55 protein-coding genes and 2 pseudogenes (1 of these 57 running past the window's edge) are annotated in these 57,671 nt (G+C 42.4%); 51 read left to right on the top strand and 6 right to left on the bottom strand.

The genetic code is table 11. The features are described 5' to 3' along the window. A protein-coding gene (locus BTO28_RS15680) for a Cif family virulence factor (protein WP_144289499.1) crosses the window boundary here: on the top strand, positions 1 to 510 show its 3' portion. It extends 96 nt beyond the left edge of the window; only the last 510 of its 606 coding nucleotides appear in the window; its start codon lies off the left edge, out of view; it ends in the stop codon at positions 508 to 510. Positions 511 to 544: 34 nt separating this feature from the next. Next, positions 545 to 1,012 (top strand): S-ribosylhomocysteine lyase, encoded by a 468-nt coding sequence (locus tag BTO28_RS15675; RefSeq protein WP_076768003.1) that lies wholly within the window; start codon positions 545 to 547, stop codon positions 1,010 to 1,012. Between the two features lie 89 nt (positions 1,013 to 1,101). Here BTO28_RS15675 and BTO28_RS15670 read toward each other — a convergent pair whose 3' ends face one another. After that, positions 1,102 to 2,004, bottom strand: coding sequence for an EamA family transporter (locus tag BTO28_RS15670; RefSeq protein ID WP_076768001.1), 903 nt, complete (start codon positions 2,002 to 2,004; stop codon positions 1,102 to 1,104). Positions 2,005 to 2,155: 151 nt separating this feature from the next. Between BTO28_RS15670 and BTO28_RS15665 the strand changes: the two genes are divergently transcribed. Then, positions 2,156 to 3,007, top strand: coding sequence for a DegV family protein (locus tag BTO28_RS15665; protein WP_076767999.1), 852 nt, complete (start codon positions 2,156 to 2,158; stop codon positions 3,005 to 3,007). A 57-nt stretch (positions 3,008 to 3,064) separates the two neighbouring features. Here BTO28_RS15665 and BTO28_RS15660 read toward each other — a convergent pair whose 3' ends face one another. After that, positions 3,065 to 5,353: an S-layer homology domain-containing protein gene (locus tag BTO28_RS15660; protein WP_076767997.1), complete on the bottom strand. Its 2,289-nt coding sequence runs from the start codon at positions 5,351 to 5,353 to the stop codon at positions 3,065 to 3,067. 146 nt (positions 5,354 to 5,499) lie between these two features. On the opposite strand from BTO28_RS15660, the gene BTO28_RS15655 reads away from it, so the two are divergent. From BTO28_RS15655 to pseI, 25 genes are all read left to right on the top strand, one after another. Then, positions 5,500 to 6,825, top strand: a complete 1,326-nt coding sequence (locus BTO28_RS15655; protein WP_076767995.1) for a DEAD/DEAH box helicase — start codon at positions 5,500 to 5,502, stop codon at positions 6,823 to 6,825. Then, complete coding sequence (locus tag BTO28_RS15650) at positions 6,822 to 7,484, top strand: ComF family protein (RefSeq protein ID WP_076767993.1); 663 nt, start codon at positions 6,822 to 6,824, stop codon at positions 7,482 to 7,484. The genes BTO28_RS15655 and BTO28_RS15650 overlap by 4 nt, the downstream gene beginning before the upstream one ends. A gap of 58 nt (positions 7,485 to 7,542) precedes the next feature. Then, entirely contained in the window at positions 7,543 to 7,956 is a 414-nt protein-coding gene (locus BTO28_RS15645; protein ID WP_076767991.1) for a TIGR03826 family flagellar region protein, read from the top strand. A 140-nt stretch (positions 7,957 to 8,096) separates the two neighbouring features. Next, positions 8,097 to 8,366, top strand: coding sequence for a flagellar biosynthesis anti-sigma factor FlgM (flgM, locus tag BTO28_RS15640; RefSeq protein ID WP_076767990.1), 270 nt, complete (start codon positions 8,097 to 8,099; stop codon positions 8,364 to 8,366). Positions 8,367 to 8,435: 69 nt separating this feature from the next. Next, the gene (locus BTO28_RS15635; protein ID WP_076767988.1) at positions 8,436 to 10,670 is read left to right on the top strand and encodes a hypothetical protein; all 2,235 of its coding nucleotides are present in this window, start codon (positions 8,436 to 8,438) and stop codon (positions 10,668 to 10,670) included. After that, the gene (locus BTO28_RS15630; RefSeq protein WP_076767987.1) at positions 10,667 to 10,951 is read left to right on the top strand and encodes an EscU/YscU/HrcU family type III secretion system export apparatus switch protein; all 285 of its coding nucleotides are present in this window, start codon (positions 10,667 to 10,669) and stop codon (positions 10,949 to 10,951) included. The genes BTO28_RS15635 and BTO28_RS15630 overlap by 4 nt, the downstream gene beginning before the upstream one ends. A gap of 45 nt (positions 10,952 to 10,996) precedes the next feature. Continuing rightward, positions 10,997 to 11,443 (top strand): flagellar export chaperone FliS, encoded by a 447-nt coding sequence (gene fliS / locus BTO28_RS15625; protein WP_076767985.1) that lies wholly within the window; start codon positions 10,997 to 10,999, stop codon positions 11,441 to 11,443. Between the two features lie 3 nt (positions 11,444 to 11,446). Continuing rightward, positions 11,447 to 12,268 carry a flagellin N-terminal helical domain-containing protein gene (locus BTO28_RS15620; RefSeq protein WP_076767983.1) on the top strand — a complete coding sequence of 274 codons (822 nt, stop codon included), beginning with the start codon at positions 11,447 to 11,449 and terminating at the stop codon, positions 12,266 to 12,268. An 18-nt stretch (positions 12,269 to 12,286) separates the two neighbouring features. Then, entirely contained in the window at positions 12,287 to 12,724 is a 438-nt protein-coding gene (locus BTO28_RS15615) for a YaaR family protein (protein ID WP_076767981.1), read from the top strand. A 12-nt stretch (positions 12,725 to 12,736) separates the two neighbouring features. Beyond that, the gene (locus BTO28_RS15610; RefSeq protein ID WP_076767979.1) at positions 12,737 to 13,174 is read left to right on the top strand and encodes a flagellar protein FlgN; all 438 of its coding nucleotides are present in this window, start codon (positions 12,737 to 12,739) and stop codon (positions 13,172 to 13,174) included. Between the two features lie 11 nt (positions 13,175 to 13,185). Further along, a complete protein-coding gene (gene flgK / locus BTO28_RS15605; protein ID WP_076767977.1) occupies positions 13,186 to 14,709 on the top strand; it encodes a flagellar hook-associated protein FlgK in 1,524 nt (507 codons plus the stop codon). A 17-nt stretch (positions 14,710 to 14,726) separates the two neighbouring features. Continuing rightward, complete coding sequence (gene flgL, locus BTO28_RS15600; protein WP_076767975.1) at positions 14,727 to 15,617, top strand: flagellar hook-associated protein FlgL; 891 nt, start codon at positions 14,727 to 14,729, stop codon at positions 15,615 to 15,617. A 15-nt stretch (positions 15,618 to 15,632) separates the two neighbouring features. Beyond that, positions 15,633 to 16,193 (top strand): DUF6470 family protein, encoded by a 561-nt coding sequence (locus tag BTO28_RS15595; protein ID WP_076767973.1) that lies wholly within the window; start codon positions 15,633 to 15,635, stop codon positions 16,191 to 16,193. A gap of 13 nt (positions 16,194 to 16,206) precedes the next feature. Continuing rightward, a complete protein-coding gene (fliW, locus tag BTO28_RS15590) occupies positions 16,207 to 16,650 on the top strand; it encodes a flagellar assembly protein FliW (RefSeq protein WP_083711696.1) in 444 nt (147 codons plus the stop codon). Between the two features lie 2 nt (positions 16,651 to 16,652). Continuing rightward, positions 16,653 to 16,877 carry a carbon storage regulator CsrA gene (gene csrA / locus BTO28_RS15585; RefSeq protein WP_076767969.1) on the top strand — a complete coding sequence of 75 codons (225 nt, stop codon included), beginning with the start codon at positions 16,653 to 16,655 and terminating at the stop codon, positions 16,875 to 16,877. A 78-nt stretch (positions 16,878 to 16,955) separates the two neighbouring features. Further along, entirely contained in the window at positions 16,956 to 18,221 is a 1,266-nt protein-coding gene (locus BTO28_RS15580; RefSeq protein WP_158068836.1) for a motility associated factor glycosyltransferase family protein, read from the top strand. A 158-nt stretch (positions 18,222 to 18,379) separates the two neighbouring features. Beyond that, positions 18,380 to 19,213: a flagellin Hag gene (gene hag, locus BTO28_RS15575; protein ID WP_076767965.1), complete on the top strand. Its 834-nt coding sequence runs from the start codon at positions 18,380 to 18,382 to the stop codon at positions 19,211 to 19,213. Between the two features lie 336 nt (positions 19,214 to 19,549). After that, entirely contained in the window at positions 19,550 to 20,152 is a 603-nt protein-coding gene (locus BTO28_RS15570) for a hypothetical protein (protein ID WP_076767963.1), read from the top strand. Further along, entirely contained in the window at positions 20,139 to 22,013 is a 1,875-nt protein-coding gene (locus BTO28_RS15565; protein WP_076767960.1) for a motility associated factor glycosyltransferase family protein, read from the top strand. Before BTO28_RS15570 ends, BTO28_RS15565 begins: the two co-directional genes overlap by 14 nt. Beyond that, complete coding sequence (gene pseB, locus BTO28_RS15560; RefSeq protein ID WP_076767959.1) at positions 22,010 to 22,975, top strand: UDP-N-acetylglucosamine 4,6-dehydratase (inverting); 966 nt, start codon at positions 22,010 to 22,012, stop codon at positions 22,973 to 22,975. Before BTO28_RS15565 ends, pseB begins: the two co-directional genes overlap by 4 nt. Before the next feature lie 35 nt (positions 22,976 to 23,010). Then, entirely contained in the window at positions 23,011 to 24,168 is a 1,158-nt protein-coding gene (gene pseC / locus BTO28_RS15555; protein ID WP_076767957.1) for a UDP-4-amino-4,6-dideoxy-N-acetyl-beta-L-altrosamine transaminase, read from the top strand. After that, positions 24,165 to 24,896 carry a cytidylyltransferase domain-containing protein gene (locus BTO28_RS15550; protein ID WP_076767955.1) on the top strand — a complete coding sequence of 244 codons (732 nt, stop codon included), beginning with the start codon at positions 24,165 to 24,167 and terminating at the stop codon, positions 24,894 to 24,896. Before pseC ends, BTO28_RS15550 begins: the two co-directional genes overlap by 4 nt. Positions 24,897 to 24,907: 11 nt before the next feature. After that, positions 24,908 to 25,993 (top strand): UDP-2,4-diacetamido-2,4,6-trideoxy-beta-L-altropyranose hydrolase, encoded by a 1,086-nt coding sequence (pseG, locus tag BTO28_RS15545; RefSeq protein WP_076767953.1) that lies wholly within the window; start codon positions 24,908 to 24,910, stop codon positions 25,991 to 25,993. After that, positions 25,990 to 26,547 (top strand): UDP-4-amino-4,6-dideoxy-N-acetyl-beta-L-altrosamine N-acetyltransferase, encoded by a 558-nt coding sequence (pseH, locus tag BTO28_RS15540; protein WP_076767951.1) that lies wholly within the window; start codon positions 25,990 to 25,992, stop codon positions 26,545 to 26,547. The genes pseG and pseH overlap by 4 nt, the downstream gene beginning before the upstream one ends. Further along, a complete protein-coding gene (gene pseI / locus BTO28_RS15535; RefSeq protein ID WP_076767949.1) occupies positions 26,544 to 27,599 on the top strand; it encodes a pseudaminic acid synthase in 1,056 nt (351 codons plus the stop codon). The genes pseH and pseI overlap by 4 nt, the downstream gene beginning before the upstream one ends. Before the next feature lie 53 nt (positions 27,600 to 27,652). Here pseI and BTO28_RS15530 read toward each other — a convergent pair whose 3' ends face one another. Then, positions 27,653 to 28,264, bottom strand: coding sequence for a pseudaminic acid biosynthesis-associated methylase (locus tag BTO28_RS15530; protein WP_076767947.1), 612 nt, complete (start codon positions 28,262 to 28,264; stop codon positions 27,653 to 27,655). A gap of 142 nt (positions 28,265 to 28,406) precedes the next feature. Here BTO28_RS15530 and BTO28_RS15525 point away from each other — a divergent pair, with 142 nt between their 5' ends. The 3 genes and pseudogenes from BTO28_RS15525 (at position 28,407) to BTO28_RS15520 (ending at position 31,341) form a co-directional block, all read left to right on the top strand. Beyond that, entirely contained in the window at positions 28,407 to 29,297 is an 891-nt protein-coding gene (locus BTO28_RS15525) for a methyltransferase domain-containing protein (protein ID WP_076768020.1), read from the top strand. 93 nt (positions 29,298 to 29,390) lie between these two features. Next, a pseudogene (locus BTO28_RS17970) lies at positions 29,391 to 29,698 on the top strand (ATP-binding protein); the annotation flags it as partial. A gap of 371 nt (positions 29,699 to 30,069) precedes the next feature. Continuing rightward, on the top strand, positions 30,070 to 31,341 hold the full coding sequence (locus BTO28_RS15520) for an L-lactate MFS transporter (protein WP_076767945.1): 1,272 nt from the start codon (positions 30,070 to 30,072) through the stop codon (positions 31,339 to 31,341). A gap of 90 nt (positions 31,342 to 31,431) precedes the next feature. Here the strand turns inward: BTO28_RS15520 and BTO28_RS15515 are convergent, their stop codons facing one another. Then, complete coding sequence (locus tag BTO28_RS15515) at positions 31,432 to 31,902, bottom strand: low molecular weight protein-tyrosine-phosphatase (RefSeq protein ID WP_076767943.1); 471 nt, start codon at positions 31,900 to 31,902, stop codon at positions 31,432 to 31,434. 100 nt (positions 31,903 to 32,002) lie between these two features. Further along, complete coding sequence (gene putP, locus BTO28_RS15510; protein ID WP_408606685.1) at positions 32,003 to 33,463, bottom strand: sodium/proline symporter PutP; 1,461 nt, start codon at positions 33,461 to 33,463, stop codon at positions 32,003 to 32,005. Between the two features lie 231 nt (positions 33,464 to 33,694). Here putP and fdhF point away from each other — a divergent pair, with 231 nt between their 5' ends. The 11 genes and pseudogenes from fdhF to BTO28_RS15455 all read left to right on the top strand — a co-directional run bounded on the left by fdhF (position 33,695) and on the right by BTO28_RS15455 (position 46,920). Continuing rightward, on the top strand, positions 33,695 to 36,640 hold the full coding sequence (gene fdhF, locus BTO28_RS15505; protein ID WP_408606684.1) for a formate dehydrogenase subunit alpha: 2,946 nt from the start codon (positions 33,695 to 33,697) through the stop codon (positions 36,638 to 36,640). Beyond that, positions 36,633 to 37,190, top strand: a pseudogene (locus BTO28_RS15500) (DUF1641 domain-containing protein); the annotation flags it as partial. The gene fdhF and the pseudogene BTO28_RS15500, both read left to right, overlap by 8 nt. Before the next feature lie 168 nt (positions 37,191 to 37,358). Continuing rightward, complete coding sequence (locus BTO28_RS15495) at positions 37,359 to 38,627, top strand: L-lactate MFS transporter (RefSeq protein ID WP_076767937.1); 1,269 nt, start codon at positions 37,359 to 37,361, stop codon at positions 38,625 to 38,627. A 171-nt stretch (positions 38,628 to 38,798) separates the two neighbouring features. Next, positions 38,799 to 40,943, top strand: coding sequence for a DNA helicase RecQ (gene recQ, locus BTO28_RS15490; protein ID WP_076767935.1), 2,145 nt, complete (start codon positions 38,799 to 38,801; stop codon positions 40,941 to 40,943). A gap of 12 nt (positions 40,944 to 40,955) precedes the next feature. Next, entirely contained in the window at positions 40,956 to 41,891 is a 936-nt protein-coding gene (locus tag BTO28_RS15485; RefSeq protein ID WP_076767934.1) for a RecB family exonuclease, read from the top strand. A gap of 101 nt (positions 41,892 to 41,992) precedes the next feature. Next, entirely contained in the window at positions 41,993 to 42,430 is a 438-nt protein-coding gene (locus BTO28_RS15480) for a MarR family winged helix-turn-helix transcriptional regulator (protein WP_076767932.1), read from the top strand. A gap of 12 nt (positions 42,431 to 42,442) precedes the next feature. Further along, positions 42,443 to 43,414: a ring-cleaving dioxygenase gene (locus BTO28_RS15475; RefSeq protein WP_076767930.1), complete on the top strand. Its 972-nt coding sequence runs from the start codon at positions 42,443 to 42,445 to the stop codon at positions 43,412 to 43,414. Between the two features lie 263 nt (positions 43,415 to 43,677). Further along, positions 43,678 to 44,034 (top strand): flagellar protein FlaG, encoded by a 357-nt coding sequence (gene flaG / locus BTO28_RS15470; RefSeq protein WP_076767928.1) that lies wholly within the window; start codon positions 43,678 to 43,680, stop codon positions 44,032 to 44,034. A 12-nt stretch (positions 44,035 to 44,046) separates the two neighbouring features. Next, the gene (gene fliD, locus BTO28_RS15465) at positions 44,047 to 46,143 is read left to right on the top strand and encodes a flagellar filament capping protein FliD (RefSeq protein WP_076767926.1); all 2,097 of its coding nucleotides are present in this window, start codon (positions 44,047 to 44,049) and stop codon (positions 46,141 to 46,143) included. 28 nt (positions 46,144 to 46,171) lie between these two features. Then, positions 46,172 to 46,576, top strand: a complete 405-nt coding sequence (fliS, locus tag BTO28_RS15460; protein WP_076767925.1) for a flagellar export chaperone FliS — start codon at positions 46,172 to 46,174, stop codon at positions 46,574 to 46,576. Beyond that, a complete protein-coding gene (locus tag BTO28_RS15455) occupies positions 46,576 to 46,920 on the top strand; it encodes a cell division FtsA domain-containing protein (RefSeq protein ID WP_076767923.1) in 345 nt (114 codons plus the stop codon). The genes fliS (BTO28_RS15460) and BTO28_RS15455 overlap by 1 nt, the downstream gene beginning before the upstream one ends. A 32-nt stretch (positions 46,921 to 46,952) precedes the next feature. Here the strand turns inward: BTO28_RS15455 and BTO28_RS15450 are convergent, their stop codons facing one another. Next, positions 46,953 to 47,750, bottom strand: a complete 798-nt coding sequence (locus tag BTO28_RS15450; RefSeq protein ID WP_076767921.1) for a flagellin — start codon at positions 47,748 to 47,750, stop codon at positions 46,953 to 46,955. Positions 47,751 to 47,851: 101 nt separating this feature from the next. Here BTO28_RS15450 and fliS (BTO28_RS15445) point away from each other — a divergent pair, with 101 nt between their 5' ends. From fliS (BTO28_RS15445) to BTO28_RS15405, 9 genes are all read left to right on the top strand, one after another. Beyond that, a complete protein-coding gene (gene fliS, locus BTO28_RS15445; RefSeq protein WP_158068835.1) occupies positions 47,852 to 48,211 on the top strand; it encodes a flagellar export chaperone FliS in 360 nt (119 codons plus the stop codon). Positions 48,212 to 48,316: 105 nt separating this feature from the next. Next, positions 48,317 to 48,871, top strand: coding sequence for a ribosome hibernation-promoting factor, HPF/YfiA family (hpf, locus tag BTO28_RS15440; protein ID WP_076767917.1), 555 nt, complete (start codon positions 48,317 to 48,319; stop codon positions 48,869 to 48,871). 99 nt (positions 48,872 to 48,970) lie between these two features. Further along, the gene (locus BTO28_RS15435; protein ID WP_076767915.1) at positions 48,971 to 50,017 is read left to right on the top strand and encodes an SEC-C metal-binding domain-containing protein; all 1,047 of its coding nucleotides are present in this window, start codon (positions 48,971 to 48,973) and stop codon (positions 50,015 to 50,017) included. Between the two features lie 100 nt (positions 50,018 to 50,117). Continuing rightward, positions 50,118 to 52,628, top strand: a complete 2,511-nt coding sequence (gene secA / locus BTO28_RS15430) for a preprotein translocase subunit SecA (RefSeq protein WP_076767913.1) — start codon at positions 50,118 to 50,120, stop codon at positions 52,626 to 52,628. A 298-nt stretch (positions 52,629 to 52,926) separates the two neighbouring features. Beyond that, positions 52,927 to 54,025, top strand: a protein-coding gene (gene prfB, locus BTO28_RS15425) for a peptide chain release factor 2 (protein ID WP_144289497.1) whose coding sequence is annotated in 2 segments (ribosomal slippage) — positions 52,927 to 52,998 and positions 53,000 to 54,025 — 1,098 coding nt in all. Because the reading frame shifts where the segments join, the coding sequence is not laid out codon by codon here. 182 nt (positions 54,026 to 54,207) lie between these two features. After that, positions 54,208 to 54,549, top strand: a complete 342-nt coding sequence (gene cccB, locus BTO28_RS15420; protein WP_076768015.1) for a cytochrome c551 — start codon at positions 54,208 to 54,210, stop codon at positions 54,547 to 54,549. 191 nt (positions 54,550 to 54,740) lie between these two features. After that, the gene (gene ftsE / locus BTO28_RS15415; RefSeq protein WP_076767908.1) at positions 54,741 to 55,427 is read left to right on the top strand and encodes a cell division ATP-binding protein FtsE; all 687 of its coding nucleotides are present in this window, start codon (positions 54,741 to 54,743) and stop codon (positions 55,425 to 55,427) included. Beyond that, positions 55,417 to 56,301 (top strand): permease-like cell division protein FtsX, encoded by an 885-nt coding sequence (gene ftsX / locus BTO28_RS15410; RefSeq protein ID WP_076767906.1) that lies wholly within the window; start codon positions 55,417 to 55,419, stop codon positions 56,299 to 56,301. The genes ftsE and ftsX overlap by 11 nt, the downstream gene beginning before the upstream one ends. After that, positions 56,294 to 57,610: a murein hydrolase activator EnvC family protein gene (locus tag BTO28_RS15405; RefSeq protein ID WP_233129898.1), complete on the top strand. Its 1,317-nt coding sequence runs from the start codon at positions 56,294 to 56,296 to the stop codon at positions 57,608 to 57,610. The genes ftsX and BTO28_RS15405 overlap by 8 nt, the downstream gene beginning before the upstream one ends. The last annotated feature ends 61 nt before the right edge of the window (positions 57,611 to 57,671 follow it).

The following is a 57,671-nucleotide window of genomic DNA, read 5'->3' as shown; positions in this document are numbered from 1 at the left end:
GACAGTGAACCAGCTGACACAATGAAACAAGATACACATACTGCTTCAGATGTTTCTAAAGAAACAGCTGATGCGGAAAAATCCAGCTTAATCGAAGGGGAAAATACGCAAACTGGCAAGGTCCCGATCGAAGAAGCTGAAAATGTACCCGCTGAAGAAAAAAAAGCGATTTTAACTGTTCTGGACAAGCAGGTAAAATCATTTAATAATAAAGATGCAGACGCGTACATGTCCACCATTTCAAAAACGCCGGAATCCTTTGACTATACAGAAGAAAAGCAGTATGTTCAAAAAGTGTTTGATACATTCGATGCATCCATGACACCGCTTAATCCGATGATTATTAAATACGACGATGAAACGAAAACGGCTAACGTCTTTATGAATATGGAATCGACATCAAAAGATTTAAGCACCGGCAAGGAAGTAAGCCAGACAACGCGTCAAATTATGGTCTTTAAAAAAGAAGACGCCGGCTGGAAGCAAATTTCTCTATTCGGCATGGAATGATCCTATAATTTAAGATGAAATGAGGCAGTTGATTATGACAAAAGAAATGAATGTAGAAAGCTTTAACTTGGACCACACAAAAGTAAAAGCACCGTACGTGCGACTTGCTGGTGTAAAAGAAGGACAAAATGGCGACAAAATTTTGAAGTATGATATCCGTTTTTGCCAGCCGAATAAAGAGCATATGGACATGCCGTCGCTTCATTCACTCGAGCATATGATGGCGGAATTCAGCCGCAATCATTCCGATAAAATCGTTGATATTAGCCCCATGGGCTGCCAGACTGGCTACTACATTGCAGTAATTAACCATGACGATTACAATGACATTTTGAACATAATCGAAAAAACACTTAAAGATGTGCTAGATGCAACAGAAGTGCCGGCTTGCAACGAAGTCCAATGCGGCTGGGCAGCAAGTCACAGCTTAGAGGGTGCAAAAGAGATTGCCAAAGGCATGCTCGCAAAACGAAATGAATGGACAGAAGTATTTGCCGGTTAAGCTATGTCGGTAATCCGTTTACTTTCGGCTGAATACACGAGAAACCCCGCTCATTTGAGCGGGGTTTTATTCGTTTTAAAGCTTGCTGTTTACTGCACTTTAGACATGGGCTTTTTTGATGCAAGCTGATTTTTTCTATCGATCGTAAACAACACAGCAGTGAGAATGCATACAATCCCCGCAATCTGCCATGCTGTTAATGCATCTTTAAAGACAATGACACCAATCATTATAGCGACAGCAGGTTCTGCTGTTGCGACAATGGCTGCCCGGCCGGATTCCATTTTGGCAAGCCCCGCTGTATAAAAAGCATATGCGAGAATCGTTGAGAAAAGGACAAGTCCGGCTCCATTCCGCCAAACAGCAGGCTCCAGGAAAACCCCCGCATGTTCAAAGATTCCGGAAAATGGCACGATGCATAACGACCCAAATAGCATTGAATAAGCTGTAATCGTAAGTGGATGATACCGTTTTGATACAAACTTTCCAAAAATCGAATAAAGTGCGTAAAAAAATCCAGATGACAGTCCGATTAAAATGGTCAAAACAGACAAGGCGGCATCACCGGAAGGAATGAGCCCGACGACAAACATACACCCGGTAATCGTCATAAAGAGGGCCGCTCCTTTTCCTCGTGTGAGCGGTTCTTTAAAAAATAGCCGCGACAGCAGGACGACAAAAATCGGTCCTGTATAAAGAAGAGCCACCGCAAGAGAGTTTGATGAGCGATCAATGACGGTGAAAAAACATAAATTAAAAAACGCAATACTGACAATTCCGCAGCCTGCAAAATACGGCAAATCCCGAACATTGACCATCAGCCATTTGCGCTGAAACACCGCAAACACTGGAAAAAGGATCAGTGCTGCACCAAGAACACGTAACGCTACAACATCGATTGGTGTAAAGCCATATGTATATAAACCTTGCACAAATAAACCAATTACTCCCCACAGAGAGGCTCCGATTAAAACAAGCGATATTCCTTTCAAAAGATCCCTCCTCGCAGCTGCGTGATATGTGTTAAAAGTTGCGCAGGATGACACGTTCTTACCCTTTATCTTAATCGAAAAGGGATGCAAAAAGACAGGGATTCAGATAAAATAAGGAAAGTATAAATAAAAATAAGGCAGGTATATGAAGATGAAGACGGCAATTTTGACTGACAGTACGGCTTATCTTCCGAAAGAGCTTCGCGATGAATTGAACATATTTATGATTCCGCTCAGTGTAATTTTTGGCGATGATGCTTACCGAGAAGAAATGGATATAACGACAGATGAATTTTATGAGAAGGTTCGTGGCAGCGAAAAATTACCGACAACGTCACAGCCGGTAATCGGCCATTTTGTCGAAATGTATGAGCGGATTGCCAAGGATTACGATGCGGTGATCGGCATTTATTTATCCAGTGGAATCAGCGGCACATACCAGTCGTCAATGACCGCAGCGGACATGGTCGATGGTCTTAACGTATATTCATTTGATACAGAGTTGAGCTGCGCGCCGCAAGGGTTTTATGTACTGCGTGCGGCAGAAATGGTTAAGCAGGGAAACACACCGGAAGAAATTATAGCTGAACTTGCCGAAATGAAACAGTGGACACGTGCCTATTTTATGGTGGATGATTTAAATCATTTGAAACGCGGAGGCAGGCTGAATGGAGCGCAGGCATTGATCGGTGGACTGCTTCAAGTGAAACCGATTCTTCATTTTGAAGATAAAGTCATTGTCCCATTTGAAAAAATTCGTACAAGCAAAAAAGCACTGAAACGAATCGGTGACCTATTTGAAGAGGTCTACAACGAAGGGGACAAAATGCAGGCTGTTATCATTCACGCTAATCGGGAGGATGATGCGCGCGACTGGATGATCGATTTGAAAAAACGATTCCCGAACGCTGAATTTGGCATCAGCCATTTTGGTCCTGTCATCGGCACTCATCTTGGCGAAGGAGCACTCGCGATGGGATGGACGAAAAAAGGGACGTATTGACCCCCGCAGGAAAAATCGAATAAAAAAAGCGTTCCGAACGTCGGAACGCTTTTTTGTTTATTGGGCAAGCAAATCTAGAGTATCTTTCGGAAGATCATCAGGATTAAATTGATTGGAAGTTGAACTTGCGGCTGATGTTCCCTTTATAAGGTTTCCAAATCCCTGTTCTTGTAGCAGCAAAGAAATTTGTGCGGAAATTTTGACTTTGTTTTTAACGGCATATTTTGTTTTCGAAACAATCATCTTATCAAAAATTTCACTTCTTGGAATGCCGTTTTCCGCAAATGCATTTTGGCTCATCAGTAAATCCGCCAGCGTGAGCGTATCATAGTCATCTCCAGCAAATACAAGGCTTCCGTTTACTTGATACCATAGATCACCGTTCGGGCGCACCCATTTTGGATATAGCTTTTCAATGCCGGCTTTCAATTCACGGGCGGTTTTCAAATACTTTGTCTCGCCAGTCTGCTTGTACGTTTCAAGCAGGAATCTCATTTCACCAAGTGCATGATTTAATGAAACATGCGTCTTTTTACTGCCCGGAGCGTAATAATCAGCGATTAAATAGCTTGTAGCAGTGATCGGAATAATATTGCCGGTCGTTTTTTGCTGGACAAGGAAATCCGCATAACGTAAATTTGCTGTCGCCAGTTCCGGAATAGAAAGTGATTCTGATGCATTTTTCAAAAAGAGGGCTGCATTTTCATTGAGACGCGTATCGATGTAAGGAGCCGTTGTGCCATATGATTTTTTCAGCCCTGCGCTCGTGTATTCCGTTTTGAAAACAGGCGTCTGCCCTTTAGCGATTGCTCCATTAGAAAAAACATTCAGATCCGCTAACGCATTCACAACAAGATCGCGGTAATACCTTTCTTTATTGCCGTTATAGGCACTTAAATAGACACCGCCCTGCAGCCTTGTAATGTTTCGTCCATACCCCATTTTGTAGCCAGGCTCAATGGACCATGGCAGCTTCGTGTATGCACCATCCGCTGTCAGCCAGTTATTAATGAATCCGTATTCCTTAATTGTCCGCTCAAACCATCTATTGCGATTATCCACGCTTTCAAATAGTTTCTTTTCAGAGACGAGGGCCCACGATTCAGAAATAGCCTTTCCGCGTACGGATACATTCATTTTCGCGGTAACTGTCTTTTTTGATGGATCTGTCGTGACATTGTAGCTTTCGAGTTCCTTTATAAACTCGCGCAAAACAGATTTCTGTCCGTTTGAATATGTCGTCTGACGGTTAACAGAAATATAGTTTTTCCCCATCATCATTTCATTCGTTACGGTCGATCCACGTTTCACAGACAAAATGCCTGTCGGGTGCGTGGTTTTGTCATACCCATATGTGCTGCTGAACGTCTGCTTAACGGTTCCGAACGCATTATATTTTGCCAATGAGTAGGAAGTAGACTGTTCAAATGGAAGACTGACAGACGCTGAATACGTATTATCACCGTTATGTACAAACTTTGTGAAGACAAATGTATCGCCGTTGTCCAGTTTTCGAAGTGTCACCCGCATGTAGCCAAATGGTTTTGACGCACGTCCCATATGGTAGTAGTAATGATGATCAGTAGATAAAGGGTTTTTACTTGATGTTTGTTTCATGTATGAGAGTGGGACGCCTCTAGTATTCATTCGGACTTTTACATATTGATAATCGTTGATTCGAAGTACGACTTCTTGATTGCTCGCCGGCTTTGGCAGTGTCACCGGATTTTTCGTAAAGCCAAGCAAATCAAGCTTTGTCATCAATCTATGCACGAAGACGGCTGATTCACCCCTCGTCGCAATTTTTGTTGGTTGAAATGTATTGTCTGCTGTTCCGTTGATTAATCCATAATGGGTCATCCGTTCCACAGCACGATAAGCATACTTGCCAATTGTTAATGAATCTGTATAAGTGAGCGATGAACGCTCCATATACTCGCCTTTTAGCTGCATGGCGCGGTCAAGCATAACCGCTACATCTGCGCGAGTTATCGGTTCGCTGATCAAAGACAATCCGTCTGAATTTCCAAGAATAAGCCCGGCTTTTTTTGCAGCAGCGATCTCGCTGTATAAGAGGCTGCCCCTCGGTACGTCTGGAAATGCTGAAGTGCCTGCTGGTAAATCAAGAGCGCGTACAAGATAAGCCAAGAACTGTCCTCTCGTTACCTGTGCATTCGGACGAAATGTGCCGTCATTAAATCCTTGAATCACACCTTCTTCTATTAACTCTTCAATTTCAGTTTTAGCCCAATGGTTTGAAATATCTCTGAAAGTCTGTGCCGATACTTGGAAGACAAACGTAAAGATAAGCAAGAAAGCAACGAGACTTCCTATTATTTTTCGCATAGTTTCCCCTTTCTTTCTTTATAAATATTACGAAATAATTATATCATATGTAAAAAAAGGCTCTATGTTAAATTACCATGACAAAATGACAGCAATTGTCATAAATATCAAATAAACAGTATACTAGACACGAAAGGAAGTGTTATATGACAAAGGTATCGTTTTTGACTGGCAGAGAACTTATTGATGAAGAAATGATCTACGTCCCGGACGAACACACCTCCACCCGGCCTGCTATCTATTTGGACAATGGAAGACTCCGTTGCAATCGATGCAACAACACCAAGAATTTTTCATCCCACCGCTGTGCCCGATGCGGAAAAGTATGCACATACTGCCGCAACTGTATTGAAATGGGCAAAATATCATCTTGCACCACACTTTACCGCTGGAACGGCCCGGCGCCAAAACATCCAGATCACGCTGGAACATTGCACTGGACAGGTACTCTTTCTGAAGGTCAAAGGGCTGCATCTGTTAACGTCAAACAAGCTATAATCCATTCAAGTGAGCACCTCGTTTGGGCAGTAACGGGAGCCGGCAAAACAGAAGTCTTGTTTCAAGGGATTGCAGCCGCTCTCTCTGATGGCAAACGGGTCTGTATAGCAGCGCCCAGATCCGATGTCGTGAGAGAGCTTGCGCCCCGCCTTGCAGCTGCTTTCCCTGACACACCGCCAATTGCTCTCTATGGCGGCAGCCCCGATCGCAGCTCGTACAGCCCGCTCGTCGTTACAACGACACACCAACTTTATCGTTTTTATCAAGCGTTCGATGTGATGATTGTCGATGAAGTTGACGCCTTCCCTTATACATTTGATCCATCACTTCAATTTGCCGTTCAAAAAGCACGGAAGGAATCGTCCTCGCTCATTTATTTGACAGCTACACCGAACACGGAATGGCAGTCGGAAGTAAAATCAGGAAAACGGGACGCTACACTTATTCCGGCGCGTTATCATCGGCACCCGCTTCCAGTGCCAGCGACACGATGGTGCGGCAACTGGAAAAAAACAATTTTACCGGTGTCTGTTCAATTATGGGTAAAAGAAAAGCTGAATGAGGGAAGCCGGCTGCTTCTCTTTTATCCACACATCGAAACGATGGACAAAGCATTGCCGCTATTTAAGGAAATAGACCCGCGTATCGAGAGTGTGCATGCGGCGGACCCTCTCCGGAAAGAAAAAGTTGAATTGATGCGCCGTGGGAAAATTCCTGCACTGCTGTCGACAACCATTCTGGAGCGGGGTGTAACCTTTCAGGGGATAGATGTCGCTGTAATCGGCGCGGAAGATGCGGTATTTGCCGAAAGTGCGCTTGTTCAAATAGCCGGACGTGCAGGAAGAAGTGCTGAATGTCCAACCGGTGAAGTTGTTTTTTTTCATTACGGCAAAACAGAAGCCATGAGGAAAGCGATCAGGCAGATCAATGAGATGAATAAACTTGGAGTTGAAAGGGGGCTAATTGACGAATGAAGCAGTGTCTGCTTTGCGAAAACAATACGGAAATGGAAACATGGCTCTTGTTTTTCGGAGCGAAATCTTCATCCTTGTGCCCGAATTGTCTCGGCAAATTAGAGAAAATAACGGGTCCGTTATGTCGGATTTGCTCCCGGCCAATGAAGGAAGAGGGGATTTGTTCGGACTGTCATTCATGGGGCGAGAGTATATATGCGGGCAACAGGTCACTGTACTTGTATAACAGCGCCATGCAATCGCTCCTCGCCCGTTTTAAATACAGGGGGGATTATGCGCTGGCCGCTGTTTTTGCAGATGATGTGCGGCGTGAGGCGAAAGAAGCGGAATGCGATGTCATTTGTGCTGTGCCGCTGTCGCCATCAAGGCTGCTGGAACGGCGGTTTAACCAGTCAGAAGCGTTAATTGAATCAGCTGGTCTTACACATACGCGCCTGATCGGCCGGTATGAATCGGATAAACAGGCAAAAAAGTCGCGAGCAGAACGATTGAGTGCAGAGCAGACTTTCTATCCATTAGGCCAGGCAGAGGGGAAATCGGTGCTTGTCATCGATGATATTTATACGACGGGTACAACGGTCAGGCGTGTGGCGGAAGCGCTGAAAGAAGCGGGGGCCTGTACCGTGAAATCTGTCACAATTGCTCGAAGCGGTTCTTGACATTTCAGCCGTTCCCTATGACAATAGGACTAACAGAAACTGACATGAGGTGAATGGCATGAATGAAGTTGTTGATTGCCCGCGTTGCGGAGAATTGTATATGAGAAATGCGTTTCGTGAAGTATGTCCGAAATGCTCACGTGTTGAAGAGGAATTGTACCAAAAAGCATATAATTTTTTAAGAAAACGCGAAAATCGTGCGGCCACGCTTGAACGTATCGTTGAATATAGCGGTGCGACGGAAGAAATGATTTATGGATGGGTGAAAAAAGGCCGTCTGCAAGCCGCTCAGTTTCCGAATCTTGGTTATCCGTGCGACAGATGCGGGAACATTATCCAAAAAGGAAAAGTGTGTAACAGCTGCCTCGATGACATTGAAAACGGCCTAGAACTGCATGAGCGTGAGCAGGAATTTGAACGTCTTCGAAGCGAACAGAACCAACAAACATTCCATGGAAAAAAACGTGACTAAAAACCCGCCGGATGGCGGGTTTTCTCATTTTTCCTAGAATGGATCCTTCTAAAACCACGAAATATTTCACACTAAACATTTTCAGTATTGTGCCGATATTAAAAGCACAACATAAAACTAGGGAAGCGAGGGGTACGGATATGAAAATTAATCACACACCTGGATTGACCGGGGTCAATCCGTATCAGAAGCAGCTGAAAAAAGCGGACGCGGCGAAAAACGCCAGCGCAGCGGCGAGTGACAAACTTGAGATTTCAAACGCCGCAAAAGGGATGCAGGATGCAACACGACTACTAGCTGAACGCCGTGAAAAAATCGCGCTTCTGAAAGAGCAAGTCGCAGCAGGCACGTACAAAACAGATGCCAGAGCAACTGCGAAAGCAATGCTTGATTTTTATGGACAGCAGTAACCGGATCGCCCACGACACCACTCCGGGCGATCTTTTTTTATGAACAGGATCAGGAAAGGAGACCAACCGATGAAAATTCAGTCAGACCGCGCCGCCATGCCAGCAGCGACTGTGCCAATTCAATCAGCGCCTTCTCCAGTGCAAACAGAAAGTGCCAGGATGACAACGCAAGAGGGCAATTCAACGACAGCAAACACAGCGAAACCGGCACCTGAAGTGGCCGCATTTACAGAACGGGGTATGTCGCTCACTAAAGAAGCAGCGCAAGCCGTTAAAACGTTCATGGAAACAGCGCCGGGCACCGAAGCTGAAAAATTGGACACCTTAAAAGCGCTCGCTCAAAAAGGCATCATGCCTGATGAATCAAAATTAAAAGCCATTCATGCGGCGCTCACCGGTGTTCCGTTTGGCAAAGAGGCAGCGGAATGGCTGAAACAATCCGGTATTCCTTTTCCGGAAAATACGCGTGCCGCGATTGAAAAAGCACTTCAGCTTGGACGGATGGAAGACGCAATAAATGCCATGAAATCAAGGGAACTCCCCGCTGACGTGATCAAACAAATAGAAGCGGTTTTAAAGCAGCATGGTACGGCAGAACAAACAGCAGCCGCGCTTAAACAAATAGCGGAAGCAAAAAACATCCCTGTCACAAAACTTCTTGAAAGAGCCGCAGCTGGCGAAGCAGAGCTTTTAAACAATGCAGCGAGGCAAAAACTATCGGAAGCCATTCAAATACTTTTAAAGCAGCATCCAGGAAGTTCACTTTTAACGGAGCTGGCAAAAAAGCTAGATCAAAACGCGCCTGTGCAGGACATTATTAAAGCATTGCGTACATTGTTTGACGGCGACAGAACAGGTGTGATGAGACAGCTTAGCGAGGCATTTCAGCTCAGCGGTATGGCGTCGACGAAATTAACAGCGGCACTGCCTGAATCAGGAATCGTCATCCCCGAGGCAGAACAGATTGAACCGGCTCCTGCTCAAAAAGCCGCACAAATGATTCAAAAAGAACCGGCATTTGAGCGTGTTCTGTCTTTTATAAAGGAAGCGATGCCTGAATTGGAGAAAGCGGCAGCCGATTTAAAAGAGGCAATGCCTCAATTGAAGCAATCGCTTGAAAAAGCGGAACTGCTTTTTGCGTCAGGGAAAGAAATGGCGGCACGGGGAGAGCTTATGAAAGCAGTCGAACCGCTCGTCCCCCCGCCCGCAGTACAAAGCGCACCGATCATCCCAGATGAACTATTCGCCAATGTGCCGATCACGGCAAAAGACGTACTCATGACGCGCATTACAGAAAAAATGTCTCAGTCGGCCATTGATTTCAAGATCTTCAAGCGGGATATGACTCGCAATTTGCAGACAACAGAACTTCTGATTGCACAAAAAGCGCCGCAACAGGCGAAACCATTGATTGAAAGAGCGATTAAAACACTGGACAACACGATATTAAAAGGTGACTTCATGTTGTACACCGACATGAAAACAGAAAAGGAGCTTATGCAGGCGTCTGGACAGCTCGCGGAAGCACGGAAACTGCTCGCAAAAGGCGACACGCAGATGGCGGGGCGCATTGTTGCGGAAGTAAAAGCGCTCATTGAAAAAATAACGTTCAAGCCGACGGATGCGCGCGTAATGCATATGATTACGCAGGAAACGGCTGAGACAGCACCACGGGTTCTAGCGGGCGCAATGGCGGGTTTATACGATACCCCGACCGCTCGAAATGCTTTTGAACTCGTCCGGGCTGCAGGCCTCAATTATGAGCACGAGCAGGCGGCGGCATTGCTGAAAGGGAAAGCAGAGATCCCAAACGCGGTAAAACAGGCACTGCTTGCCACAATGAGCCAGCAGTCAGGTGAGCAAATGTCCGCTAATATAACCGGGCAGCAGCTCCTGAGTAAACCAGAACCAGGCCTTCAGTCTATGATGATGTCACTGCCATTTTTACTAGGCGGCCAGGCAGATAATGTGAACGTCTTTATCCGCTCAAAAAACGGAGGTAATCAAGTCGATTGGGAAAACTGCTCCGTTCACTTTTTGTTTGAAACGAAAAAACTTGGCCCGGTTGGCATCACCATTTCATCCGCGGACAAACACTTATCCGTTAAAGTGCAAAATGATAGGGAAGACTTTCAAAAAAAAATGGAGCCGCTCACGGTCGTGTTAAAAGATCGATTATCCGATATCGGTTACCGCGTCGGCGCCGTGCAGTTCGGCACTTTCCCAAATCCTGAGCAGCAGAAAACCGAAGCGAAAAAGACGGAAAAAAATGGAGCCGCGAAAGGATTTGATTTCACGATATGAGCTACTACAATCAGATCAACCGCCGGAAAATGAATGGTCCTTCCGCCGCAGTCATCCGTTACGAAGAAGGAAGCGCACCAACCGTCGTTGCTCAGGGAAAAGGCGCGCTTGCGGCGAAAATATTAGAACTTGCTGGCCAGCACGGCATTCCGATGGAACAGGATTCGTCACTTTTATCTGAACTTCTTGACATCGATCTCGGTGATTCCATTCCGCCCCAGCTTTACTCGGTGATCGCCGAAATGTTAATTTTAATTGAAGAAATGGAATCCACGTATTAAAATTCGGCAAATTTTGCCGATACATATAAACGAGGTGGAAACACGATGGATTTTATTACAAAAGAAATGATTTACCAGAAAACGCCGCAGCAAATTACGGCTTTACTATATGAGGCAGGTCTCGAACAATTCTCTAAAGCAAGTGCCTGCCTGCAAGAAGGAAAACTCGTTGAAGCGAACCTTGCCATGCAAAGAATTAACGACATTGTGGAACGGCTTGGCGCCGGAATTAACTACGAAGCCGGTATTATCGCCGACCAGCTCGACCAGGTATATAACTTTATCGCTGACACCGTTATACAAGCCAATCTGAACAAGGACAACGTAAAACTTTCTGATGCTCAGCGCTTATTTGAAACGCTGGCTGAGGCTTGGAATGAAGCAATGAAAACGGCTCCTGCAAAAGTGCCGGTCAAACGAAAACAAAACGCCTATGAACAAAATATCTTCGTCGAAGATCTACCAACAAATTCACTAGAAACGGGGAAATAATCGATGAGAATTAACCATAACATTCAAGCATTAAACGCATACCGCAACTTAAACAACACAAACAATGCCACAGCAAAAAGCTTAGAGAAACTATCTTCCGGCCTCAGAATTAACCGCGCCGCAGATGACGCGGCAGGTTTAGCGATATCTGAAAAAATGCGTTCGCAAATCCGCGGACTCGATATGGCGGAACGCAACTCGCTTGATGCGATCTCATTGATTCAAACAGCGGAAGGTGCACTAGCATCAACGCATGATATTTTACAGCGTATGCGTGAATTGTCTGTACAGGGAGCAAATGGGACGCTTGTTACGGCAGACCGTCAATCCATCCAGGATGAAATAGATGCATTAACAAAAGAGATTGAACGGATTGCCGATACAACTCAGTTTAACAATAAAGATCTGCTTGATGGTAGTATTTCTTCAGGGATCATTTTTCAAATTGGTGCAAATGCTCAAGAAACACTCTCACTGACAATAAACAAGATGGATGCTTCCACTTCGGGTCTAGCAATAAGTGGGGTTGATGTTTTAACTGCTTCGGGGGCTGCTACTGCTATAACTACGATTGAAAAGGCGATTTCAAAAGTATCTGAACAACGGAGCAAGCTAGGTGCAGTGCAAAACCGTTTGGAACATACGATCTCTAATTTGCAGACAGCGAACGAAAATTTAACAGCATCTGAATCCCGCATCCGTGACCTAGATATGGCCGAAGAGATGACTAAATTTACACGAAATAACATTTTGAATCAAGCAGGACAGGCGATGCTGGCGCAGGCGAATCAGCTTCCGCAAGGCGTTCTTCAGCTTCTTCAATAATAAATGGGGTGACCATCAATGGAAATACAGCGCGTGAATAAAGCAGCACCATCCCGAACAGAGCGTAAAGAAGAAGTCGCGAAAGCATCGGTGTCATTCACGGATGTAATTGCGAATAAACGTCAAAATGCCGCATTAGAAAAATTAAACGGCATGATGAAAGACATTGAAACGCAAGGCGAAAAGCTATCCGAGCACCGGACCATTGACGACTTGCGTAAATATAAAAAAATGGTAAAAGAGTTTATGGAGGAAGCCGTCAATAGCGGTCTCCAGCTTGAAGAACAACGTGGTTTCAACCGAAGGGGCCGGACGAAAGTGTATAAAATCGTCAAGGAAGTGGACAACCGTCTTACTGAGCTAGCCAATGACGTGATCAATAAAGAAAAATCACAGCTTGATATATTGAGTAAAGTGGGCGAAATTAAGGGTCTGCTCGTCAATATTTACACTTAAGGAGGGGCGCCCTTGATTATCGAAACGCTCGAAAAACAGCTGGCGCTGCATAAAAGCCTGTTACAGCTCGCTCATTCCAAAACAGATGCGATCAAAAAGAATGATATAGAATTATTAAATCGAATTGTTCGTGACGAACAAAGACATGTCAATGCCATCACGGTTTTAGAGAAAAAACGCACGGGAGAATCGACTGAATCCATCAGCGATATTTTGCCCACGCTTCCATCTGATGAGCAAAAAAAGGTGATAGCGATACGTGATGAATTGATGGGTGTGCTGACGAAGCTGAAAAGTGTTAATGAACTGAATGTTCAAATGATTGACCAGTCACTTCAATTCGTTCATTTACAGCTCGACTTACTTGCGCCTCAGGATGCCGGTACGTATGCGCCTGATGGCGATAATGACAGCCCGAACTCTGGACCGGTATTCGACTCAAAAGCTTAGGAGAGATAACAATGAGATCAACATTTATGGGTTTAGAAACAGCGAAACGAGGCATGTTCACGCAGCAAAGTGCTCTTTATACGACAGGCCATAATATTTCCAACGCCAATACACCAGGATACTCACGTCAGCGTGTGAACTTCTCAACTACAGAACCCTATCCAGCTGTCGGTTTGAACCGTCCGAATATTCCAGGTCAAATGGGAACTGGCGTTGAGGCTGGATCTGTGCAGAGAATTCGTGATTCCTTTATCGACCAGCAATACCGTACTGAAAACAATAAACTCGGTTATTGGAGCGCGCGGGCAGATGCCTATACAAAGGTAGAAGATATAATTAATGAGCCATCAGAACAAGGGCTCTCAAAATCTATCAACGAACTATGGGATTCACTGCAGACCCTTTCTGGTTCTCCTGAGGATAATGGTGCACGTGGCGTCGTACTTGAACGGATACAGTCAGTAACAGACACGTTCAATTATATGTCTAACTCATTAAAAGCAATCAAGGATGATTTTGGAAAACAAATAAATGTAACAGAAGACGAAGTTAACTCGTTACTTAAACAATTAAACGCAGTTAATCAGCAAATTAAAGAAATAGAACCGAACGGCTATTTGCCGAATGATCTATATGATAAACGTGATTTTCTTGTCGATGAATTGTCACAGTTTCTAAATTTCTCTATTCAAAGAATTGATAATAAAGGTAACTCGCTGAAAAACGCAGAAGGCACATACAAGATTTCACTATTAAATGAAAATGGGGGCGTTGTGGGAGATCTGCTAAATGGCGACGGCTATACACAACTAGCGATACAAGATAACGGTGATCGAATCACAAGTATAGATTTCGCGAGTTATACTAAGGATGAAATCCCCGGGGCAGCAGCTTACGCTGGCAGCGAGCTTATTTCCGGTGCAAATGGAAACGTGAATTTTTCGCAAGGGGAAATTCGTGGGTTAATAGAAGCATACGGATATGAGCAAGGTGGCGCAACAGCAGGGATTTACAAAAACATGTTGAACGATCTTGATACAATGGCCTCAGCACTTGCAACGGAATTTAATAGAGTTCATGCCTTAGGAAAAGACTTAGATGGTGATAATGGAATGGCTTTGTTTGTGAATGCAGGATCGGCAGGGACCATTTCTCTTGATCCAACTGCAGAAGAAAAAGATATAGCCGCCTCAAAAAATGGAGATGCTGGGGACGGAGAAAATGCCCTGGACTTAGCGAAAGTTTTTTCTACAACGGGTATTATAGGTACGAGTTCCGTTCATTCATTTTATGAATCTGTAATTGGAAAACTTGGTGTTGATTCTCAGCAGGCTAGCCGAACTGAAAACAATGTTGAAGTATTACGTGCTTCTGTTGTAACAAACCGTGAATCAATTTCTTCTGTATCACTTGATGAAGAAATGACGAACTTAATTAAGTTCCAGCATGCGTATAACGGTGCGGCGCGGATGATTACCGTTGTTGATGAAATGCTTGATAAAATCATTAACGGTATGGGCGTTGCTGGACGTTAATAAGGAGTGAACATATTATGCGTGTAACGCAATCGATGTTGTCATCTAACATGATGAAAAACTTAACAGCCAGTCTTGGACGGCTTGATAAATTAAATACGCAAGTAGCATCACAAAAAAAAATTACCAAACCATCAGATGATCCGGTTGTTGCAATGAAAGGAATTACACATCGCCGTAGTCTTGCGGAAGTTGAGCAATTTCAGCGTAACTTCAGTGAAGCCTATAACTGGGTAGAAAATTCTGATTCCGCAATGGATAAAGCTAAATTAGCCCTTGACCGTATTCGGGAACTAGTCGTTGAAGTATCGAATGATACGTATGACTATGAACAAAGACAGGCAGCTAGTGAAGAAATTAAGCAGTTAAAAGAGCATCTCGTTGACATCGCGAATACAAAATTCGGTGAAAAGTATTTGTTTAATGGTACAAAGACAACCACACCCCCGTTTAATCCTGATGGAACAGTTAATGGTACGATCAGTACGGCGGAAGTACAGATTGAACTATCTAAAGATGTGCGTGTCCCGGTAAATATGAGTGCAATATCTGTATTTCCAACAGGTGCTGGTGGTATGTTTGAAACGATAAATTCAATAACTTCTTTGCTTGATAACACAACCACTACAGGTGAAGATGTTACCGGATCATTAAATTCTATTGATCAGCTAATTTCAAAAAATACAACTGCACGAGCACAAATGGGTGCACGATACAACCGAATCGAATTAATGGAAGCCCGCGTAGCGGAGCAAAAAGTGGTATCATCACGCATCATGTCTGAAAACGAAGACGTGGACTTTGAGCAGGTTGTTACGGACTTGACGGTACAGGAAACAGTGCATAAAGCGGCCCTTTCTGTTGCGTCTCGCATCATCCAGCCAACATTAATGGATTATCTCCGTTAAAAAGGATTTGATTAAATGAACATTGCAACGCTTCAATATAATACGAAGAATGCGCAGTTCGGTATTACTACAACGCCCGGCCGCCAGTCGATTCAGCAGCCACAGGCGACAGTAGATATCCGCCAGCCGAAAGCAGCAATGAATATTTCATCTACACCTGGTGTTTTGGCGATTGATCAATCGCAGGCGTGGGCAGATATGGATCGAAAACATATTTTTCAACGTATCCGTGAAGCCGCGGCAGAAGGACGGCAAAAAGCAATTGAAGGTACGGGCCGCCGGGCGATGGAAGGACGCGAGCTGGCGGATATTCATAAAGGCGGCAATGCAATTGTTGCCCAGGCCGCCCGCCATTCAATGCGTAATTATGAAACAGGTCTAACATGGATTCCTTCTCATGGAAGTGTTAAAATAAATTATCAGCCGGGTGACGTGAACATTGACGTTCAGGCGAGAAAAGTTGAAAACAATACACGCGCCAACAAGCCGGTCATCAGCTATCAGCCAGGTGACGTGAGTTTTCAATTAAAACAATATCCATCTATAGACTTTCAAGTTGTGAACAAAACTATTTAAGGGGTGAAGACTGGTGAGGATTGAGACGAAATATCACGGTGAAAAAGAGCTGCAGGAAGCGGACATTTTAACATTTGCGAACGGAATTCCAGGTTTTGAGGGTGAGAAAAAATTCGTTTTGCTTGCGTTTCCAGACAATACCGTTTTTTATGCTCTCCAGTCTGTCACCACGCCGGAACTCTGTTTCGTCGTCACAGACCCTTTTTCCTTTTTCCTTGACTACCATGTAAAAATCGATGATGCGACTATTGAGACTCTTAAGATTGAGAAAGAAGAAGATGTTACCCTTTTGAGTGTGCTCACGGTACAGGATCCGTTTGAAAAGACAACAGCAAATTTGCAGGCTCCTGTCATCATAAACAAAAAAAACCAAACTGGCCGCCAGCTGATTTTAACGGGTACACCGTATGAAACGCGTCATGCTTTGTTCCCAGCTGGCGTGGCAAAGGGGGAATAGCAATGCTCGTTCTCTCACGTAAACCGGGTGAATCGCTTATGATCGGCGACGATATCGAAATTACTGTTGTTTCCGTCACCGGTGATCAAATCAAAATTGGTATAAACGCTCCGAAACACATTGATGTCCACCGGAAAGAAATATATATCACAATTAGTGACGAGAATAAATCCGCCTCAGCTGGAGTATCGAACATTGCTGGATTATTAAAACTCCCACCAAAATAATCGGTGGGAGTTTTTTGATTGTAAAATTTGCTAACAACTCCGTAAAATAATTAAATTTACTATAAAAGGGTGATGAAATTGAAGATATCAATAATAGCAACGAGAACCGTCCCGACTGTTCAAGTAGAAATAGAGGGGCGGAAGAGGATTTTTCACAGTAGATACGATCCCCTGAAAGAAGCGAACAGTTGGGTGGGAAATATAATAGATGGAATCCAAAAAGACCAGCCTGTAATCATTGTTGGCTATGGTGCCGGTTATCACATTGCTGCACTGGCAAAAGAATTGCCGGAACAAGAAATTTGTGCACTAGAATTCAATCTTCAATACGCAAATTGGTTTAAAAAAAGTCTATTTTATGAATCCGTTGCGGTGCTTCCTCATGTAAAAATGAAAACAACCGATCATCTATCGGCAAAAGAGAGAGCCAGCATTTTTTCAGATGTTCACCAAAATAATCTGCTCATTCAAAAAACATCAATGGATATCATGCCGGCCAAATATAATAACGTAAAACTAATGCTGAAAGACTTTCAAATGCAAAAAGACTCTATAAAAAATCAAATCGGCACCATGATCGAAAATTTTCAGAAAAACATCGCACTTAACGATTCAGGGATAGGTGAACTTAAGGATATTTACAAAGGGAAAAAAATGATTCTTGTGTCAGCAGGGCCCTCCCTGGATAAGCAATTGCCTCTGTTAAAAAAAATACGCGAAGAAGGGGATATCGTGATCGGCGCAGTTGGAACAGCTGTTAGGCCGTTGTATCGGTGCGGCATTATTCCGAACTTCCTGATGATCATTGATCCTCAGGAAGGAACAATGAAACAGCTTACCGGGATTAAACTTCCTAATACACCACTTTATTATATGAGCACGGCCTATCATGATACTGTCAAGTTACATGCCGGGCCAAGACGAATCGTTTGGCAGAATGGCTTTATGGATGCTCATAAGATGGCCATTATGCAAAATGATCCTTTAATCCAAACAGGAGGCTCCGTTGCGACAGCGCTGCTTGATACAATGGTCTTTTTAGGAGGACAAGTAATTGCATTAATCGGACAAGATCTCGCTTTCACCGGCGGAAAGAGTCACGCCAGTCATACGGCAGCGGAAAAAGAAGTAGAAGAAACGGCAAATACAATAAAAGTGCAAAACTATTACCAAACAGGTGAAGTCATTACAGCAAACAATTTATCAATCTACCGAAAATGGTTCGAGCGCTATGCAGAAAACAATGCTGAGTTAAGCTTATATAATTGTACGGAAGGCGGAGCATATATTAATGGATGGAAGCATAGTAGTTTAAATGATTTTCACCTTTTGGATATATTTTGATTATTATCTAAAAAACTTTTAAAAAAACATTAAACATTTTCGTAAACCGCCGATATTAACTATGTAAGCAGGAGATGCAGGGCGGCCGACCTGATATCTTGCTAAATACATTACTGTTCACAAGGATGTGAACAGCCAAACTCAAGGAGGAACTATAAATGATTATCAATCACAATATCGCAGCTCTTAATACGCACCGTCAATTTGGCGCAGCTAATGCTGGTCAAGCAAAATCAATGGAAAAACTTGCTTCAGGTCTTCGTATCAACCGTGCGGGCGACGATGCAGCAGGTCTTGCAATTTCTGAAAAAATGCGTGGACAAGTTCGTGGGCTTGACCAAGCTTCACGTAACTCGCAGGATGCAATTTCATTAATTCAAACAGCTGAGGGTGCGTTGAACGAAACACACTCAATTTTACAACGTATGCGTGAACTTTCTGTTCAATCTGCCAATGATACAAACACTACAGCAGACCGTGGAGAGCTTCAAAAAGAAGTAGCAGAATTAGTGAAAGAAATTGACCGTATTGCCGATACAACTCAATTCAATACTAAAACACTATTGAATGGTTCACTTTCTACAGCTTCAGGCGCTTTAACTTTCCAAATTGGTGCAAATACTAACCAAAATATTGATCTTGCAATTGGGAACATGAAAGCAACTGGTTCAGGATCCCTAGGATTAAGTGGTGTGTCTATCGCTACTCAATCAGGTGCGAATGCTGCAATTGCTACACTTGATGCAGCAATCACAAAAGTTTCTGCGGAACGTTCTAAACTTGGTGCAAACCAAAACCGTTTAGAGCATACAATCAACAACCTTGGTACATCATCTGAAAACTTAACTGCCGCTGAATCACGTATTCGTGACGTAGATATGGCGAAAGAAATGATGAACCAAACGAAAAACTCTATCTTGTCTCAAGCAGCACAAGCAATGTTGGCTCAAGCTAACCAAACTCCACAAGGTGTATTGCAATTGCTTCGTTAATCTGCTTATTAAGAACACGGTCCGAACAATCGGCCGTGTTTTTTTATGAGAAAATATATTTACAAGAGTGTTGAAAGTTGTAATTAGATAAATTAATAAAAAACATAACCCCTTTATTGGTAATTCCATCGTATCCTGACTCCACTCCCAAAAGCTTACTTGTTACTATGTATTTATGTTTTTTACAAGTTCAGCTATCCTAAATACATATGGTTGTTATATCGTGGTAAAATTACCTATTCATAAAACAGAGATGAAGATTTACTGAAATTAACCGATATAAAAGAGAGACTATGATAAAATTTACAGAAAAAGATCTATTGGAGGAATCACCTTATGGAGCTTTTATTTCAAAAACAAATCATCCAGTTGGAACAATATCAAACTGCTGAACAAATCATTGAACAAATAAATACGTTATTAAATAATTCTTATTATTTCAGCCACTTCGTTGCAGACGGAAAGGAAGTATATGAAGATCCGGAAAACTATTTAAAAGAAAACGCCGCGCAAATTGAAAAACTTGAAGTTATTGCAAGAACAGCTAAAGAATTAACATATGATATCTTACTGTCGGCAGAAGAGTATTTAAAAAGGGCTTTGCCAGAATTAAGCATTTTAACGGATGGATTTTACAATAATCCTTCCACACATCATTGGACGAATTTTGACCACATGTTAGAAGGAATGCAATGGCTGAATCAAATTATTATATCTATTGATCAAATGAAAGAAAAACCTGCAAACTGGGACGAATATTTAAAACTGTCGGCAACGCTTCAAAACGAAGTGAAAGGGCTGGAAGAAGCAGTTGAAAATGCGGATCATATATTAGTAGCCGACCTTATTCAGTATGAAATTAAGCCATTTTATGAGTCATTAGAAAAAGAAATTTCAACAACAATTGATACAGAGGGAACGCGTCATGATACAAATTGATAACAGAAATTATCTGCGTATTCACCAGCGGCATCTTATCGATCAGTTGCTTAAGTGGGAAGAGGAACTCCATGACGTTCAATCTGTCCAAATCGAATCATCGAAAAAAGGAAGCCCAACACTTAAAGTAACAGTAGACGGAAGGCAACAATATATTCACAGCAAATACGATCCGGAGATGGAAGCAGAGCGGCTAATTAGTCAGCAAGAAGATCTTGGGAATTATAACCACGTTCTATTTATCGGCATTGGTCTGGGCTATCACATTTCAGAATTGCTAAAGCAACATCCACATATGAAGTTCTCGATCTTTGAACCGAATGTAGAAGTACTTTATCAATTTTTATCGATCCAAGACTTGAAAAACTGGCCTATTCATAACTTAGAGACTATTTTTACTGGAACAAACGAAGAGACTATTCAACATACAGTCCGGAATATCCAACAAAAAGGGAAAAAAAGTACCTTTGTCTATACCCTGCCTATATATGCAAAATTATATCGTGAAGAAGAAAAGATAGTCATTGAAGTGATTAAAGAACTCCTTACTGAAAAACGAAGCAATCTTGCCACAAATATATCGTTTCAAAAACGCTGGACCATTAACTCGATAAAAAACTTTCCAAAAGTATTGCAGACACCGAACATTTTAAATGATGTTGATAAAACCAATTTTAAAGGGAAGCCTGCAATTATTGTAGCTGCCGGTCCATCGCTAAATGAAGAATTTGAGAATTTAAAGTATATAAAAGAAAATGGTCTTGCCTATATTTTTTCAGTTGGGTCGGCTATTAATGCTCTGATTGAACATGATATTTATCCTGATGCTGTGTGCACATATGATCCACAAGGACTTAACGAGCGTGTTATACAAATTGTTAAAGATCGTAAAGTAGCAAGTATTCCTTTGATTTTTGGAAGCAGTGTCGGCTTTGAGACACTGCTTAATTATCCGGGTGGCATGTTTCATATGATTACAAGCCAGGATTCAATCTCTCCATTATTCCTTGACAGATCAAAAAATATAGATATTGTGTTGGACGCACCTTCAGTCGCATTGGTAACCTATCAAATGTTAAAAACGCTAGGTGTAGATTGTATTGTTCTTGTTGGACAGAATTTGAGCTTTCAAAACAATGAAAGGTATGCTAAGGGAATTGAGTATGAGCATACTTCAAATAGGTTGACAGAAGAACAGCAAAAAGGACTAATTACTATAAATGATGTTTACGGTAATGATATAAAAACCAACGATGGTTACAACAGAATACGACAGCAATTAGAGATATACATAAAGCAGTCACCTAACATCAAGGTCTTTAATACAACAAAAGGTGGCGCTCATATTGAAGGAGCACGGTTCAAGACTTTGCAGGAACTAATTTTAGAAAACTTAAAAGAACACACTGTAGAAAACTGGTATGTTAGTGAAAACGGTTATGATTTTGATTTTGTTGGCCAGTCCGCAAAGAAAATAGAAATAGCAAAAAAACGATGTGAGGGATTAATTTCTACAACATCATTCGAATTAAAATCGATTGAAAAAGCTTTGCAAAATCATCAAACAAAACAGCTTGAGAAGAAATTCGCTAACTTTGATCGAGAATTTAAGAAGCTGAAAAATAATGAATTTTATCGAGGTTTTATCGAGCCGATGATAAGGGTACATAACGAGCGGTTATCAGAGGATAGCCAATCGATTCGTTATGAAATTAATTTGAGGAAAAAAGGCAGTCTTGTTGTTGATGTATTTGGTAACTTCATCGAAGAAATAAAAGCTAATTTTCAATTTGTTCTTCCATATTATCAAGAACTACAAGAAAAAATAGAGAATATTTTGGAAAAGGAGGAGCAGAAATGATCTCTGGGAAAACAATATTAGTAACAGGTGGAACAGGTTCATTCGGTCAAAAATTTATCAAAAAAGCACTCGAGCAGGATGTTAAGAAAGTGATTGTGTTCAGCCGTGATGAATTGAAGCAATATGAAATGGCGCAAGAATTCACCGACTCTCGCATGCGCTTTTTTATCGGAGATGTGAGGGATAAAGAGCGGCTTTATCGCGCTTTTGACGGTGTGGATATTGTCATCCATGCAGCGGCATTAAAACATGTCGGTGCTTGTGAATACAATCCATTTGAAGCGGTAAAAACGAACATTCATGGTGCACAGAATATTGTTGAAGCAGCGATTGACCGCAATGTAGAAAAAGTTATCGCACTCAGCACAGACAAAGCAGCCAGTCCCGTGAATCTTTATGGAGCGACAAAACTGGCTTCTGATAAATTATTTGTTGCTGCGAATTCATATGTCGGAGAGGGTAATACGAAATTTTCGGTCGTCCGTTACGGAAACGTTGTTGGAAGCCGGGGCAGTGTTGTACCTTTCTTTAAAAAAGTTAAAGAAACAGGACGACTGCCGATTACAGATGAACGCATGACACGTTTTTGGATTACGCTGGACCAGGGTGTCCAGTTTGTTTTAGATAATTTGGAGCGGATGCATGGCGGCGAGATATTTGTCCCGAAAATCCCGAGTATGACCGTAATGGATTTGGCAAAGGCAATCGCACCGGAATGTGAGATTGAGATTATCGGTATTCGTCCGGGAGAAAAGCTTCATGAAGCGATGATTATGGAAGATGATGCGCGGCATACGAAAGAGTTTGACACGTATTATGTGATTCAGCCCGAGTTTCCATGGTGGTCTGAAGAATACACAGCCGCGGGGAAATCGCTTGAAGATGGATTTAAATATACGAGTGATTCAAACACTGAGTGGCTTTCTGTTGAAGAGCTGCGTGCTTTAGTAGAAGAAATGTAGAGGATGCTGCATTTCTTTTTTGGGAGGACGAGTAAATGCGTGATAGCTATTTGCCATATGGACGGCAAATGATTGATGAGGGGGATATTGAAGCGGTTGTCAAGGTCCTTAGAAGCGATTATTTAACAACCGGTCCAGCTGTAGCCGCATTCGAAAAGAAAGTGGCTGATTATGTTGGCGCAGCATACGCTGTTGCGTTTTCAAATGGAACAGCAGCTTTGCATGGAGCGTGCTTTGCTGCAGGGATTGGGCATGGGGATGAAGTGATTACAACGCCCATGACATTTGCCGCAAGCGCAAACTGTGTGCTTTATCAGGGCGGCACGGTTGTATTTGCGGATATAAACCCTAAAACATACAATATTGACCCTGTTGAAATTAAAAAGAACATTTCCAGCAAAACAAAGGCGATCATCCCGGTTGCTTTTACCGGTCAGCCAGCCGATCTAGAACGTATTCATGAACTTGCAAGAAAGCATGACTTGGTCGTGATCGAGGATGCTGCCCATGCCATTGGCGCAAGTTATAAAGGAAAAAAAATCGGCTCGTTAAGTGATATGACGATGTTCAGTTTTCATCCAGTGAAACACGTGACATCAGGTGAAGGCGGCATGATCGTCACAAACAGGAAAGAATACTATGAAAAACTGATTCAATTCCGTTCACATGGGATTACACGGGACCCTGATTTGCTTCAAGAAAACCATGGTCCGTGGTTTTACGAAATGCAGTTTCTCGGCTACAACTACCGAATGACAGACATTCAAGCAGCGCTTGGATGCAGCCAGATGGACAAGCTGGAAGAATTTGTGGCCAGAAGAAAAGAGATTGTGGCAGCGTACAATCAAGCATTTGAACCAATGCCGCAAATTGTTACACCGTATCAGCACTCGGATGGTGATTCAAGCTGGCACTTGTACATCATCAAACTCAATACAGCAGAATTAACAGCGGGAAGAAAAGAAATCTTTGAAGAACTTCAGAAACAAAATATCGGTGTGAATGTTCATTATATACCCGTTCATACACTTCCCTATTACCAGGAGCTGGGCTATCGAAAAGGCTCCATGCCGCACGCAGAGAAGCTATATGAAAAGATTATCTCATTGCCTCTGTTCCCGGCGATGACAGAACAGGATGTTTCCGATGTAATCACAGCTGTACGCTCTGTGGTAAAGAAGGTGGCTAAATGAAAGTAGCGGCTATTATTCAAGCACGAATGGGATCAACACGCCTTCCTGGAAAAATACTCAAAAAAGTGAATGGGAAAACGCTCCTTGAGTATCAGATTGAACGGATACGCAAAGCGGGAACAATTGATCAAATTATTATTGCGACCACAGTAAAAGGTAGTGATCAGCCGATTGTCGATTTTTGCCGAGAGAAAGGGATTTCATATTATCAGGGTTCAGAACAGGATGTGTTGTCCCGATATGTCGAAACAGCCAAGGAATTTAGTGCAGATGTCATTGTTCGCCTGACATCTGACTGTCCAATTATTGACCCTCAAGTAGTCGATCAGACCGTCGGATATTTTTTAGCCCATCAGGAATTGTTTGATTATGTGTCCAACACCATTAAACGCACCTTTCCACGCGGTATGGATACGGAAGTGTTTTCTTATCATGCACTTCAACGAGCCCATCAGGAAGCAGTGCTTGAACGGGATAGAGAGCATGTCACGGCATATATTTACACAAACCCAGACCGATTTCGCATTCAAGGGATAGAGAATAAGAATGATTACAGCCATTATCGCTTGACCGTGGACACAGAGGAAGATTTTGAACTCATTTCATTAATTATAGATAAGCTCTACTCACCGGATCAGTTTTTTTATCTCGAAAATGTTATTGCCCTGCTTGAGAAGCATCCTGAGTGGAGCAATATTAATGCACATATTGAACAAAAGAAATTGTAGGTGTAGGTACAATGAAGATAGCAATCCGAACAGACGCCTCTGTTGAAATTGGAACCGGTCATGTGATGCGCTGCTTGACGCTGGCAAAGCAGCTGGCGCACGAAGATGTGGAAATTATTTTTATAAGCCGTGATTTTCAGGGGAATAGCATACAGTATATTGAAACTGAAGGGTTTAAGGTATTTACGCTCCCAGCATCATCTGACAAAAATCACTTACAATGGATGAGAGAGAGCTGGAGGAAAGATGCAGGAGACACAGCGCAAGTTCTTCAGCATTTGGATAAGGAGATTGATCTCCTTATTGTGGATCACTATAGCCTGGATGTAAATTGGGAAAAAGAAATCCGTCCGTTTGTCCACCATATCATGGTAATTGATGACTTGGCTGATCGTATCCATGACTGCGATATCCTACTTGATCAAAACTTCTACCTTAATCTAGAAAAACGATATGAAGGCTTAGTACCAGCTTCATGCCAGCTGTTGCTTGGTCCGAATTATGTTTTACTGCGTGACGAATTTTTGTCGATCGACACAAATAGCATCAAGCGGGATGGAACCATTAAAAAAATCCTTGTCTTCTTTGGCGGAACCGATCCAACAGGTGAGACGCTGAAAACATTGAAAGCTATTAGCGAATGCGAATTGAACCTTTCTGAGATAGAAGTAAATGTCGTCGTTGGGGCAGCTAATCCACAAAACGAAGAGATCGAGGCGTTCTGTAATAAAAGGCCACAGTTTGTTTTTCATTGTCAGGTCAATAACATGGCCGAGTTAATGGTGAAATCGGATCTGGCGATTGGAGCAGGGGGATCAACCTCTTGGGAAAGATGCTTTCTTGAATTGCCTGCACTTACAATTATTGTGGCCGATAATCAGAAAGAGTTGTCGAAAGCTGTTGCGAACAAAGGTGCAGTGTATTGTCTGGGGGAAAGTTCACAAGTGACATCTTGGCATATCGCAAATAAAATCAACGAAGTTTGCCGCACACCTATGAAAATGATTGAAATAATTAATAAGTGCAATGGAATTGTCGATCCTGAAAAAGTAAAAAGACGTTTGGTTGTTAAAAAAATAATGGAGTTCCAAAAATGAGTTTCCTATACAAAGCTGAACTGAAAGATATTCAAGAAAAAGATCTGAAGCTAATATTGGACTGGCGTAATCAAGAATGGATACGGGATTGCATGTATAACAGAGACGTCATTTCAATGGAACAGCATGTAAAATGGTTTGAAAAACTTCAAAGAAGCGAAACATCGATTTCGAGGATATTTTATTATGGTGGTATACCATATGGGATTTTAAACGTAAACGATATTGATAAAGTAAACAAGCGTTGTGAATGGGGTTTTTATATTGGATCAGATGATGCCCCGAGAGGGATGGGTACAATACTGGGGTTTACATCCTTAAACTATATATTTAATCACATATCGGTTCGGAAAATATGTGCAGAAGTTATTGGTTCAAATAAAAAAAGCATCTCTTTTCATCAAAAAATGGGTTTTGTGCAAGAAGGATTACTTCGGAAACAGATCGTTAGAGATGGTTTAGATGTTGATATAGTGTTATACGGGATGTTTAAAGAAGAGTGGTCTAAAAAATCTGCGCGCATTCAGATGAAAATCGAAGGAAGGTACGTATGAATACGATAACAATAGACGGCGTTCAAATTGGACGGAAGCATAAGCCATTTATTATTGCCGAAATGTCTGGAAACCATAATCAATCACTTGACCGAGCATTAGAGATTGTAGAAGCAGCTGCAAAGTCAGGGGCTCATGCATTAAAAATCCAAACATATACAGCTGATACGATGACATTAAATATTGAAAATCCTGATTTTCAAATTAATGATGAAAAAAGTTTGTGGAACGGACAAAAATTGTACCAACTTTACCAGCAGGCATACACGCCATGGGAATGGCATAAACCAATCTTTGAACGGGCACGTGAACTTGGCATGATTCCATTCAGCACACCATTTGATGAAACTGCGGTAGATTTTCTGGAAGAGCTGGATGTACCGCTTTATAAAATTGCTTCGTTTGAGAATACAGATATTCCGCTTATTAAAAAGGTAGCCGCGACTGGAAAACCGATGATTGTATCAACGGGTATGGCGACTGTAGCTGAACTGGATGAATTGGTGGCCGCCGCAAGAGAAGCAGGCTGCAAAGATTTAATTCTTTTAAAATGCACAAGTACCTACCCGGCAACACCAGAGAATACGAATATCTCGACTATCCCCCATATGAGGGAGTTATTTAATGTACAGGTCGGTCTGTCAGATCATACAATGGGGACGGGAGTAGCAGTAGCGAGTGTGGCTCTCGGCGCAACGGTGATTGAAAAACACTTTACCCTCTCTCGCGCAGACGGCGGAGTAGACTCTGCATTTTCAATGGAACCGGGCGAGATGAAAGCTCTTGTAGTAGAAACAGAACGGGCATGGCAGGCAATCGGCAGCATCACATATGGACCAACCGAAAAAGAAAAAGCATCATTGAAATTTAGAAGGTCGATTTACGTGGCAAAGGATATAAAAGCCGGTGAAAGGTTTACAAAAGAGAATATTAAGGTAGTTCGGCCGGGATACGGATTAGAACCCAAATATATAAATTTGATTCTTGGCAAAAAATCGAAAAGTGATATTAGTGAAGGTACACCATTAAGCTTAGAGTTGTTATTATATTAAAATCCCAGTAACGATGAGTATTTACTCCACCTCGTTACTGGAGCCAAAATAAATTATTTTTTTTCTAGTAAAAACCACGTGGTATCGTCTTGTGGAAAGTTTTTATCTTTGTGATATACAAAACCGTAATCAACTAAATCTAAGTTAGGATATTTATCAAGCATTTCTCCTGCAAAGTCTCTTTTGAATAACTTGCCTTCATGACCTCTGTAATGAAGTTCAACTGGTGTTGGGTTATAGTATTCTGAGATACAAATGTATTTATCACTTGCATTATAAAGCAGTTCATAAACATCGTTCAAAAAATCAGGATTTATGTGGATTAGAACACCCTTAATCAAAACAAAATCTCGCTTATAATCTACCTCGAAATCTAAAATAGATTGATTATAGATTTCGAGGTTTCCGATTTGTTCCAAATGTTTAGCTGCTACAGGATTAATTTCGATTGCTGATAATTTAGCTTCTGGCAAAATTGCTCTGATCGCTTTTAAATTCAATCCGATGTTGGATCCGAATTCAAGTATGGATTTCACTTGGTTTGTTCTGTTTAAGATCCTTGAAAATAAAGGAATGTTTGTGGAAAAATTTTTGTTGCGCTTTATATATTCATTACCGAATTCTTCAGCCCAAAATTTTTCTTGTTCTGTTTTATATTGAGTCAATTGAAGCCCTCCTGCTTAAATTAAAATAATATTAATTATACTACAGTATATATTTTAAAAACTATTATTTGTTGAAAAAGCAGTTCTTGCTGAATTATTTAAATAGTTATTTATAAAGGGATTATAAGAGGTGTTTTTAAAAGTGGATAAATTAGTTCTTTTAAAAAAAATTAAAGAAATATATGAGGAAAATGAGAATATCATAGCTTACCTTAAGACATTTAATAATGAGGATAAAAATAGCTTAGAGGATATACTCATCAGTTACGATTTTCAAGCAGGATCTTATATAAAAGGATATGAAAATAATCCTTCAGTTAAAAATGCATATTGTGATTATTTATCGCAGATCATTAATAATATAGGTGAATATGATTCTATTCTTGAAGCCGGTGTAGGGGAAGCAACCACTTTAGGCGTTACTCTTTCTAAATTGGAAAAGAAACCAAATAATTCCTATGGATTTGATATATCCTGGTCAAGAATTAAGTATGCTGAGAAATTTATTAAAAATAAAAATTTGAATAATGTTCATTTATTTACAGGTGATCTTTTTAATACGCCTTTAAAAGATAATTCTATTGATATTGTATATACATCTCATTCGATTGAACCAAACGGTGGCCGGGAAGAAGAGGCATTAAAAGAACTGTACCGTATTACAAATAAATATTTGATTTTACTTGAACCATCATTCGAATTAGCAGATGAAACAGCTAGAACACGGATGAAAGAGCATGGCTATGTTACAAATTTGTATGAAACGGCAAATAATATGGGTTATAAGATTTTAGAGCATCGTCTATTTGAAGTAAGTTCGAATCCTTTAAATCCCACTGGTTTACTGATTATTGAAAAAGAAGCCGGAGAGACAGTTGCGAATCCGATGTGCTGTCCAGTTACGAAAACAGATATTATTCTGAAAAACAATGCCTATTATTCTCAAGATAGTTTATTAGCTTATCCCATTATTAACAACATACCTTGCTTGTTACCACAAAACGCGATCATTGCAACAAAATTTTTAGATTGAAAGCAGAAGTACCATCTATTCTGTTGGCAATTTCTCCTATAAAAAGCTAGCATCCAAATAGTCACGGCTTAAGCGCATCCGTGAGGCGGATATCTTATTGATGACTTTATGTTTATGGCAATGAACCAAGAGGAAGCAAATTTATTTTTTCATCTGATTAACGACTTGCATGAAAAGGCATCTACTATTTTGATGTAAGGCCTCTAAAGGATTGGGGAGAATTATTGGGAGATCCGGCTATTACAACGGCTATTTTGAACAGAATTGTCCATCGTGTGGAGATTCTTCACTTGAATGGCGACAGCTACAGAATGAAACACCGCAAAACGATTTTTGGATCGGAGAATGGTTACATATCGCAGATTGTGTCTTTGGTATTGACGGTCACAATATTGCGATGAAGAGAAAATACACTTGTATTTCATGTTATTGTAAGCTTTTTTTGCCTTATTTAACGAGAAAATTTTGCAGAGGTCTTTTGGCCTGTGAAAAAGTAGTAATTTTTTATCATATAATGTATTGCTAAATTCTACAGAATTTGCTAAGATAATATCGCTTACAATAATTTATTTTTTTTGAAAATGAAAAGCCTGCAAGATCTGTATGTTTTTTATTTTTCATACCATGATGGTTGACCACCCCGCACAAAAATTATGTTGGGTTGTTAGGCAGCATTCAAAAGCTTATTCATATAAGCTTTTTGAATGTTGCCTTTTTTATATAACAGAAAGGAGAAAATGTCATATTTGGTTTTAAATAGGAATAATAGGAGATGAATGAATTGGAGAAAAAAGTAAAAAATCGCTGGTTAATTGCATTATCTGCTGTAGGTCTTCATTTATCAATTGGTTCTGTTTATGCTTGGAGTAACTTTACAACTCCTTTGGTTGAGGAATTTGGCTGGTCTTCGCAACAAGTGCAGCTGACATTTAGTATTGCTATCTTATTTTTAGGTTTATCTGCTGCATTTATGGGACATTTTGTTGAAAAGCATGGTCCGAGAAAAGCAGGACTTGTTGCCTCTGTCTTTTTTGGAGTAGGGATTGCAGGAGCAGGCTTCGCTGTCCAATTAGGTTCATTGCCGCTATTATATATAACGTATGGTGTACTGGGCGGAATTGGTCTAGGGGTAGGTTATATTGCACCGGTTTCCACATTAGTTAAATGGTTTCCGGATCGAAGAGGTTTAGCTACAGGACTTGCCATTATGGGATTTGGATTTGCTGCCGCGGTGGCGAGCCCGATTATGGATTCATTAATTAAATCAGTTGGAATCGCAAATACCTTTTTCATTTTAGGTGCAGCTTACTTTATTATCATGACATTATCATCACTTTACTTAGAACGGCCTGAAGAAGGCTGGATGCCGGAAGGATTTAAAGAAAAAGCAAGCGCTGGCAAGAAAGTAAGACAAGATTTGGCTCAGTTAACGGCAAATGAAGCTGTAAAAACAAAGCGCTTTTATTATCTTTGGATTATGCTTTTTATCAATATCACATGTGGTATTGCGATACTATCGGCTGCAAAACCACTTGCACAAGAAAGTATCGGACTATCAACAGCTGAAGCAGCTGCTTTAGTAGGGGTCATGGGTATCTTTAACGGTCTCGGACGAATTGGCTGGGCTTCTGTTTCTGACTACTTTGGAAGAACGAATACGTATACGACATTTTTCGTGTTGCAAATTGCCTTGTTTTTCTTGCTGCCGCTAACAAGCACTTCTATACTTTTCCAAATCATGCTGGCGGTTGTTTATACGTGCTACGGTGGCGGATTTGCTGCTATTCCGGCGTATATTGGCGATATCTTTGGAACAAAGCAGCTGGGTGCGATCCACGGTTATATTTTAACTGCCTGGTCCGCAGCTGGTCTTGCAGGTCCGTTATTCGCTGCATGGATTAAAGATACAACAGGTTCATATGCGAACAGTTTATCATTTTTCTCAGGATTGTTTGTTGTCGCATTAATTGTTTCCATCTTAATCCGCTTTGATATTAAACGGTTAGCTGCACAACAACAAAAAACGGCGAAAAGCGCTTCGTAATAATTTAGAAGAGGAGGGGATTCTTATATCCGCTCCTCTTTATTATTTTTCTCATTTAAGAATTAACTTGAATAGTTCGTTACAAAAAGTTTACTTTGTCAAATCATGTTCCAAACAAATTTTATTGAGCAATGATTGACAGCCATCCATGACGAGGTCATATGTTTCTTGGAAATCCCCTGTGTAATAAGGATCTGGGACGTTTTTTTTATGGTCGGTTAAGTCGAGCAGCCGGAGAATTTTTGGATGATTTGGCTGGCCTGTAATGCCATAAATATTGCTGATGTTGCTTTCATCCATGCCAACGATGTAATCGAATTTCTCAAAATCTTCTTTTGCTATTTGGCGTCCGGCAAGACCTTCTGATGAAACATTGTATTTTTTTAAAATGGCGAGTGTGCCTTTATGCGGCGGTGAACCGATATGCCAAGAACTTGTAGCTGCGGAATCGGCAGTGATTTTATCGCTTAAATTTTCTTTTTCGACTAAGTCGCGAAATAATGCTTCCGCCATCGGTGAACGGCAAATGTTGCCGAGGCAGACAAATAATACATTAACCAAAATAGTCAGCTCCTTTTTTGGTCATTATAGCACGAACTGCTGGCTGCTCAGCTTCTGAACTCTGTAAAAAAACTGCACAGCTTAAAAGCTGTGCAGTCATTTATTTACCCGTTTCCTCTTTTAGCGTTTGCTGGAATTGTTCAAATTGGTCTGCTGCTTGTTTCGATGGAGCTTTTGTAAGCAGACTGACGACAATGATTGCCAGTAAACTCGCCGCAAATCCTGGTATCATTTCATAAACTTTTTCTGCAAAGGTTGAGTTTGCCCACAAAATAACGGTGACCGCACCGGCTGCCATTCCGGCAAGTGCGCCCCATGAAGTCATGCGTTTCCAGTAAAGGCTTAAAAGGATAACCGGACCAAATGCCGACCCGAATCCCGCCCAGGCATAACCGACGAGGTCCAAAATCGTTGCATTCTTTTCCCACGATAAAACGAGGGCTGCGACGGACACGAGTAAAACAGACAGCCGTCCTAGGAAAACAAGTTCTTTATCAGAGGCGGAGCGGCGGAAAAACGTTTTATATAAATCCTCTGTCAATGAACTCGAAGTAACGAGTAATTGTGAAGAAATTGTACTCATAATGGCAGCTAAAATGGCAGAGATAAGGAAGCCGGTAATGATCGGATGAAATAAGATTTCGCCAAGTTCGATAAAAATTGTCTCCGGATCAGCTAATGTAAGGTTGTTGTTCGTAAAATAAACGAGCCCGACAAAGCCGGTAACCATAGCGCCAACGCTTGAGAAAATCATCCAGTTCATGCCGATACGGCGTGCTTTTTTGATTTCTTTTACGGAGCTGATGGCCATAAAGCGGACAATGATGTGCGGCTGTCCGAAATAACCGAGTCCCCAGGCAAATAAAGAAACAATGCCGATGAGACTGGTCCCTGTAAAGACGTCCAGCAACGCCGGATCGATGGAACGGACGGTATCAATCGATGTGCCAATGCCTCCAACATGAATCAACGTAACGACGGGCACAAGAATAAGAGCTGTCACCATAATTAATCCTTGTACAAAGTCGGTCCAGCTTACGGCTAAAAACCCGCCGAATAATGTGTAGGCAACAACGACACCGGTGATAATCCAAAGGCCAGTATGGTAATCGGTACCAAATGTACTTTGGAAAAGGACACCGCCGGATACCATGCCGGAAGAAATATAAAACGTAAAAAAGATTAATATAACAAGCCCTGATACAAGTCGCAATATTTTGGACTTGTCTTGAAACCGATTTTCAAGATAGCCGGGAATGGTGATGGCATCGCCAGCCACTTCCGTAAAGGTTCTTAAACGGGGCGCAAGATACAGCCAGTTTGCCCAAGCGCCAAGTGTTAAGCCAATTACGATCCATGAAGAACTGAGTCCTGTTGCAAACATCGCACCAGGCAGTCCCATCAACAGCCATCCACTCATATCGGCAGCACCGGCGCTCAATGCGGTAACAGCTGGTCCAAGCGTCCGTCCACCGAGCATGTAGTCGGATAGGTTTGATGTCTTTTTATACGCATAATATCCGATCAGCAGCATACCGATCATATAGACGGTTACAGATATGATTAAAGAAAAATCTACCAAAAATAAATCCCTCATTTCAAAAGAAATAAAGAAAGAAACGGCAGTCCGCACTTTCTGATCTTTTATTTTAGCATAATATTCGCTTGAATTCACAATCATGTATAGACAAATAAGTTTTAAGTGATTTATAGACGGGTATGGTTAAAATTGGACTTAAAAAACTGAATTTTATAAAAATAAAAGAGAGGGGCCATTATTTTGTCACAACAAGTGCGGGTGAAAATTAACGGTGAAGATGCATTTTTACAGGAGAATGAATCGGTTCTAAACGCCTTAACAAACCGTTCTCTAGATGTTCCTAGCGTATGTTATCATCCGAGTCTTGGCGCCGTAGAAACATGTGATACATGCATCGTACAAGTAAATGGAGAGTTTGTCAGGTCATGCTCAACGGTTGTCCAAGATGGTGATGTAATTGATTCTGTTTCTCCTGAAGTAAAACAAGCCCAGCTTATTGGAATGGACCGTATTCTATATAACCACGAATTGTATTGTACCGTTTGTGATTATAACAACGGCACATGTGAAGTGCACAATACCGTAAAGGAAATGAAAATTAATCATCAAAGTGTTCCTTTTGAACCAAAACCGCATGAAATTGACGATTCCAATCCGTTTTACCGGTATGACCCGGACCAATGTATTTTATGTGGACGTTGTGTAGAAGCCTGCCAGGACGTGCAGGTGACGGAAACACTTTCAATAGATTGGAGTTTAGAACGGCCTCGTGTTATTTGGGACAACAATTCCAAGATTAATGAATCGTCTTGTGTATCATGCGGACATTGCTCAACGGTTTGCCCTTGTAATGCTATGATGGAAAAAGGCATGGAAGGGGAAGCTGGTTTCCTGACGGGGATTGCAAAACCAACTCTTCGTCCGATGATTGAGTTGACCAAAAATGTGGAAACGGGCTACGGTTCCATTTTGACGATTTCCGATATGGAATCGGCAATGAGAGAAGACAGAATCAAAAAAACAAAAACCGTCTGTACGTATTGCGGGGTTGGCTGCAGTTTTGATGTATGGACAAAAGACCGTGAAATATTAAAGGTGGAGCCGCAAATAGATGCGCCGGCAAATGGCATTTCAACGTGTGTGAAAGGGAAATTTGGCTGGGATTATGTGAACAGTGAGGAGCGGCTAACAAAACCGCTTATTCGGGAAGGCGATTCATTCCGTGAAGCAGAATGGGAAGAAGCATTTAACCTCATTACTAGTAAATTTTTAGGAATCAAGAAAACACATGGTCCGGATTCAATGGCATTTATTAGTTCGTCAAAATGTACAAATGAAGAATCCTATCTTATGCAAAAGCTAGCCCGGGGCGTGATCGGGACAAACAATGTCGACAATTGCTCGCGCTATTGCCAGACGCCGGCGACGGTGGGACTCTTCCGAACGGTCGGCTACGGTGGAGACTCCGGTTCGATTACAGATATCGAGCAGTCAGAACTTGTGTTGGTCGTCGGCTCAAATACATCGGAATCCCATCCTGTCCTCGCCACCAGAGTGAAACGGTCTCATAAGTTGAAAGGCCAAAAGTTGATTGTAGCAGATTTGCGCAAACATGAAATGGCTGACCGTGCCGATATCTTTATCCAGCCTAAGTCTGGTACTGATATCGTCTGGCTGTCCGCGATTACCAAGTACATTGTAGATCAAGGCTGGGAAGATAAAACGTTTTTAAAGAACCGCGTTAATGGATTACAAGAATATATTAATAGTCTTGCGACGTACACGTTGGAGTACGCTGCGGACGTTACCGGTATTCCAAAAGAAGTGTTGATACAAATGGCTGAAAGCATTCACAAAGCCGAAACGGTTTGCGTATTGTGGGCGATGGGCGTAACACAGCATGTGGGCGGCAGTGATACTAGCACAGCAATCTCAAATCTTCTTCTTATTACAGGAAACTACGGGAAACCAGGGGCGGGAAGTTATCCATTACGCGGCCACAATAACGTGCAGGGAGCAAGTGATTTTGGAAGCATGCCGGACCGTTTTCCAGGCTATGAAAAAATAACGGATGATCAAGTGCGGGCGAAATATGAAAAAAGCTGGGGCGTGAAAATTCCCGCGGAACCAGGATTAAACAATCATGATATGGTGTCCGGCATACACGAGGGAAAAGTGAAAGCCATGTACTTAAAAGGAGAGGACATGGGATTGGTGGATTCAAATATAAACTATGTCCATGAAGCATTTGAGAAACTGGATTTCTTTGTGGTACAAGATATCTTTTTTTCTAAAACGGCGCAATTTGCGGACGTTGTATTACCGGCAAGCCCAAGTCTTGAAAAAGAAGGTACGTTTACAAATACAGAGCGCCGAATTCAGCGCCTTTATCAAGCGTTGGAGCCACTAGGAGAATCCAAGCCGGATTGGCAGATTATTATGGAGATTGCAAACCGGCTCGGTGCGGATTGGGATTATGCACATCCTGGCGACATTATGGATGAAGCAGCTAGTTTGTCCCCGCTATACGCAGGCGTATCGTATGAAAGATTGGAAGGGTACAAAAGCTTGCAATGGCCGGTTGCAAAAGATGGAGTGGATTCACCGCTGCTCTTTCTCGATGAGTTCCCGTTTCCAGACGGAAAAGCAAGACTTTACCCTGTTGAATGGACAGAGCCTCTCCAATTTGATAAAGAATACGATCTCCATGTGAATAACGGCCGATTGCTAGAACATTTCCACGAGGGCAACATGACATATAAATCGGAAGGAATTACGTCCAAAACGCCAAGCGTCTTTCTTGAGGTGTCACCGGAGCTTGCCGCTGAAAGAGGACTTGAGAACGGGACGCTCGTGCGGCTAACGTCACCTTATGGCAGTGTGAAAGTAGAATGCCATATTACTGACCGGGTTAGGGGAAAAGAAGTTTATCTGCCGATGAACGACCCGGACGAAGGAGCGATCAACTATTTAACGAGCAGTCACGCCGATAAAGATACGGACACACCCGCTTATAAAGAAATAAGCGCGAAAATGGAAATCTTGAAAGTAAAAGGAGAAGACCCTCTTCCGCGCAACAATTTCCGATTCGGAAATCCGCAGCCGCAAATCGGCGTTCAAGTGGAGAAAAAGTGGGCAAGGCCAGACTACATCTTCCCTGGTGATATAGTGAAAAAGGGGGTGGGACAGCATGGCTAAAGCAATTACATCCATCCACCGTATTGAATTAAGTGAAGAAGAAAAACGGAAGCGGGATCTGCTTGAAATTGAACAGCTGATTGCGGACAACAAAGATGTCATAAAAGAATTGCTATATGTTTTGACTAAGATGAATAATCGGGGAGTGCTGGAGGGCGTTGGCAGTCTTTTCGGTCAAGGCGACCGCGTGCTTGATATATTAGTGAAGGCCGCAGATAAGCCTGAGACGGCCAATACGATTAAAAACCTTCTGCTTATGATTGGCACGCTCGGTACATTAAATGTACAGCAGATCGAACCGCTTATCCTAAAAGTAAATAACGGCATCGCCCGTGTGGCAAAAGCTGAACAAAAAGCAGGAAGGGCAAGTTATCTATCGATTTTCCGTTCGCTTGGCGACCCTGAGATTTTGCAGGCCGTCCTCTTTTTACTAACGTTTTTAAAAGGGATAGGAGAAAACAAGAAAGAACTGGAACGAACCACACAGCCGCCAGAAGAGCAGGTGATGCCAGTCGAACAAAAAGAAGGAATTCTTATGCAGTCTGGTGACGCTGGCCGAAATGAGAAAGGCGAGACTGGTATTCGTAGAGGCTGGCTATTGGCGGCAGCTGGCTTTTCTCTGCTCGGGTTAACTTTGTCAAAGAAATAAAAAAAGAATGGGGCAAGGACTGCGAATAAAAAACATGTTCTTGCCCTGAAAATGAAAAGGGGTCATTCTATGCAGAAAGTAAAAAACCGCTGGCTTATTGCAGCAGCTGCAGTTGGAATCCATCTTTCCATTGGTTCTGTTTATTCATGGAGTGTTTTCACGAAACCTTTACAAGAAGAACATGGGTGGGGGTTGGCTGAAATTTCATGGACCTTCAGCATCGCCATTTTCTTTCTCGGTTTATCAGCTGCATTTATGGGGCATTTTGTGGAGAAGTATGGACCTAAAAAGTCCGGCATGATTGCCTCCGTTTTTTTTGGAATAGGCTTGATCGGAGCTGGTTTTGCAAATAGTATCGATTCTCTTTATCTTCTTTATTTTTGCTATGGGGCACTTGGCGGTATAGGGCTTGGAATTGGTTATATTACCCCAGTATCATCTCTCGTTAAATGGTTTCCGGATCGAAGAGGTCTTGCCACGGGACTCGCGATTATGGGGTTTGGATTTGCCTCGATGATTGCAAGTCCGATTATCGCTAATCTCATTAACAGCGTAGGCATCTCCACGACATTTTATTTATTAGGAACCGTTTATTTTTTCGTCATGATCGCTTCATCTATGTATCTCTCACCCCCTCCTGAAGGATGGATGCCTGAAGGGATGAATGGGAATCAAGCAGGCAAAGAAAAGAAAACAGGCGACTTATCACAGCTTACTGCCAATGAAGCGGTGAAAACCGTTCGTTTTTGGGCGTTATGGTTTATGCTGTTTATCAATGTAACCTGCGGAATTGCTGTTATTTCCGTTGCTTCTCCGATGGCCCAGGATATTGCCGGATTATCAGCGGCTGCTGCGGCGACAATGGTTGGAATAATGGGCGTATTTAATGGATTTGGCCGTATTGGATGGGCATCCACTTCAGACTACATCGGCCGCCCAAATGTATATACTGCTTTTTTTACTATTCAAATCGTGGCCTTCGTTTTGCTGCCAAACACGTCTAACTCGATTTTATTCCAACTATTAATTTTTATCATTTTATCTTGTTATGGCGGCGGCTTTGCTTCTATTCCCGCTTATATTGGGGATATGTTTGGAACGAAACAGCTCGGCGCCATACATGGCTATATTTTGACGGCATGGGCTGCTGCCGGTCTTGTCGGTCCTGTTGTTGTATCGAATATTCGCGAGGCGACAAATAGCTATTCGCTTACACTGTACATTTTTGTCGGCGCATTTATTGCAGCGCTCGCTATATCACTATTAATTCGGATTAATATTAAAAAAATCCGTGCACAAACGAATGGGAATACTTCCACAACCGCTTTTAATAAATGAGATTCGACATATTCCTAAATGAATTTTTAAAACCGCTTTCATTTTGCGGTTTTTTTATGCTGACAACTAAATTCCACACGGGAAACCTATATTAGCCCATCATTAAATGGCAGAGAAACATTCGTTTGTTTTTCATGCTACAATAGAAGAAAAAAATAGAGGAGTGTTAGAATGCTGCAACAGGCACGCGAGCATCTGCAGTCATACTTCGGATTTGATTCCTTCCGAAGCGGGCAGGAGCAGGCGATTAGTCAGGTGCTTGAAGGCCGGAATACGATTTGTGTCATGCCAACAGGCGGCGGAAAATCGATTTGCTATCAAATTCCTGCTCTTGTCCTGCCGGGAACAACGGTTGTAATATCACCGCTTATTTCATTAATGAAAGATCAAGTGGATACTCTTCTTGAAGCTGGCATTCCGGCGGCCTATATAAATAGTTCATTAACAAACAACGAATATCGCGAAACAATGGAAGCTGCTAGGAATGGAGAGTACAAGCTTCTTTATATTGCGCCGGAAAGACTTGATTCCTCCTCATTTATCGAGCAGTTAAAACAACTTGCCATTCCTCTTATTGCTGTTGATGAAGCACATTGCATTTCTCAGTGGGGGCACGATTTTCGCCCAAGCTACAGAAACATTCACAGTATGGCGGAGATGCTGCCGGAGAAGCCGATTGTACTCGCGTTAACAGCAACAGCAACGCCTAATGTGCGGGAAGATATTTGCCGTCTTCTTTTAATCGAAGAAGAAAACACGGTTATCACGGGGTTTGAGAGAAAAAATTTATCTTTTTCGGTTGTTCAAGGACAGGACCGGAACAATTTCTTAAAAGATTTTTTAAAGAAAAATGAAAAAGAAGCCGGAATTATATACGCGGCGACGCGGAAAGCGGTCGATATGCTTTACGAACGGCTTCATAAAAGCGGGATTGAAGTGGCCCGTTATCATGCTGGGATGAGCGATAAGGAGCGAAACGCGGAACAGGATCGATTTTTGACAGATGAAGCGGCCGTTATGGTTGCAACAAACGCGTTTGGAATGGGGATCGATAAATCCAACATCCGCTACGTCATCCATTATCAGTTGCCGAAAAATATGGAAAGCTATTATCAAGAAGCGGGACGCGCCGGACGCGACGGGCTTGACAGCGAATGTATCGTTCTGTATTCATCACAGGATGTGCAGACGCAGCGATTTTTAATTGATCAGGCACTTGAGCGGGAGCGAATTCCACAAGAGCTTGATAAACTTCAGCTCATGGTCGACTACTGTCATACAGAGAAATGTTTACAGCAATTTATCGTTTCGTATTTCGGTGAACAGTCTCCTGAATCATGCGGACGGTGTGGCAACTGTACGGATTCCCGTGAAAGTGTCGATGCGACGAAAGAGGCGCAAATGGTCTTATCGTGCGTAATCCGGATGGGACAGCGGTTTGGCAAAGCACTGACTGCACAGGTATTAACTGGATCGAAAAATAAAAAAATACAGGAATTTGGTTTTGATCAGCTTTCTACATATGGGATTTTAAAGCATCGAAGTGTAAAAGACGTAACGAACTTTATTGAATTCCTTATCTCGCAAGAACTGATTGGCGTCGAGCAAAAGCAATATCCAACTATCTTCGTCACAGAAAAAGGGAAAAATGTGCTGGTTGGAAAGGAAACTGTACAGAGAAAAGCAGCAGTTAAAACAAAGAAAATCGCGATGGATGATCCATTATTTGAAGAACTGCGTATGTTGCGAAAAGAACTGGCAGAAGCCGCAGGGGTTCCGCCATTCGTTATTTTTTCGGATAAAACATTGCAGGATATGTGTGCGAAACTTCCGCATTCAGAAGACGAATTTCTCGCGGTCAGCGGTGTCGGACAGAGCAAACTTGAAAAATATGGCGGTTTATTTTTGGAAGCCATACACACATTTTGTGCCGACCATCCGGAGCGGGAAAAAGATCTGAACACATCAGATGCACCTGTTTCAAAGAAAAAAACAGTCAAAGGATCTCATCTTGAAACGTTCGAACAGCACAAAAGCGGATTGACAGCCGCTGACATCGCTCTAAAGAGAAATTTGACGGTGAGCACGGTCGAAAACCATTTCATTCAATGCATGACCGAAGGACTTGCTGTTGATTTCGATTTGATTATCCCGGCAAAATTCGTGGAACCACTCCAAAAAGCCGTGGAGGAAGCGGGAACGGAGCAGCTGAAGCCCATTAAAGAACTTGTGCCAGAAGAGGTGACATATGGGATGATTAAAGTATTTTTAGAGATGAGGAAAATGGAGCAGAACCGCCCAAGTTCAATCTCATAAGGAGGATGCTGTATGCGGTTTGAAGTTCGGGAATTTCCGGAATTTTCGTGGTCATTTTCCCGTCATAAAACGCTGCTGACGTGTGCGAGAAAATATGGATATGAATATTATGCAAGTCACAATGGCTGGCTTTACGAGGCAGAAGAAGCGGTAAAACATGCCTACCGTCTAAAAAAGCTGACGAATGTACCAATGGCATTCGGGCAAATTGTTCATGAGCTGGCGGAAAAGGCGGTGCGGATGTTCCTCACGCACGGGCATCTCATGACAGAAGAGGAATTGATTCAAGAAGGACGTGCGATGCTGAACCAGGCATATTTGGATTCACGTGATCGAAAGCAGCTTTGGATGCAAAAACCGGCTCGTTATAAAATGCTGTATGACTTGTATTATGAAGGAGAATTGAATCGAGTAGAAGCCGAAGATTATCGTGGCCGTCTTCATGTTGTGTTTGCAAATTTTCTCCGGAGCCGCTCGTTTCAGGATATTACAACACGTCCGCAAACAATGCAATTTCAGCAAGCGGAGGAATTCCGATTTATGCAGGTGGACGGAGTCAAAATTTTCGTCGTCATGGACTTGCTGTATCGTGATCTTGATGCGGGTAAATGGGTGATTGTAGACTGGAAAACGGGAAAAGAAGCGGATGATGATCGGAGCCAGCTTGCCCTATATGCCTACTATATTATGCAGAAATACAAAGCGAGGGTAGATGAGATCGAAATCCGCAATGAATATGTGCTTTCAGGGGTGAACCGGACATATCAGTTAACACAAGCAGATATTGAATTTATGCTTGCGAAAATGAAACAAAGCATTCATCTGATGCGCCGTTACCAGCTTGATATGATTTCAAACGAACCGGTTGATATAGACGACTTTCCCCGGACTGAAAATCAGCAGCGATGCGATACATGCAACCATAAAGAAATATGTTTAGCGCAATGACTAAAGGAGGTGAATAAGTCTTACTGTAAAGAGTGAGTCTGATTCATTGCCTTTTTATCAGTTTAGTATTAAACTGAAGATATTGAAAGGGTGTGAGCCGGATGAATGGGCCTGACACATTTAGGCAAAAGCGGGAGCGGATGCTCAGTATTCTGGCATGGTTCCGCCTATCCCGGTTTTATCATCAAAGCATCAGGCGATCGAATCAGCATTTGAAGAAGTGGAATATGACAGTGGCTCAGTTTGATGTCCTTGTGCAGGTTGGTTCAAATGTCCGCATTTCCCAGCAGGATCTGGCCGATCAGCTGCTCGTGACGAAAGGGAATATGACGCAGCTGCTTAGCAAGATGGAGCAGCTCGGCTGGATTCAGCGCGAGCGGGAGTGGAAGATCAAATATATTACGCTTACAGATGCGGGACGGGAGCTTCTCGATGAAGTGCTGCCGGTGCAGGAACAGTTCCAGGCAGATCAATTTGGTAAATTGACGATAGAAGAGAAAAAGCAGTTAACAGCACTGTTGAAAAAAATTCAATCTTGAGGAGTGGTTTGAATGGAATTTAAAGGTGTTCATCACGTATCGGCCATCACAGCGAACGCCGCAGAAAATGTCCGTTTTTATACAGAGGTTTTAGGGATGAGGCTGATTAAGAAAACAGTCAATCAAGATGATACATCAGTATATCATTTGTTTTACGGAGATGAGAAAGGAAATCCAGGGACAGAATTGACGTTTTTTGAAATTCCAATGGCGGCCCCGAACCGGAACGGAAATAACAGTATTTCCGGTTTGTCATTGCGCGTACCAAATGATGCTGCACTTGATTATTGGAAAAAGCGTTTTGATGAGTTTGATGTTGCTTATCAGGAGGTTATGGACCAAGGCGGACGCAATGTATTGCCATTTCAAGATTTTGAAGGGCAGCGTTTTTTTCTTATATCAGATGAAAAAAACAATGGCGTAAAAGGCGGGACACCATGGGAGAAGAGCCCGGTGCCGGCTGAAGTGGGGATTATCGGTCTCGGTCCCGTTCATTTGACGGTGCCGTCGGCAAATCCAACTGCTGTTATTTTGACCCAGCTCATGGGCTTCCGGGAAGTAAATCGCTATCCTTCACTTGTGGATGGTCAGCGTGATGTGATCGTTTTTGAAACAGGAGAGGGTGGAACAGGGGCAGAAGTGCACGTGGAAGAACGCGATGATTTGGCACCCGAGCGTCAGGGACGCGGCGGCGTGCATCATGTAGCATTCCGTGTGGAAGATGAGGAAGAGCTTCGCAAATGGATTGCCCGTCTTCGTGAAGTCCGTATTGGCAACTCGGGTTTTGTCGATCGTTTTTACTTCAAGTCTCTCTATTTCCGTGAAGCAAATGGGATTTTGTTTGAAGTTGCAACAGATGGGCCTGGATTCGATACAGACGAAGAATTAGAGTACCTTGGTGAATCACTTGCATTGCCTCCATTTCTTGAACCGAGGCGCGCAGAAATTGAAGCGCGGCTAAAACCGCTGCCAACGAAAAAATAAGTAATCATTGGCAGTAAGAAGGTCATCAAAATTATAAGTTAAGAAAAAGAAGAATAATCCTCTCTTCAAATACGAAGAGGGGATTTGTTTGTTGTTTACAAAGAAAATATTTTACCAATGCTTGGAACAATTATTTCCGATTTTTTTCTGTCCTGTTGTCGTAAATAAAGCGTGAAATATGATTATTTTTCATTTTTTTGTAAAGAAATGAATCCTCTTGACGATATAAGCAGTAGAAAATGTGCTCGTAGAAGGAGGCAAAAATGATGGTTGAACGGGTTAGAGAAAGTGTTTCGCAGGCAGTGTTAAATGTGGGTCAGAAGAACGGCATACAAAAAGCAGATGTACTCATGCATGAAAATGTGGAGGAACTAAAAGAAAAGGTTGTACCTCTAAAGGAAGAGGATCTTGCAAAGTTTGCGGAACAGGTCAACACGTTTTTGCAGCCGACGCGGACGCATGTTCAATTTGAGTATCACGAAGATTTAAAAGAATATTACGTAGTTGTTGTAAATGATGATTCCAAGGAAGTTGTGCGGGAAATTCCGCCGAAAAAAATGTTGGATATGTATGCAGCAATGACTGAATTTATTGGATTACTTGTCGATAAAAAGGCATAAGGGGGAAGATATATGGTACGTATAGGTGGACTTGCAAGCGGAATGGATATTGATACCCTCGTTAAAGACTTGATGAAGGCAGAGAGAATGCCTCTTGATAAATTAAAGCAAAAGAAACAAATTCTTGAATGGCAGCGTGATGACTACCGGTCAATGAACATCCTTTTGCAAGATTTCCGGAATGAATTGTCAACAACAGGGATGGGTCATACACAAAAATACCGGGCCCGAACTACCACTTCTTCCGACGAAACAAAAGTAACTGCAACAGCTACGAGTGCCGCAGCCCAAGCGTCGTATTCGATTACAGAAGTAACGAGTCTTGCTTCAGCAGCTAATCGGGTAACAACTGAAATATCAGGCGCAACAAAAATCAATCCAGCGGAGGCGCTTGCCATTCAATCAAATAATTTGTCTACTGCCCTGGCTTGGCAAATAGGTGCGGTGGGCAGTAAAACTTTGGTTGGAAATGGAACAGCTTCTTTAAGTTTAGGACTTGTATCAAATGCCGATGCAGACCTTACAGAGAAGGTCTTAATAGACACTGCTCAATTGGATAAAATGTCGGTTAAAGTAAATGGAGTAGCGTATAAAGTTGTAGGCGTGGCGCCTGTTGCTGGATCGAATGAAGTCCAAATTAAGGATGATGGATCGCTGGATTTTGGCGGTGCAATCGCTTCAGGTGCCACTGTTAAAGTGGATTATTTGACAGATAGAGAAGTGCAAACGGGCACTCTTGCACAAGGGGCTATGGCATTCCAGTTGGAGAAAAAACATATCGATCTTCCTAAAGATGCAAATGGCGCAGTGCTTGTACCTGTTGCAACGAGTGACTTCAAACTAAACGTCGGTGGGACAAACTATACTATTGAATCAGTGAATGCAACTACAAACGTTGCAACTTTATCTGGTAGTCTTGGTGAACTAAATTTAACAACGGGTGAAATCAAGTTTGCAAGTGCTCAGGCTGCTGGAGCTATTATTGTGGCGTATAAGCAAAAATTTGCTGATCTTTCAATAAAATCGGAAACGTCAAAAGGTACAGTGCAAGAGAAATTCTTAATACAATCATCTGAATCACTAAGCCAGGTAATTAATAGAGTAAATGCTTCTAATGCCGGTGTCGTAATGATGTATGATTCTGTAAAAGATAAAATTTCGTTAACACGGAAAGAGACGGGGAATTACAGTGCCGCTGGAGCGAATGAAATGACTATCTCAGGTAATTTAGGAACGGCACTGAAGTTAGACACATCTGTTGAAACAGATGGAACAAACGCTACCTTTGTAATTAATGGACTTTCAACTGAAAGAACGACTAACACATTCGTTATGGACAACGTAACAATTACGTTGAAAAAGACATTTGCTGCTGCTGATGGTGCGGCTACTGTCTCTGTTAACAACGATGGCAATGCAGTATTTGACAATATTAAGGCATTTGTTGAAAAATATAATACTCTGATCGGTGCCATAAGCAAAAAAACATCAGAAGAAAAATATCGCTCGTACACCCCATTGACAGACGAGCAGCGTGAGCAATTGAATGATAAACAGCAGGAACAGTGGGAAGAGAAAGCGAGAAGCGGCTTGCTTCGCCGCGATTCCATTTTGTCGGGCGCTTTAACAATCATGCGTACCAATTTCTCACAGCCTGTTTCAAACAGCCAAATAGATCCAATGTATAAACAGCTTGCGTCAATCGGTATTACAACAACAAAGAACTACCGTGAAGGCGGAAAGCTCGAGATTAATGAGGCAAAATTAAAAGAGGCGATTAATAATAACCCGGGTGCGGTTGAAGCCTTGTTTATTGGCGGTGCAGGTTCCACAGCAACGATTGGTGAGCAAGGAATTATTCACCGTTTGGACGACTCAGTAAAAGCTGCGATGGATAAGCTGAGAGACCGTGCTGGGAACGCAACTACAACGAATCAACAATTTTTATTGGGCCGTCAGCTTTTAAACGTTGATAGCAGTATTGATCGCTTTGATGATCGGTTGATTCAAGTTGAAGATCGTTACTGGCGACAATTCACAGCAATGGAAAAAGCAATTCAAAATGCAAATTCTCAATCCATGTACCTTATGCAGCAGTTCAGTATGTAATTTTCACATAAAAAAGGAGTGTCATTCTTTGGCAATAAATAATCCACAACAGGTGTATGCGAACAACTCGGTCACAACAGCTTCCCCAGGTGAATTGACACTGATGCTTTATAACGGATGCATTAAGTTTATCCGCCATGCTGAAAGGGCAATGGCGGATAATAAAATTGAACAAAAAAATGTGAATATCCAGAAGGCGCAAGCGATTATGCGTGAGCTCAGTGTGACATTGAAAACAGATACTGACGTAGCGAAAAATATGCTTGCATTGTATGAGTATTTACACACACGTCTTATGGAAGCGAATGTAAAAAATGATCCAGCTATCTTAAATGAAGTGGAAGGATTTGTTACCGAATTTCGTGACACGTGGAAGCAAGTAATTCAGGAGAACCGCCGCATTCAGCAAGTTGGTGCCGGCGGTCGGGTATAATGACGCCGGTTCGTGACTGTCACATAGTGACAAAGAGGCTGCTCGATTTACTAGAAGCCGTAGAACAAGATCGTGACAGTCAAATTGAGCAGGCGGAGGAATTGCTCGATCAACGTGCTCTTCTACTTCCTGAAATTTCCCCTCCCTTTACAGAGGTAGAGCTAAAGCTTGGCCGTGAAATTAACTTAATGAATCAGGAAATTGAAGAGCGCCTTGCCCGTTTGTGCAATGCAGTGAAAGATGATTTGAAAGAAGTCGGTGCCAAAAAGCAGTCGATGAATAAATATTCCAATCCGTATGAAGCGCTGCAAACGGATGGCGTTTTTTATGATAAGCGCAATTAAAAAATCCGGTGCAATAAGCCCGGATTTTTCTTTTATTTAAAGATCGAAAGCACACCCCTTGCCATTTCATTCGTGTCACCAATTAACATGTGGTCGGCATGCTGACGTATCCCGGCAATAGTCAATGAAATCATTTCTTTGCCGACATGTGTATCACCGATGAGAGATAGACCTTTTGTTAAATTTTCTTCAAGTACACTTGATCTATCCAGCTCATGCTCAATAGATTCGTAGTAAGACCCAATTTTCGTCAACTGATGCGTAACTTTCGTGACGGCATCCTGAATTTTTGGGAATAGCGATCTTGCCGCGGATGCGGGATATACACTTGCGGCGGATAGACCGAGGGTGTCAACGTCTACTTTATCAAGATCGATTGATATTGTTGTTCCAGAAGCACTGCCTGCGAGATGAAGGGTTTTATCATTTCCAAATAAATTGATGGTGTTAAACTCAAGATTTCGTGCTGTATCATCAATCGTATCCAAAATTTCGTCAAGTTCCATTTGAGCCTTTTTGCGGTCTTCATCGGTTAACGTATCATTTGCACTCATAACCGCCAGCTCATAACCGCGGTGCAATTGTTTTGTAACGTGGTTTAACCCTTCGTCTGCTACACTTAACAGGGACAGGCCGTCCTGCATGTTACGCTGGCCTTGTTCTAATCCACGCACCTGGGCACGAATCGTTTCGGTAATGGCTACATTTGCTGGATTCATGCTTGCTTTGCTAATTTGAGAGCCGGTTGATATTTTCTCCAGGGATTTTTTTGCCTGGAGGTTATTTTTTTCGTACCGCGTCATGGAGTATGTAAAGTTTTGAAGTCTCATTTCTTTCATTCACCCTCAATCTATATAGTCTATACTACCTATATCGGATGAATTAGAAAATTGTGAATATGTTACCAAAAATAAAAAAGGAGGTTAGTATGTTGGATAGAAAACGGGCACAAGACGTGTATGTCCAAAACTCGATCGCCACGGCTTCACCAATCGAAATGGCTATGATTTTGCTGCAGGGGGCTCTTGCAAGTATCAAAAAAGCGCGAATGGCAATGGAGGAAAATGAGCGTTTAAAACAAAATTTTCACCTGAAGCGGGCGCAGCAATGTGTGTTGGAGATTGTTCCTTTTTTAAATGAAGAAATTAAGGAAGGACAGGCAGCATCGCTTGTTTATCAAAATGTAAATTCTATGCTGGTGAAGGCGAATATAAACCGTGATGCAGCAATGTTAATAGAGGCTGAAGAAATATTGATATCCTTATTGGAAGCATGGAAGGCCAGTAAGTGAAAATTATTTGAAAATTCGACAAATTATTTTGGAGATTAAGAAGGATTATGAAGGGTATGTAAAGAATAGTATGAGTATAGCAATTAGTTGAAGGAGGAGTTCTGCATGATGAACTATAACATTCGTGGTGAAAATATTGAAGTGACTCAGGCAATTCGTGAGCACGTCGAAAAGAAAATCAGCAAATTGGAACGTTATTTCACCGAAACTCCTAATGCGAATGTCCATGTCAACTTGAAAGTATACAATGATAAAAATGCAAAAGTTGAAGTGACCATTCCGATGAAAAACCTTGTTCTCCGCGCTGAAGAGCGAAATCAAGATTTATATGCAGCCGTTGATTTAATTACAGATAAACTAGAGCGCCAAATTCGTAAACATAAAACAAAAGTAAACCGTAAATTTCGTGAAAAAGGCGAGCCGCAAGATTATTTCGCCGTACAGGCAGACAATTCTCTTCCATTAGACGATGATCAAGATGATCTTCAAGTTGTTCGTACAAAGCAATTTGATTTAAAGCCGATGGATTCAGAAGAAGCAATTTTGCAAATGAACTTGCTTGGGCACAACTTTTTCATTTATACCGATGCTGAATCTGATGGAACAAACATCGTATACAAGCGAAGCGATGGAAAATATGGTTTGATTGAGACTAGCTAATATCATGACAAGAAGCCCTTAAACTCGGGGCTTCTTTTTTGTGCGTGCAATTCGTGATATGATAGAGAACGTGATTTTGCACGAGGAGGAAACCAAGTAATGTCAATAGGACGAAATGATCCGTGCCTGTGCGGCAGCGGAAAAAAATACAAAAAGTGCTGCGGAAAAGCAGAAGGAGCTGCAATTGTGCCTGTTCTCATAGAAGAGTGCAGCAATGTGCAGCGTGAAGTCATTGATTATGCAATGGAAAACCATTCAGCGATGCTGAAAAAACAATTCCAGCCGCTTCTTCAAAAATACGAGACGCTTCGTAAAAATGAACAGGTTTTTCTCGTAACGTTTGAAATCTGGGCAATCTTAACTCGTACGATAAAGGGAAATGAAACGATCCTAACAGAATTTGTAAAGCGCCGTGTGCCGTCCATCTCGCGCAAACGGACTGCGGAAATTGTGGTGTCGTGGACAGACTACCGGTTCATGGCGGGTGTCATTGAGTCATGTGAAGGGAACAAGTATCTTGTCCGTGACATATTGACCGGCGACACGTATTCCATTCGGGCCATAAGAAGCGTGACACTTGATGGTGCATTTGTGACCGGTGCTCTTTTGCCGCATGAGTCTGACTTTACCTTTTTTATGACCGACTTTCATTTTGAAGCGGCGTATGTTGGAGCGATGACAAAAGCCATTCAGGGATTATATAAATCATCTCCATTTAATGATGCACAAACGTTCCTTGCAGATATGTTCCCGTTGGTTATGGATAAACTGTTTACGGTATATGAAGAACGGCAGAACATGATGGATCTGACGACATTAACATGGTCGAAAGATGCTCAACTTGAGACTGCGGAACATATTGTTGCATCCTTTAAAAAGGAAAATATTGATGAACAGACGATTCAGATGGCTGTCCTTCTCTGGAATTACTATTGCAGCAAAGAAGATCCATCTATCCGAAAACAGGAAGTCTTTACAGCGGCACTTCTTTCTTTATTGCAGTCATACGATATTCTGGATGGGAAAGAATCAAAAACTGCTATTGCCGCACGGTATTCGATATCAGCGGCGACACTTTCAAAACGGGTAAAAGAAATGGAAGCCGTGTTGCAAGATAAGCTGAAACCGGCTGTAGAGGCTGGATGAAAATAGACATATGAGTGTACGCGTCCTTTTAGAAGTGGTACTATTAAATAGGAAAAATGTAAAGGTTTTACCCTGTTGAACCTGAAAAGGAGCGTAATAAATGGGTTTATTAAATAAAGTATTTGATGCAAATAAAAAAGAAGTAAAAAAACTTGAAAAAATGGCGGGGAAAATAGAATCGCTCGCTGATGAGACAGCTGCATTATCAGATGCGGAGCTAAAATCAAAAACGTCTGAATTTAAAGAGCGTTATCAAAACGGAGAGACGCTTGATGATTTGCTGACGGAAGCATTTGCAGTTGTGCGGGAATCTGCTAAGCGTGTGCTTGGACTTTACCCGTATCAGGTACAGCTTATGGGGGGGATTGCCCTTCATGAAGGAAACATTTCTGAAATGAAAACGGGTGAAGGAAAAACACTGACAGCAACAATGCCTGTCTATTTAAATGCGCTTTCCGGTAAAGGCGTTCATGTTATTACCGTTAATGAATATCTCGCGTCACGTGATGCGGAAGAAATGGGCCGGCTTTATGAATTTCTCGGTTTGTCGGTAGGATTGAACTTAAACAGTTTGTCAAAGGAACAGAAAAAAGAAGCATATGCAGCTGATATTACGTACGGGACGAACAATGAGTTTGGTTTCGATTACTTGCGTGACAATATGGTGCTGTATAGAGAGCACAAAGTACAGCGGCCGCTTCATTTTGCGGTCATTGATGAAGTGGACTCCATTCTTATCGATGAAGCGCGTACACCGCTTATTATCTCGGGTCAGGCTGCGAAGTCTACACAGCTGTATATTCATGCATTTTCGTTCGTGCGTACGTTGAAAGAAGAAGAAGATTTTACGGTGGATGTGAAGACGAAAAGCGTACTTCTGACAGATGAAGGGATGACGAAAGCGGAAAAAGCTTTCGGCATTGAAAACTTGTTTGATTTAAAGCATGTCGGGCTAAATCATCATATTACGCAGGCACTAAAAGCCCGTGTGACAATGCACCGTGACGTGGATTATGTTGTACAGGACGGCGAAGTGGTAATAGTTGACCAGTTTACCGGACGTTTAATGAAAGGGCGACGCTATTCTGACGGTCTTCATCAAGCGATCGAAGCGAAGGAAGGCGTCAACATTCAAAACGAAAGCATGACAATGGCAACTATTACGTTCCAAAACTATTTCCGTATGTATGAAAAGCTTTCCGGTATGACCGGTACAGCCAAAACGGAGGAAGAAGAATTCCGGAATATTTATAACATGCGTGTTGTGGCAATACCAACGAACCGCCCAATCTCCCGGGATGACCGTCCTGATTTAATTTATGCCTCCATGAACGGGAAATTTATGGCCGTTGTGGAAGACATTTATGAGCGTTATCAATTAGGGCAGCCTGCGCTTGTTGGTACAGTTGCAATTGAGACATCTGAGCTGATTTCGTCTCATTTAAAGAAAAAAGGTGTTCCCCATAACGTGTTGAATGCGAAAAACCATGAAAGTGAAGCCGAGATTATTTTGAATGCCGGACAGCCAGGAGCAGTAACAATTGCGACAAACATGGCGGGACGAGGCACAGACATTAAGCTTGGTGAAGGCGTAAAAGAGCTTGGCGGTTTAGCGGTTATCGGGACAGAACGTCATGAATCACGCCGTATTGATAATCAGCTGCGCGGACGTTCAGGCCGTCAGGGAGATCCAGGTGTGACGCAATTTTATTTATCAATGGAAGACGAATTGATGCGCCGATTTGGTTCCGATAATATGAAATCCATGATGGAAAAACTCGGTATGGATGATTCTCAGCCCATTCAAAGCAAAATGGTTTCACGTGCGGTAGAATCTGCCCAAAAACGTGTGGAAGGCAACAACTTTGATGCCCGCAAACGACTTCTTGAGTATGACGATGTCCTTCGCCAGCAGCGTGAAATTATATATAAGCAGCGTGATGAAGTACTTGGGTCTGAAAACTTGCGTGATATTTTAGAAGAGATGGTGACGAAAGCAATCAGCGCAACCATTTCTGCACATACAAACGATGAAGATGCTGCTGAACCGTATGATGCTGCTGGTATTGCGGATTCAGTAAGTGCAAACTTTCTTGAGGAAGGTGCACTGACGGCAGAGGAATTGCGCGGAAAAGAACTTGATGGGATAAAAGGGATTATATGGGAAAAAGTTCAAGACCGTTATAATGCACGTGAAGAGCAGCTTGGCTCCGAGCAAATGCGTGAGTTTGAGAAAGTCGTCCTCCTTCGTGCGGTTGATTCAAAATGGATTAACCACATTGATGCGATGGATCAGCTTCGACAAGGGATACATTTGCGCGCATACGGACAGATTGATCCGCTCCGTGAATATCAAAATGAAGGTTTTGCGATGTTTGAGCAGATGATTGAAGCGATTAATGAAGAAGCGTCGAAATACGTTATGAAAGCGGAAATTAGAAGCAATCTGGAGCGTCAGGAAGTCGCCAAAGGGCAGGCGGTCAATCCGAGTGAAGAGAAAGAAACGAAAAAGAAAAAACCGCTCAGAAAAGCACCAGAGATCGGCCGAAACGAGCCATGCCCATGTGGAAGCGGAAAGAAATACAAAAACTGCCATGGGCTACAAGAATAGCGAAGCCGGCCGTTTTGATGCGACAAGCATAAGATGAATCGTAGGAATGGCGTTCTCTGGCCATGGAGACGATGCGTCTTATGACCTCGAGCATCAGGGAGGCGCAGCAGAACAATACGAATAGCGAAGCCGACCGGTTTGATGCGACAAGCATAAGATGAATCGTAGGAATGGCGTTCTCTGGCCATGGAGACGATGCGTCTTATGACCTCGAGCATCAGGGAGGCGCAGCAGAACAATACGAATAGCAGTGCGCTGAAGTTTGCCTGAAAACTAAAAACTACTAGAGGTGTACAAAATGGAATTATTTGAAATTCGAAATGAGCTAGACAATTCAGCCGGAAAACTGGCGGACTTTAGGGGGTCTCTTTGACTTAGAAAACAAAGAGGCGCGTATGGCAGAACTGGAAGAGCGTATGCTGGAACCAAATTTTTGGGACGACCAGCAAGGCGCACAAACTGTCATTAATGAATCCAATGCATTAAAAGAACTTGTCAATGAATATAAAGATCTAGTGGAAACGCACGAAAATCTAGAGATGACCCATGAGCTGTTAAAAGAAGAAAACGATGCAGACCTACAGGAAGAACTTTCGAATGAAACGAAAGAGTTTATCCAGCGTCTTGCCAATTATGAACTGCAGCTGCTTCTCAGTGAACAGCATGACAAAAACAATGCGATACTGGAGCTTCACCCGGGCGCGGGAGGCACAGAGTCCCAAGATTGGGCGTCCCTTCTTTTGCGCATGTATACACGCTGGGCAGAAAAACGCGGATTCAAAGTCGAAACACTCGACTACTTGCCTGGTGACGAGGCCGGGGTTAAAAGCGTCACGCTTCTAATTAAAGGCCACAATGCGTATGGCTATTTAAAAGCTGAAAAAGGGGTTCACCGCCTCGTACGTATTTCACCGTTCGATTCATCGGGCCGCCGCCACACGTCGTTCGTCTCATGTGAAGTGATGCCGGAATTCAACGATGAAATTGAAATTGATATTCGCACAGAAGACTTGAAAGTTGATACGTACCGTGCGAGCGGCGCCGGCGGTCAGCACATCAATACGACTGACTCCGCTGTCCGGATTACGCACATTCCGACAGGTGTCGTCGTAACGTGCCAGACAGAACGTTCCCAAATTAAAAACCGCGACCGCGCCATGAATATGTTGAAAGCAAAATTGTATCAACGTAAACTTGAGGAGCAGGAAGCTGAACTTGCAGAAATTCGAGGCGAGCAGAAAGAAATTGGCTGGGGAAGTCAGATCCGTTCTTATGTCTTCCATCCGTATTCAATGGTAAAAGACCATCGTACAAGTGAAGAAACAGGGAACATTCAAGCAGTAATGGACGGCGATCTGGACGCTTTCATTAACGCGTATCTTCGTTCACGGCTATAAATGAATAGGCGCTGTCCTTCAAGACAGCGCCTATTTTATTTGTTTTTTCTTTTGGGAAAAGGGAAAACAAAAGTGAAATCGTGCTGGATTTGTCATAGGAGAAATGTTTTGAATCGGGTAAAGTTGGTATACTAAATCTTGGCACATCAATCCAATTCCAAGAGGGGGTAGTACAAATGAAAATGAAAAAATCATTGCTTGCACTCTTGCTTGGCTCATCTGTCGCGCTAGCGGCGTGTGGCGGCGAAGAGGCGGCGGACGACGCAGAAAATACTGTAGAAGAAACAGGTGATGGGGAAACGACCGCTGCCGCTGGTGAGGAAGTATACCAGCAAAGCTGCCTGAGCTGTCATGGCGGGGACCTTGAAGGCGGATTTGGTCCGGCGCTTGACAAAGCCGGGGGAAAATTTAGCGAAGAAGAAATTTTAAGCATCATTGAAAATGGCAAAGGCCAAATGCCAGCGAAGGTCGTTGAAGGCGAAGAAGCGGAAGCTGTTGCAGCATGGCTTGCGGAGAAGAAGTAACGACCTGAAAAAAGAGCTGATTTGTTTCAGCTTTTTTTTTATGTGAATAACCGCAAAAAAGAATATATTACAGCATGAAATAAATCTGTAATACATTTTTTTCAATATGACAAAAAAAAGAATGATATAATGTTTTTTGGGGTCGAAGATAGGGTAATAATATCGGCCAAATAAAAAAACTAGGTGATTGAATGATAGAGATGCAAGGCGTGACAAAGAAGTACCCGAACGGCGTCACGGCGCTCTCAGGTATTGATGTCACGATCAAACAAGGCGAATTTGTATACATTGTCGGTCCGAGCGGTGCCGGAAAATCGACATTTATTAAATTAATTTATCGTGAAGAAAAGCCGACAGATGGACAAGTCGTTGTCGGCGGTATAAATACAGCAAACCTTAAACAACGATCTGTTCCAACGCTGCGGCGTCAAGTGGGGGTTGTCTTCCAGGACTTCAAACTGCTGCCGCTTTTAAATGTATACGAAAATGTGGCATTTGCACTTGAAGTGATTGAAGAAGAACCTAAAGTTATCCGCAAGCGGGTGATGGAAGTCCTCGATCTTGTCGGATTAAAACATAAAGCGAGGATGCTGCCGACGGAGCTATCCGGTGGAGAGCAGCAGCGTGTGGCGATTGCCCGCTCCATTGTAAACAATCCGAAAGTTGTCATTGCAGATGAACCAACAGGAAATCTTGATCCGGATACATCGTGGGATATTATGAGCTTATTTGAAACGATTAACGAACGCGGGACAACGATCGTAATGGCTACTCACAATAAAGAGATCGTGAACACAATCCGCCGCCGTGTTATTGCAATAGAAAACGGCCGGATTGCACGGGATGAACAGCGAGGTGATTATGGCTATGAAGCCTAGAACATTTCGCCGCCACTTTAGAGAAAGTTTCAAAAACATGCGCCGGAACGGATGGATGACATTCGCGGCCGTGTCCGCTGTGACTGTTACATTATTGTTAACGGGTGTCTTTTTGGTCATCATGTTGAATTTAAATAAGATCGGAACCGATATTGAAAATGATGTAGAAGTGCGCGTTCATGTGAAATTAACAGCGTCAGAATCAGACAGAGAACGATTAAAGAAGCAGATTGAATCGCTTCCAGAAATCGAAAGTATTTCGTTTTCGTCGAAAGAAGAAGAATTACAAAATCTCATTAAAGATATGGGCAGTGATTTTTCTTTATTTGAACAGAACAATCCCCTGTACGATGTTTTCATTGTAAAAACAGCACGTCCGCAAGATACGCCGGAAGTAGCAAGGAAAATCGAACAGATTGAGTATACGGAAAAGGCTGTTTATGGGGAAGAAAAAGTAGAAAACTTGTTTAACTTTATGAAGACAGCTCGTAATGTCGGGATCGTACTTGTAGCAGGGCTGTTGTTTACAGCGATGTTTCTAATCTCAAACACGATTAAAATAACAATTTTTGCCCGCCGAAAAGAGATTGAGATCATGAAACTTGTCGGGGCAACAAACGGATTTATCCGATGGCCATTCTTACTTGAAGGATTATGGATTGGTATGCTGGGATCAATCGTCCCAATTGCAGCCATTGCGGCAGGTTACTATTATACGGAACAGGCAATTGCAGCCCGTTTGTCATCTCATTTCATTGAATTTATCGGCTTCTTGCCGCTAGTGCTGCCTGTAACGGTTCTGCTTTTAGTTATTGCCGTATTTATTGGGATTTGGGGCAGTTTTATTTCAGTTAGACGTTTTATGAATGTATAAAATTACGGATACAGGGACGAGAGGGGAAAAGCAGTTGAAAAGACGTTCATACATGACGCTTGTGATTGCGGCGTCACTCGGAGTAAGCCTTACTGGGGAAACACTTGCAGCAAACTTGTCAAACCTCGAACAGCGTCAGCAAGAGATTCAAACAAAAAAATCAGGTTTAGAGAACGGCATTACAGAAAAAGAACAGCAAATTTCAGAGCTTCAGCAGCAGCAGGATCAGATTACGATCGAAATACGAAAATTAGATAAAGTGATTTCAGAAACGGAATCAAAAATCCGGTCAAAAGAGAAAAGTATTGCCGAAACGAAATCAGAGATTGAGAGACTACAATCAGAGATTGAAGAATTAAAAATACGTATTGCTGAGCGGACAGTTGTGCTTGAAGAACGAGCCCGCTCAATTCAGCAAAGCGGCGGCTCTGCCAGTTATATTGAAGTGCTTCTTGGTGCGGAAAGCTTTAGTGACTTTGTTAACCGTGCTACAGCTGTGACAACACTTGTGAATGCCGATAAAGAGATTTTAAATGAACAGGAACAAGATAAAAAACAGTTGGAAGAAAACCAACGGAAAATAAAAAAACAGCTTGCTAGTTTAGAGTCAATGCTAAAAGAGCTTGAAACAATGAATGTAAAGCTTGCTGAAAAGCGGTCAGCGAAAAACAAGGTCATGAAAGGTCTTGTCGCAGATGAACATGAAGCACATGAAAAGAAGCTGAGCCTGGAAGAAGAACAGTCTATACTTGATTCACAAGAGGCATCAATAAAAGCGGCGATTAAAGAAGAAGAAGCACGAATTGCCGAAGATAAACGCCGTGCGGCAGAAGCGAAAGCTGCCCGGGATATTCCTGCTTCTCACTCTGCTCCGACAGAGACAAATCGTTCAACAGCAACACCTGCCAATACAGGCGGCATGTTTATGCGTCCTGCACAAGGAACGTTTACGTCCGGGTACGGCATGCGTTCACGAGGTAATCATAAAGGCGTTGATATTGCCAATAGTGTAAGCGTGCCAATTGTTGCCGCGGCAGATGGCGTAGTCAGTCGTTCGTATTACTCGGATACGTACGGGAATGCAATCTTTATTTCTCATTCTATTAACGGCCAGGTATACACTACTGTTTACGCGCACTTGTCGGAACGTGTTGTTAATAGCGGCAGTGTTAAGAAAGGACAGACAATTGGATACATGGGCAACACCGGCCGTTCATCCGGACAGCATCTCCACTTTGAAATTCATAAAGGTCCTTGGACAATTGGAAAAGAAAACGCCGTTGATCCGGCGCAATATATTAACTTTTAAATAAAACCCCGGCATGCATTGAACTGCACCCCAATTGTTAGACACCATCTGACAATTGGAG

Origin of the sequence: Domibacillus epiphyticus (assembly GCF_001975785.1) — a bacterium.
Lineage (GTDB): Bacteria > Bacillota > Bacilli > Bacillales > Domibacillaceae > Domibacillus > Domibacillus epiphyticus.
Note: the sequence above shows the minus strand (reverse complement) of the source record. Positions and strands in the feature narration are given on the sequence as shown.

What these genes read in the sequence shown, in the direction of transcription:
- flgL (WP_076767975.1), top strand. Translation starts at nt 14,727, where the DNA reads ATGCGTGTAACGCAATCGATGTTGTCATCTAACATGATGAAAAACTTA.
- BTO28_RS15435 (WP_076767915.1), top strand. Translation starts at nt 48,971, where the DNA reads ATGTCAATAGGACGAAATGATCCGTGCCTGTGCGGCAGCGGAAAAAAA.
- BTO28_RS15650 (WP_076767993.1), top strand. Translation starts at nt 6,822, where the DNA reads ATGAAGCAGTGTCTGCTTTGCGAAAACAATACGGAAATGGAAACATGG.
- BTO28_RS15630 (WP_076767987.1), top strand. Translation starts at nt 10,667, where the DNA reads ATGAGCTACTACAATCAGATCAACCGCCGGAAAATGAATGGTCCTTCC.
- ftsX (WP_076767906.1), top strand. Translation starts at nt 55,417, where the DNA reads ATGAAGCCTAGAACATTTCGCCGCCACTTTAGAGAAAGTTTCAAAAAC.
- cccB (WP_076768015.1), top strand. Translation starts at nt 54,208, where the DNA reads ATGAAAAAATCATTGCTTGCACTCTTGCTTGGCTCATCTGTCGCGCTA.
- pseC (WP_076767957.1), top strand. Translation starts at nt 23,011, where the DNA reads ATGCGTGATAGCTATTTGCCATATGGACGGCAAATGATTGATGAGGGG.
- hag (WP_076767965.1), top strand. Translation starts at nt 18,380, where the DNA reads ATGATTATCAATCACAATATCGCAGCTCTTAATACGCACCGTCAATTT.
- BTO28_RS15615 (WP_076767981.1), top strand. Translation starts at nt 12,287, where the DNA reads ATGGAAATACAGCGCGTGAATAAAGCAGCACCATCCCGAACAGAGCGT.
- BTO28_RS15570 (WP_076767963.1), top strand. Translation starts at nt 19,550, where the DNA reads ATGGAGCTTTTATTTCAAAAACAAATCATCCAGTTGGAACAATATCAA.
- BTO28_RS15595 (WP_076767973.1), top strand. Translation starts at nt 15,633, where the DNA reads ATGAACATTGCAACGCTTCAATATAATACGAAGAATGCGCAGTTCGGT.
- pseI (WP_076767949.1), top strand. Translation starts at nt 26,544, where the DNA reads ATGAATACGATAACAATAGACGGCGTTCAAATTGGACGGAAGCATAAG.
- BTO28_RS15620 (WP_076767983.1), top strand. Translation starts at nt 11,447, where the DNA reads ATGAGAATTAACCATAACATTCAAGCATTAAACGCATACCGCAACTTA.
- BTO28_RS15565 (WP_076767960.1), top strand. Translation starts at nt 20,139, where the DNA reads ATGATACAAATTGATAACAGAAATTATCTGCGTATTCACCAGCGGCAT.
- secA (WP_076767913.1), top strand. Translation starts at nt 50,118, where the DNA reads ATGGGTTTATTAAATAAAGTATTTGATGCAAATAAAAAAGAAGTAAAA.
- recQ (WP_076767935.1), top strand. Translation starts at nt 38,799, where the DNA reads ATGCTGCAACAGGCACGCGAGCATCTGCAGTCATACTTCGGATTTGAT.
- flaG (WP_076767928.1), top strand. Translation starts at nt 43,678, where the DNA reads ATGATGGTTGAACGGGTTAGAGAAAGTGTTTCGCAGGCAGTGTTAAAT.
- pseG (WP_076767953.1), top strand. Translation starts at nt 24,908, where the DNA reads ATGAAGATAGCAATCCGAACAGACGCCTCTGTTGAAATTGGAACCGGT.
- BTO28_RS15450 (WP_076767921.1), bottom strand. Translation starts at nt 47,750, where the DNA reads ATGAGACTTCAAAACTTTACATACTCCATGACGCGGTACGAAAAAAAT.
- BTO28_RS15495 (WP_076767937.1), top strand. Translation starts at nt 37,359, where the DNA reads ATGCAGAAAGTAAAAAACCGCTGGCTTATTGCAGCAGCTGCAGTTGGA.
- BTO28_RS15655 (WP_076767995.1), top strand. Translation starts at nt 5,500, where the DNA reads ATGACAAAGGTATCGTTTTTGACTGGCAGAGAACTTATTGATGAAGAA.
- pseH (WP_076767951.1), top strand. Translation starts at nt 25,990, where the DNA reads ATGAGTTTCCTATACAAAGCTGAACTGAAAGATATTCAAGAAAAAGAT.
- BTO28_RS15665 (WP_076767999.1), top strand. Translation starts at nt 2,156, where the DNA reads ATGAAGACGGCAATTTTGACTGACAGTACGGCTTATCTTCCGAAAGAG.
- BTO28_RS15635 (WP_076767988.1), top strand. Translation starts at nt 8,436, where the DNA reads ATGAAAATTCAGTCAGACCGCGCCGCCATGCCAGCAGCGACTGTGCCA.
- fliS (WP_076767985.1), top strand. Translation starts at nt 10,997, where the DNA reads ATGGATTTTATTACAAAAGAAATGATTTACCAGAAAACGCCGCAGCAA.
- BTO28_RS15520 (WP_076767945.1), top strand. Translation starts at nt 30,070, where the DNA reads ATGAATGAATTGGAGAAAAAAGTAAAAAATCGCTGGTTAATTGCATTA.
- BTO28_RS15475 (WP_076767930.1), top strand. Translation starts at nt 42,443, where the DNA reads ATGGAATTTAAAGGTGTTCATCACGTATCGGCCATCACAGCGAACGCC.
- pseB (WP_076767959.1), top strand. Translation starts at nt 22,010, where the DNA reads ATGATCTCTGGGAAAACAATATTAGTAACAGGTGGAACAGGTTCATTC.
- BTO28_RS15660 (WP_076767997.1), bottom strand. Translation starts at nt 5,353, where the DNA reads ATGCGAAAAATAATAGGAAGTCTCGTTGCTTTCTTGCTTATCTTTACG.
- csrA (WP_076767969.1), top strand. Translation starts at nt 16,653, where the DNA reads ATGCTCGTTCTCTCACGTAAACCGGGTGAATCGCTTATGATCGGCGAC.
- BTO28_RS15455 (WP_076767923.1), top strand. Translation starts at nt 46,576, where the DNA reads ATGACGCCGGTTCGTGACTGTCACATAGTGACAAAGAGGCTGCTCGAT.
- flgM (WP_076767990.1), top strand. Translation starts at nt 8,097, where the DNA reads ATGAAAATTAATCACACACCTGGATTGACCGGGGTCAATCCGTATCAG.
- BTO28_RS15550 (WP_076767955.1), top strand. Translation starts at nt 24,165, where the DNA reads ATGAAAGTAGCGGCTATTATTCAAGCACGAATGGGATCAACACGCCTT.
- ftsE (WP_076767908.1), top strand. Translation starts at nt 54,741, where the DNA reads ATGATAGAGATGCAAGGCGTGACAAAGAAGTACCCGAACGGCGTCACG.
- BTO28_RS15675 (WP_076768003.1), top strand. Translation starts at nt 545, where the DNA reads ATGACAAAAGAAATGAATGTAGAAAGCTTTAACTTGGACCACACAAAA.
- BTO28_RS15645 (WP_076767991.1), top strand. Translation starts at nt 7,543, where the DNA reads ATGAATGAAGTTGTTGATTGCCCGCGTTGCGGAGAATTGTATATGAGA.
- fliD (WP_076767926.1), top strand. Translation starts at nt 44,047, where the DNA reads ATGGTACGTATAGGTGGACTTGCAAGCGGAATGGATATTGATACCCTC.
- hpf (WP_076767917.1), top strand. Translation starts at nt 48,317, where the DNA reads ATGATGAACTATAACATTCGTGGTGAAAATATTGAAGTGACTCAGGCA.
- BTO28_RS15480 (WP_076767932.1), top strand. Translation starts at nt 41,993, where the DNA reads ATGAATGGGCCTGACACATTTAGGCAAAAGCGGGAGCGGATGCTCAGT.
- BTO28_RS15485 (WP_076767934.1), top strand. Translation starts at nt 40,956, where the DNA reads ATGCGGTTTGAAGTTCGGGAATTTCCGGAATTTTCGTGGTCATTTTCC.
- BTO28_RS15405 (WP_233129898.1), top strand. Translation starts at nt 56,294, where the DNA reads ATGTATAAAATTACGGATACAGGGACGAGAGGGGAAAAGCAGTTGAAA.
- flgK (WP_076767977.1), top strand. Translation starts at nt 13,186, where the DNA reads ATGAGATCAACATTTATGGGTTTAGAAACAGCGAAACGAGGCATGTTC.